This window comes from Ruegeria sp. SCP11 (assembly GCF_040329455.1).
Lineage (GTDB): Bacteria > Pseudomonadota > Alphaproteobacteria > Rhodobacterales > Rhodobacteraceae > Ruegeria > Ruegeria atlantica_E.
Map to the genome: position 1 here is coordinate 1 of NZ_JBDZYG010000005.1, position 55558 is coordinate 55558.

The following is a 55558-nucleotide window of genomic DNA, read 5'->3' on the forward strand; positions in this document are numbered from 1 at the left end:
CGGCTTCGGCTTCGGCTTCGGCTTCGGCTTCGGCTTCGGCTTCGGCTTCGGCTTCGGCTTCGGCTTCGGCTTCGGCTTCGGCTTCGGCTTCGGCTTCGGCTTCGGCTTCGGCTTCGGAAAAGTTCGAATCTAATGGTTCAGCCGCGTCAACGGCGGTTTCTTCCGGCTTGGTTTCATAGTTCTGTGCCGCCTCGTCCTTCGGGTCGGGCAACTCAACAGGCGCCTCGTCCGAGGATGATACCGCGTTGTTCAGGTCTTCCGACTTGGGGTCTTCCATCGGCTTTTGATCGGATTTCTTCTTACGAGCCACCGCAACATTCCCCTTATCGAATCCAAAATCTCATGAATAACAGGCCACTCTAAGTTAATCGGTGGTCTCGTCGCCCTCAACCCGCATCGCATGTTTCACAAGCTTTTTAACGGCTTTCCGCATTTTCTTCGGGGTCGGCTCCTTAGCTATCTTCAAGCGCGCATAGTCCAAGGAATAAAGGGATTCCGCCGTCGAATCGCTGATCGCAGCCAGCCATAATGGCGCCGAACCGGTCCAGATATCGGCGAATTGTCGCGCCGTTCTGGGCGAAAAAATGGGCGCAATCACCGGTTTATTTTCCTCGGCAGCAGCCATGGCCTCGGGTGTCAGCGGTAACAGGTTCTGCTGATAAACGGGCTGTTCGCGGACGGTTAGCCCCGACTCGGTCAGGCGCGTGGCAATATTTCCCCGGCTGTGTTCACCCCTAAGATGCAAGAGCGGACTGTCTGGCCGGTGTTTCAGCAAGTAGGCTACCAGCTCTTCGGCAGTTGCGCCGGCCATCTGTGCCGCCCACCCGGCCCCCTTGGCTGCGCCAGTGGTGGCGGGACCCACGCAAAAGGCTGGCATATCCCGCGCCAGACCCAAAGATACGGCGGCATTCACCCCGTTGGCCGAAGTAAAAATCAGACCCCGCACACCGTTGGTATCTACGCTGATCGGCAAGGGTTTAATCTCGAGTATCGGGGAATATATGACCTCTACCCGGGATCTGGTGCGGGTCGGCAGTTGCGCAACGAACCTTTCAGAGGCCGCGCGCGGGCGGGTCATTAGCAAATACAACGGTCGGCGCCCTCGGCCTTGGGATTGTTTGCATCGGCGCAGGGTGATACCCCGCTTGGCAATCATGGTGTAACGGATCAGGTCTATGGTGCAAACACTTACCATCCTCGGATTGGAAAGCAGCTGTGACGACACAGCCGCCGCCGTCGTGCGCCAGACGGACGGATCCGGGGCCGAGGTGCTATCGTCCATTGTGCATGGCCAGACTGAGTTGCACAGCGCCTTTGGCGGCGTGGTGCCCGAGATCGCCGCGCGGGCGCATGCGGAAAAGTTGGATATCTGCGTGGTACAGGCGCTGGAGGCCGCGGAGATGACCCTTGCTGATATTGACGCTATCGCCGTCACCGCTGGACCGGGCCTAATCGGCGGCGTCATGTCTGGCGTGATGTGCGCCAAGGGGCTAAGCGCCGCGACTGGCCTGCCTCTGATCGGGGTGAACCACCTGGCCGGGCATGCGCTGACGCCGCGCCTGACCGACGGAATCGCCTTTCCCTACCTGATGCTGTTGGTGTCGGGCGGGCATTGCCAATACCTGATTGCGCACGGGCCGGAACAGTTCACTCGTCTGGGCGGTACCATCGACGACGCGCCGGGTGAGGCGTTCGACAAGACCGCCCGCCTGCTGGGTTTGCCACAACCGGGCGGCCCCTCGGTCGAGGCTGAGGCGCGATCCGGCGATCCCAAACGGTTCCGTTTTCCCCGACCGCTGCTGGATCGGCCCGGATGTGACTTGTCTTTCTCTGGACTGAAGACCGCGCTGATGCGGATGCGGGATCAGATCGTTGCTGAAAAAGGCGGGCTGACCCGCCAGGATCGCGCCGATCTCTGCGCCGGGTTCCAGCAGGCCATTGTGGACACGCTGGCCGAAAAAACCCGTCGGGCGATGGATCGCTATCTGGAGGAAAACCCGTCGGATCCGGTAATCGCCGTGGCCGGAGGGGTAGCTGCAAATTCGGCAATTCGTTTAGCGTTAGAGACTGTTTGTGCCGAGAAAGGTGCCCGTTTCACTGCGCCACCTCTGAACCTTTGCACTGACAACGCGGCGATGATTGCCTATGCCGGGATAGAGCGGTTTCGCACCGGTGCCCGTGATGGTCTGGACCTGACTGCCCGTCCCCGCTGGCCTTTGGATCAGACCAGCCCTGCCATGCTGGGCAGCGGTAAGAAAGGGGCCAAGGCATGAGTGTTTCGGTCCTCGGATCAGGTGCATTTGGCACGGCACTGGCAATTTCACTGGCCGGGAATGGCGCGGTGACACTTTGGTCGCGCAACGCTGAACAGGCCACGCTTATGCAAAAATGCCGAGAAAATGAAGCGCGCTTGCCGAACGTGACCTTACCGGAGAGGATAAGGGTTACAGCGAACATTCAGGACGCCGTGGCCGCCGATGTCTTGTTACTGGCCGTACCCATGCAGAAACTGCGCGCAGCTCTGACGGAACATGCCTCGGCACTGTCTGGGAAAACGCTGGTTGCCTGTTGCAAGGGGATTGAGCTGTCCTCGGGCCTCGGGCCGATTTCGGTGATCCGCCAGACGATCCCTGACTCCCGCCCAGCCCTGCTGACCGGGCCCAGCTTCGCCGATGACATCGCGCGAGGCCTGCCGACAGCGCTGACTTTGGCTTGCGCGGATGCAGAGCTGAGTGAAACACTGCAATCCGAACTGACCACCGCAAACCTGCGCCTCTATCGCACCACCGATGTGGTTGGTGCTGAACTGGGCGGCGCGCTGAAGAATGTCATGGCCATCGGTTGCGGAGCCGCCATCGGTGCCGGGCTGGGCGACAGCGCCCGCGCCGCCCTGATGACCCGTGGATTTGCCGAGATGCAGCGCTTTGCCCTGATGCGTGGTGCGCAACCGGACACCCTGATGGGGTTGTCAGGGCTGGGCGATCTGGTGCTAACCTGCTCGTCCGAGCTGTCCAGAAATTACCGTTTCGGCCTTTGTTTGGGTCGTAATCTGCCTTTCGACACGCAAACCACGGTCGAAGGTGTTGCCACTGCGCGCGCCATGGCCGAGATCGCTACTGCTGAGGGGTTGGACATGCCCATCAGCGCCACGGTGGCCGACCTGAGCCAGGGTACCTATAGTGTGACCCAGGCCATTCAAACCCTGCTCAACCGACCCCTCAAGGAGGAATAACATGCTCATCGCCCTGATCGCCAAGGACAAGCACGGCGCTCTGCAAACCCGGCTGGACAACCGCGCCGACCACCTGGCCTATATCGAGGAAACCGGCGTCGTCTCGCAAGCCGGGCCCTTGCTGGACGGTGACGCGATGATCGGTTCGCTGATCGTTCTGGAAGTGGAAGACATGGCCGCCGCGCAAGCCTGGGCCGACAATGACCCTTATGCCAAAGCGGGGCTGTTTCAGTCTGTTGACTTGATTCAATGGAAGAAGGTCATAGGCTAATGGCGAACTGGCTGTTCAAATCCGAGCCCTCGACCTGGAGCTGGGACCAGCAGGTCGCCAAAGGCGAAACCGGCGAGGAGTGGGACGGCGTGCGCAACTATCAGGCGCGGAATTTCATGCGTCAGATGCAAATCGGCGATCGCGGGTTCTTTTACCATTCGCAAAAGGACAAGGCGATCGTCGGCATTGTCGAGGTCTGCGCCGAAGCCCATCCCGACAGCACCACAGATGATGAGCGTTGGGAGTGTGTGGACATCAAAGCAGTTCGGCCTTTCACAACTCCGGTCACGCTGGACCAGATCAAAGCCGACGAGCGTCTGGCCGATATGGTGCTGGTGAAGAACTCGCGCCTGTCGGTGCAGCCGGTCAGCGACGCCGAATGGCAGGTGATCTGCGATCTAGGCCAGACGCAGGCGGACTAACCATTACAGCTATAAAAAGGGAAGGCCCTGACGGATACAGAACCTTCCCTACCCCCGCGTGCTCCCTACTCACCACACGCGTCTGGAAATCTTTGGCTCTGACCGTCCTGGTCATACTCTGACGTTAGTCGAATTTCGCTTCTTGGTACAAATACCAAGTGTTTAAAATTGAATGTGTCCGCCGAAGCGGGCTCCCAGGAAAAGCATTCACCCGTAGATCGACTCTTTGCCGAAATGCTTGGCCAGCATGTAATAGACGACAGCGCGGTACTTGTTGCGCTCGGACATGCCGTAGGTTTCGAGTGCTTTGTTGATTGCTTCCATCAACTCGGGTCCGTCGGACAGACCCAGTTTCTTGATGAGGAAGTTGTTCTTAACCGTCTCAAGTTCGCCCTCTTGCGTGGCCGCCACGGTCGACGCGTCGACGTCATAGATCGCTGGACCACAGCCGATGGCGACCTGGGTCAGCAGATCCATATCGGGGTCCATTCCGCACTTGTTTTTAAGGTCTTCTGCATATTTGGCGATTAGCTCGTCGCGTTTTCCCATTGTCGTCTCCTAGCTGCGGTTTTGCGGACAATCCATCATCCAAAACACGGTATTCTTCAGGGTAATTTGCACAATGGGAAAAACCGCCTGCATTCCCCCTAGCTATGATCCGGTATTGCCGAGCCTTGATTTTCGCCACCTCATTATTTAACATTATTGTTAAATAATTAAGATCAGGAGTTTGCCATGACCGTTTCCCTGCCAAATGAAAACCCTGAATACAGAGCTGCACGTAACACATTACTGTCAGCCGAAGCGGATCTGCGCGCGAAGGTAGAAGAGGTTGCAAGCCTAAGGCGCGGCCTGCCCAAAGGCGGCGAAGTTCCGCAAGATTACCCATTTCGCACCCTTGAGGGCGCGGATGCACCTCTTTCCTCTCTGTTTGGTCCTCATGACGCCCTTGCGATCTATTCGCTGATGTATGGGCCTGATGCAGATCAGCCCTGCCCTATGTGTTCGGCTTTTCTGGATGGGATGAACGGTCAGATAGCCCACATTTCTCGGAAAATCAGCTTTGGTGTCGTCGCACAGAACACGCCCGAAAAACTATCTGATCTGAAAGCCAGTATGGGGTGGAGCCAGCTGCCGCTCTATTCGGCGCTCGGCACCGAGTATCAGCGCGACTATCTCGCTGAGGCTGAGGATGGAAGTCAGCTGCCGATCCTGAACGTTTTTCAACGCAATTCGGATGGGATTCATCATTTCTGGAGTTCCGAGCTGTTTTTCGAACCCAGCGACTGGCATCCACGGCACATTGATACGGCATGGCCCCTGTGGAACGTTCTGGATTTTACACCGCAGGGTCGCGGCGATTTCATTCCGCCATTACGCTGAGGCCAAAAATGAAACGGCGGCCAAATCGGCCGCCGTTCCCATTCCGCTTTCCGCAGAAATCAGTAGCGATAGTGCTCGGGCTTGTACGGGCCTTCCGGCTTTACACCGATATAGGCAGCCTGTTCGCTGTCCATTTTGGTCAGTTTCACGCCGATACGATCCAGGTGCAGACGGGCAACCTTCTCATCCAGATGCTTGGGCAGGATGTAGACCTTGTTTTCATACTGGTCACCTTTGGTGAACAGTTCGATCTGCGCGAGAACCTGGTTGGTGAAAGACGCCGACATCACGAAGGACGGGTGACCGGTGGCGTTGCCGAGGTTCAGCAGACGGCCTTCGGACAGCAGGATGATACGGTTGCCCGAGGGCATCTCGATCATGTCCACCTGTTCCTTGATGTTGGTCCATTTGTGGTTCTTCAGGTTGGCCACCTGAATTTCGTTGTCGAAGTGGCCGATGTTGCCGACAATGGCCATGTCCTTCATCTCGCGCATATGCTCGATGCGGATCACGTCCTTGTTGCCGGTTGTGGTGATGAAGATATCCGCCGATGCGACTTCGTCTTCCAGCAGGGTGACTTCGAACCCGTCCATCGCAGCTTGTAGCGCGCAGATCGGATCAACTTCGGTGACTTTCACTCGTGCACCCGCGCCACGCAGCGAAGCGGCCGAGCCTTTGCCTACGTCGCCATAGCCGCAAACCACGGCAACCTTGCCAGCCATCATGGTGTCGGTGGCGCGGCGAATACCGTCGACCAGCGATTCCTTACAGCCGTATTTGTTGTCGAACTTTGACTTGGTAACCGAGTCATTCACGTTGATCGCCGGGAACGGCAGATGGCCGTCTTTCACCAGCTGATATAGGCGGTTCACACCGGTGGTGGTTTCCTCGGACACGCCTTGGATCTGGTCGCGCATCTTAGTGAACCAGCCGGGGCTTGCTTCCATACGCTTGGCGATCTGCTTCTTGATCACCTCTTCCTCTTCGGAAGACGGCACAGGGATGATATCCTCACCCGCTTCGGCACGCGCACCAAGCAGGATGTACAGCGTTGCGTCGCCGCCATCGTCGAGGATCATGTTGGGGCCGTCTTCGAACAGGAAGGATTTGTCCAGATAGTCCCAGTGCTCTTCCAGCGTCTGACCTTTGATCGCGAAGACAGGGATGCCTGCCTCGGCAATCGCGGCGGCCGCATGGTCCTGGGTCGAGAAGATGTTACAGGACGCCCAGCGCACATCCGCGCCCAGAGCGACTAGCGTTTCGATCAGAACAGCAGTCTGGATGGTCATGTGCAGCGAACCGACAATGCGCGCGCCTTCCAACGGCTTCGCTTCACCGTATTCTGCGCGCAGGGCCATCAAGCCCGGCATTTCGGTTTCGGCGATATCTAGCTCTTTGCGGCCGAACCCGGCCAGCGAAATGTCTTTGACGATATAGTCCCCGGCCATCAGGTGCTCCATTCCGGTAAATCACAGTTCGGGCTGCCCCTAGCACTCCTTGGGGCAGGTGGCAACGAACATGGCCGGAAACGGGATGTTCCACCGCTAAAATCAGCTTGGCTCACCCTTCAGTTTAATCTTCGGGATCGCTTCAAAAAAATCTGTGCCAACGGCGACAATACAACTGATGCCGTTCGCCTGGGTCACCAGAACCGTGTAGCTTCCGGTTTCCTTCGAGGTCCAGACCTCCAAGACCGCCTGCGCCCCGCGGGTTTTCTGCAATCCGCCAAAGGCCAGCTCTTCCGAATAGCTGCTCTGCAGCTTGGCAATTACATGCTCGCGCTGCGCACAGCTTTGGGCAAAGGCAGGTGGGGCAGTTGCGGCCATTCCAAAGGCCAGGGTCAATCCAAACAGTCGCTTAAACATAGCGGGCTCCTTTCGATACGGGTTACGTTCCGAGAGGGGCACACCAGGAGGAGCATGCACCCCCCTCAGCACAAATGTCGGTATCACCACGCGCCAATTCAAAGCACGGCTGGTCAAGAAAAAGTTGGCAGCTGGTGATCTCGACAGGTACATCATAGCACAAAAACGCGAAATATACGTGTCCCACTTCACAAGGCATGGCATTATGGCAACACAAGCACGAGCATGGCAGCGGATGTTGTCGGGGCGCAGGCTGGACCTGCTGGACCCGACCCCTGTGGACATCGAAATCGAAGATATCGCCCATGGATTGGCCTTTGTGGCCCGCTGGAATGGCCAAACAGCGGGGGATTTTGCCTATTCCGTGGCCGAACATTCCCTTCTGGTTGAAGAGTTGTTTGGCCGGATCGCGCCCAAAGCACCGGTGAAATGGCGGCTCGCGGCTTTGTTACATGATGCGCCGGAATATGTGATCGGAGATATGATCTCGCCGGTCAAAGCCGCCGTCGGCCCCGATTACGGCGCGCTGGATGATCGTCTGGCGGCAGCGATCCATATCCGGTTTGGGTTGCCTGCCGAGGTGCCGAAAACGATAAAACGTCAGATCAAAAAGGCCGACAAGATCAGCGCCTGGATGGAAGCGACACAGATTGCAGGGTTTTCCGAGGCTGAGGCGACCAAGTTCTTTGGCCGTCCGGACAAGGCGGTGATGGATGGGTTGGAAATTACCTTGCGCCCACCAGTTGACGTGCGAGAGGCGTATTTGGCACGGCATGAGGCTTTGATAGCTCTTTTATAGAATACCAATTTTTTCCAATGACGGCTCTGAGTCCTAAGTGGCCAAGCAAACAGTCGCGCTTATGTCAAAAATCGAAATACCGAAAGGATAGCTACGAGACCGAAGACCCCTCCGAACAATAACCCGAAGAAATGTGCAAAACCAATCTTCGCTATTCGTATATGAGGACGCCTTAGTGGGTCGTCCTTCTTTCGAAACCATGCTGACGCAAGTGTCAATAAATTGAGGTTTATAAGCTGACCTGAATCCATAAGTGCTTTATATTCTGTCTTTTTTGTTTGGCGACGAAAGTTCAGTGGCATTACAATAAACAGGAAAATGATCCAAATAAGACCCACTAGATTCCTGTACTCGACTGCGTCCATCGAACAATTCCCACAATGATCCCAAGACAACTCAGTTGGTCGCATTAGACCTTGGGACAGTTCCAATCGCCTTAGTTATAAAAAGTAGTTGCCCCAAATACCCGTGGCTTAACAGTAAGAAATGTCAACTTAGTCCACGAAACAGGCTGAATAAGTACGTTCTGAACAGAATTCGCTGCCTATTACCGCGGACTACGCTTCGCCAAAATCCGCTGCAACGTCCGGCGGTGCATGTTCAGGCGACGCGCCGTTTCGGAGACATTCCTGTCGCACAGTTCATAGACCCGCTGGATGTGTTCCCAGCGCACGCGGTCCGCGCTCATGGGGTTTTCTGGTGGTGGGGGCAGTTCGTCACCCTTAGCCAACAGCGCACTGGTGATGTCGGTGGCGTCGGCGGGTTTTGACAGGTAATCCGTCGCGCCGATCTTAACCGCCGCCACGGCGGTGGCAATCGCGCCATATCCGGTCAGAACCACAACCCGGCTGTCGGGGCGTTTTTCGCGCAGCACTTCGACCACATCGAGCCCGTTGCCATCCTCAAGCCGCAGGTCAACAACGGCATAAGCCGGCGGACGGGCGGTGGAGATGGCGCGGCCTGCGGCGACGGAGCCTGCGGTTTCAACCTCGAACCCGCGCTTTTCCATGGCCTTGGCAAGACGTCTCAGAAACGGCTCGTCATCATCCACAAGAAGTAGGGATTTATCGGGGCCGATATCGAGGTCAGAGCTGTCCGCCATATTCTGTTCTTTCCGCTATTTCACGCCTTTGGCTTAAACATGAGTAATAGCAGCGCCATTTCAAAGGTCAAACGCATCAGAGCTTGTCCAGGAAACATCCGACCTTATCAGCCATCTGCTCGGGCGTGTCATCGCGGTTGAAAAATTCAAGAAATCCGTGCTCGGGCGTCACCAGGTAAGTAAAAGTGGAATGGTCGACCAGATAGAACTCGTCGCTTTTGTCATGGGCCTTGTAGTAGGTCTTGTAGGCCTGACTGGCGGCTTTCACCTGCTCGGGCGAGCCGGTCAGTGCGATGGTCTTGCCGCCGAGGTTGAACGCATAGTCAGCCATCACCTCGGGCGTGTCGCGGTCCGGGTCGATCGAGATGAACAGCGGCGTCACCGACTGGCCGCGCTCGGCCAAAATGTCCACCGCCTCGGCATTGCGCGACATATCGAACGGACAGACATCGGGGCAGAAGGTGTAGCCGAAGTAGACCAGTGTTGGCTCGGTGATCACGTCCTTATCGGTAACAGTCTCACCCTCGCCGTTGATCAGCTCGAACGGGCCACCGATGGCTGCTGATCCACCTGCAATCTGGCTGGATCGGCATTGCGCGAACTGATCATTTGATCCCGCACCCCGCGTCAGCAGCCACATGGCACCCAGACCAACGGCCAGCACAACGGTTGCAAGGATGGCGTAAAGACGGATCATGACATCAATCCTGAGATGAGAGGGGTTGTTGATCGTTTCGACCGGGACACCTATCAAGATGAACAGCCGATGCAACAGGACATAATGGACCGATGGCAAATTCGAACATCACTTTATTGCGCGGCCAGGAACGTAGTAGCTGGATTAGGCTGCGTACTCTGATTCTGCTGCGCTGGGTGGCCATCATAGGTCAGTTCACAGCTATCACGGTCGCTCAGCAATATTATCACGTGCAGTTGGAGCTGGCACTGTGTTACCTCGCGATTGGTGTCTCGGTCATGGGTAACATGACGGCCATCTTGTTGTTCCCGCAGAACAAACGACTGACTGAGTTTCAAAACTTCCTGATGGTCTTGTTCGATCTGCTGCAGTTGTCGATTCTTTTGTACCTGACAGGGGGCCTGAACAACCCGTTTGCCCTGTTGCTGCTAGGGCCAGTGACAATTTCGGCCAATGTAATGAGCACTCGGTCAACCCTGATCGTGGGGGGCGTCGCGCTTCTGCTGACGTCCGTGCTTGCAAAGTTTCATCTTCCCCTCCACACGGCTGCGGGGGTTGAGCTGGAAATCCCGGGTATCCTGCTATTCGGAAACTGGGCTGCCATTGTCATCGCTATTGTTTTTATCGGCGCCTATTCCCATCGTGTCAGTTCCGAAGTGCAATCCATGTCTGAAGCGCTTGCGGCCACTCACATGGCCTTGGCGCGCGAGCAGAAATTGACGGATCTGGGCGGCGTGGTCGCCGCCGCCGCGCATGAGCTTGGGACACCTTTGGCCACAATCAAGCTGACCAGCGCAGAACTGATCGAAGAACTGGATGACCGCCCCGACCTGAAGGAAGATGCCGCACTGATCCGTGAACAGGCCAACCGCTGCCGCGATATCCTGCGCGATATGGGCCGCGCAGGAAAAGACGACCTGCATCTCCGGCAGGCACCGCTGTCCACAGTGATCCATGAGGCTGCCGAGCCTCATATCCACCGGGGCAAGTCCGTTCACTTTGCTGAAGGTCCAACCGGGGACGGCGACGTACAACAACCCTCGATCCTGCGAAAGCCCGAGATTATTCACGGCCTGCGCAACCTAATCCAAAACGCAGTGGATTTCGCGCGGAACAACGTTTGGATCGAGGCTGAATGGACCACCGATCATATCACCATCGACATAATGGATGACGGGCGAGGCTATCCCGCTCATATGATCGGACGGATCGGCGATCCCTTTATGCGACGTCGTCGGGCCGAAACAGATCAGCAAACCCGCCCGGAATACGAAGGAATGGGCTTGGGCCTGTTCATCGCCAAAACCTTGTTGGAGCGCAGTGGTGCGGAGCTTCATTTCGCCAACGGCTCGGACCCCTATCAAAACCTTTGCGACAATCCCGAGCGCCGGGGCGCGATTGTACGTGTATCGTGGCCACGCAATCTTGTTGACGCGCAGACCGGCGACACCCCGGTACCCTCTGGCGCAAACCAACGCATTCAGGTTTGAGTTAAGACCCCGTTAACCTTTCCGGCACATAGTTCCCCTTTGTGGAGTCAGCCCCGAGGAACGCATGGTCGAATGGATCATTCTGGCCGCTATCAGCCTGGTATCAGGCAGCTTGGCGGTGCAATGGCTTTTACCCCGTCGCCGACTGACGGGCGACAATTTTGGTTTGTCCGCCCCGGCATCGCTGTTCAACGCGGTTTTCCTGTTCGACGGAAGTCGGTTGATCAGCCACTCCGACATTGCGCTGGAAGGGTTTGAAACCGTCCGCGACTGGGCCGATCTGTGTCGTCTGCTGCAACGGGATTTCCCGACCTTCCCGGAAACGCCCGACCATGTTCGACGCGCAGGCACGCTGGTCATTCCCGCTATCGACTGCACCATCGAACGGGATGTCCTTTGCGAATGGATTGACGGCATCGTTCGCGTTCAGCTACGCGACAGCATAGATCGCCCGAACACTACACAACGTGATGCCCAGGACCCTATCCGCCTGGCGATGGAGCAGGCACCCTACCCCGTCTGGTTGCTGGATCATCAAAGCAATGTGCGTTGGTGCAATGCCGCCTATGTCTCGCTGGTACGCAAGGTGCGCGGTCAGGATGCAGATCTTACCGCACCGCTGTTCTCTGACGCAGGTCGGGATACGAGGTTGGGCGCAAAGACTCGTATTTCTATCTCGTCAGACGAAAGTGAAAACAAGCTGTGGTTCGACTTGACTGTAGTTGAGCACCCCGAAGGGCACCTGTGCTATGCGGTCGATATCAATGCCATCGTTGCCGCGGAAATTGCCCAGCGCAAATTCGTCCAGACCATGACGAAAACCTTCGCTCAATTGTCAATTGGTCTGGCTATTTTCGACCGTAACCGCCAGTTGGCCCTGTTCAATCCAGCCCTGATCGACCTGACCACCTTGCCCCCGGATTTCCTCAGCTGCCGCCCCAGCCTATCCAGCTTTTTTGATCGGTTGCGTGATCAGCACATGATGCCGGAACCCAAGAACTACCGCAGTTGGCGAAGTCAGATGAACGATCTTCTCGAAGCCGCTGAAGACGGAAATTATCAAGAGACATGGTCGCTGCCCTCCGGCTCGGTCTATTCAGTCAGCGGTCGGCCCCACCCGGACGGTGCCGTCGCCTTTCTGTTCGAGGATATCACCGCTGAGATCACACTGACCCGCCGGTTCCGTTCAGAAATGGATCTGATGCAATCGGTTCTGGACAAGCTGGCCGATGCCATCGCGGTGTTCGGCGACGATGGAACACTGGCTTTCACCAACCGCGCTTATCAACAGCTGTGGGGCGACACCGGAGAAGTCGGATTCAAGCCGGATTCCGTGTTGGACATGACGCGCACCTGGCAGGAACAATGCGCTGCCACGCCGATCTTTGGTGAAATCCGCGATTTTGTGGAAATGAGGGACAACCGTACTGATTGGTCCAGCGACCTTCGGTTGCGAAATGGCACCAACCTGACCTGCATCGTCAGTCCAATGCAAAACGGCGCAACGATTGTCCGTTTCGCGATGGTGGACGCACCGAAAGCTCTGCCGATCCAGAAAATCAGCGCCTGAACCGGGTTGCAGCCGACCGGGCGTAAGGCCATTGTGGCGCCATGACGCCGCACTCCCGTTCGATCACCTTGAATTCACCCGAAGAAACAGCAGATCTGGCCGCCCGGCTGGGCGCAGAATTGCAGCCTGGGGACATCGTTTTGCTCGAGGGTGAGATCGGCACCGGCAAAACTCATTTCGCCCGCAGCCTGATCCAGTCTCTGATGGTCGTGCCCGAGGATGTCCCATCACCCACCTTCACGTTGGTGCAGGCCTATGACACTACATCTGGCGAAATCTGGCATTGCGATCTGTATCGGTTGAGCGTTGTGGAGGAGATCGAAGAGCTGGGCCTGACCGAGGCTTTCGATACCGCCATCTGCCTGATCGAATGGCCCGACAAACTGGGGCCGCTGACCCCCACTACCGCGTTGACACTACACTTGGAAACAGACCCTAATTCAATGGAAACACGACAACTGACCCTAATTTGGTCCGATCCGAAATGGCCCCAAAAACTGGAGGGCACTGAATGACAAACCGGGCTGTGCTGGCCGAGGCTCTGATTGCGCAGACACCTTGGTCCAATGCGACACAAGCACCGTTGGCTGGGGATGCTTCAAACCGCCGGTATGAGCGTTTGACCGATCCCGATACCGGCCGCACTGCTGTTCTGATGGACTCGCCGCCGGGACAGGCTGAACCGGTCGAGGCCTTTGTCCGCATGGCAAAGTATTTGAGGAAAATTGGCCTCAGTGCACCTGAGATTTACGCCGAGGATACTGAATACGGCTTTCTGCTGTTGGAAGATTTGGGCGATGACCTGTTCGCCCGCGTTCTGAAACAGACCCCGAAGATGGAGCGCGAGCTTTACGAGGCCGCAACCGACGTGCTGATCGAGTTGTACAACGCGCCTACACTATCACTGCCATCCTACGACCCGACCCTGATGACAGAGCTGGCGGCGCTGGCCTTTACAAAATACGCGCAGGCGGTTCTTGGCGAACATGATGCGGACTCGCGGGTTCGGTTTGAGCATCGTTTCGCAGACATTCTGCATCGGGAAACTTCGGGCAGCAAAGTGGTTGTACAGCGCGATTATCATGCGGAAAACATGATCTGGTTGCCGGACCGTGAAGGGGTGAAACGCGTGGGGCTTTTGGATTTCCAGACCGCGATGCTGGGGCATCCGGGCTATGATCTTGTCTCGCTGCTGCAGGATGTGCGCCGTGATGTGGCCCCCGGCACTGAGATGCGGATGGTGAACCGCTATATCGCTGCAACTGGTGTGAATGATCACGAGTTCCGAACCGCCTACGCAGTGCTGGGTGCTCAACGCAACCTACGGATTCTGGGCGTGTTTGCCCGTCTGGCGACGGAATACGGTAAACCTCATTACATTGATCTGATTCCGGCCACCTGGGCGCATTTGATGCGCGATCTGAACCACCCGTCGCTGGTCACGGTCGCAGATCTGGTGCGAGAGGCCCTGCCCGCACCAACACCGGAAAACCTGGACAGGCTCAGAAACGCATGACCCGACACCCCGAAGCCCTGATGCTGTTTGCTGCCGGGTTCGGTACCCGTATGGGCGCGCTGACCAAAGACCGGCCGAAACCGCTGATCCAGGTCGCGGGCCGACCGCTGATCGACCACACGTTGGATTTAGTAGGTGATCTGCAACCAGCGCGAGTAGTTGCGAACCTGCATTATCTGCCTGATCAGCTTGAGGCGCATCTGGCCCCCAAAGGCGTGCTGCTGTCGCGCGAAGAACCCGAGATTTTGGAAACAGGCGGCGGGCTGCGCGCCGCTCTGCCCCTGTTGGGAACTGGCCCGGTCTACACCCTGAACACCGATGCAATCTGGTCCGGTCCGAATCCGCTGAACTTGCTGCGTGACGTGTGGGACCCGGACAGGATGGATGCGTTATTGATGTGTGTTCCGATCACCCAAACCATCGGGCATGCTGGACCGGGTGATTTTACTGCCGATGCCGATGGCCGAATAACCCGCGGCCCGGGGCTGGTCTATGGGGGCGCGCAGATCATGAAGACCGACGGGCTGATGGATGTTTCGGAGAAAGCGTTCTCGTTGAACGTCCTCTGGGATCAAATGCACAAGCGGGACCGGCTGTTCGCCGCCATCTACCCCGGTCGTTGGTGCGATGTGGGTCGCCCGGAAGGGATCGCTCTGGCCCAGGGCTTGATCGCCGATGTTTGAGCCCAGCGCTGCGCCTCGTGTCTTTGCCGTACCGCCGGGAGCAGACTTCCCCAAGGCGTTGGTGAATGGGTTGCGGGCGCGCGCTGACACACACCCGCCCGAGGCACTGGCGCGGGTGCAACTTGTGGTCAACACCCGCCGCATGACCCGCCGCGTACGTGACCTGTTCGATCAGGGTCCGGCTTGCCTGCTACCGCGCCTTTCGTTGGTAACGGACCTCGGCGACAGCGTCGATCTGGCGCAAATCCCACCCGCCATCCCGCCGTTGCGACGCAGGCTGGAGTTGACGCAACTCATCGCCAAGCTCTTGGAACAGCAGCCTGATCTGGCAGCGCGGTCATCTCTGTTCGATCTGTCCGACAGTCTGGCCGCACTGATTGATGAAATGCAGGGTGAAGGGGTTTCTCCGGACGCCATCCGACAACTGGATGTCAGTGACATGTCAGGGCACTGGGCGCGCGCGCAGGCCTTCATTGGTATAGCAGACCACTTCATCAATTCCGGCCCCGATGCGCTGGACGCGCAGGCACGGCAACGGCAGGTTGTGGAAAACCTGATCGACCGCTGGCACGTTGCACCACCGCAGCACCCGGTAATCCTTGCAGGTTCAACGGGTTCACGCGGCACCACACTAATGTTGATGGAAGCCGTCGCCCGCTTGCCGCAAGGCGCGCTGATCCTGCCCGGTTACGATTTCGACCAGCCAGATCATGTCTGGCAGGGGCTGGACGATGCGCTGACCTCGGAAGATCATCCGCAATACCGGTTCCGCAAGCTGATGACCCGGCTTGAGATACAGCCCGGCCAGATCGAACATTGGACCAATGACCCTGCCCCGTCACCTACCCGTAACCGGTTGGTTTCACTTGCCTTACGGCCCGCTCCGATCACCGATGCGTGGATGTCCGAAGGTCCACTGCTGACTGATCTGAGCGGAGCTACCAAAGACCTAACACTGGTCGAGGCGCAATCCCCACGGGCTGAGGCGCTAGCCATTGCGTTGCGCCTGCGGGAAGCGGCCGAAACCGGCCAGACTGCGGCGCTGATCACGCCTGATCGGATGCTGACCCGTCAGGTCAGTGCCGCACTCGATCGCTGGAACATCCTGCCGGATGACAGTGCGGGTCTTCCGTTGCAGCTATCGCCTCCGGGCCGGTTCCTGCGCCATGTTGCGGGCCTGTTTGTCCGACGGCTGGAGGGTGAGGCGCTGCTTACCCTCCTGAAACACCCGCTCTGCCATGGGGGCGGCGATCGCGGCGCGCATCTGTTGCATACGCGGGATCTGGAACTGGATTTGCGACGTCACGGTCCTCCGTTCCCCGACAGCGCCAGTCTAACTGCTTTTGCCATCCGCAAAGAGGTGCCCGAGGACTGGATGCGCTGGGTGACCACGCATTTCTGCGACCAACACATCAAGGGTGAGCTGCCTTTGTCCGAGTGGGTCACCCGACTGCGCGCGTTAGCCGAGGCGATCTCGACCGGAAGTGAAGGTGACACAGGACCGCTGTGGGAGAAGAACGCGGGCCAAAAGGCATTTTCGGTCATGACGGCATTGGAAGACGAGGCCCAGCAAGGCGGCCCCATGACCGCCCATGATTTCGCTGATCTTCTGGGCGCACTGCTAGCGGGTGAAGAGGTTCGCGACCGCGACGCACCACACCCGCATATCATGATCTGGGGCACACTCGAAGCCCGGGTTCAGGGGGCCGATCTGCTGATCTTGGGCGGCCTGAACGAAGGTAGCTGGCCCGAGGCCGCGGCGCCAGACCCCTGGCTGAACCGCCAGATGCGCGACAAGGCCGGTCTTTTGCTGCCCGAACGCCGAATTGGCCTATCGGCTCATGATTTCCAACAAGCGGTCGGCGCGCCGGAGGTCTGGCTGACCCGCGCCACTCGGTCCGATGACGCTGAAACTGTGCCGTCTCGCTGGCTGAACCGCATGACGAACCTGCTGCAAGGCTTGCCGGGACAGGGTGGCCCCGAGGCACTGACAGCAATGAGGGCTCGTGGTCAGGAATATCTCCGTTGGTCGGAACAGTTGGAGGCTGCACCGAGGCTCAAGCCCGCGCCGCGCCCGTCCCCGCGGCCTCCGGTCTCTGCGCGTCCAAACCGCTTGAGCGTCACGGAAATCAAGCGCCTGATCCGTGACCCATACGCGATCTATGCCAAACATGTGCTGAAACTGCGCCCCCTGAACCCACTGGTGCAAGCTCCCGATGCCCTGTTGCGCGGAATCGTCATCCACGAAGTTCTCGAGCATTTCATCAAAGACAGTGTTCTGGATACAGCTTTGCTGACCCGTGAGAATTTCCTGAAACGCGCCGAAACGCTGCTGTATCAGCATGTCGCTTGGCCTACCGCCCGCAAACTGTGGCTGGCGCGGTTAGAGCGGATTGCCGATGACTTCCTGACCGCAGAAACCTCCCGGCGCGGCAATGGTGGACCCGTTGCCTTTGAGGCAACGATGAAACTGGTGCTATCGCCGCTGGATTTCACCATCGCAGGCCGCGCCGACCGGATCGACCACAACAGCCGCGGCGCATTGCGAATTGTGGATTACAAAACCGGCACACCTCCGACCGAAAGCCAACAGGCGAAGTTCGACAAGCAGCTTTTGATCGAGGCTGCGATGGCAGAGCAGGGCGCAATCGAGGGGGTCGATCCGCTGCCGGTGGCCGAAGCGGTCTTTATCGGCATGGGTGGCACATACAAAGAGGTCGCCGCTCCCTTGGCCAAGGAGCCACCTGACAAGGTTTTGGCCGAACTAAAAGAGCTGATTTCTGCTTATTTAGAGCCTGATCAGGGCTTCACCTCCCGCCGGATGCTGCACAAGGACACAGATATTGGCGACTATGACCATCTGGCGCGGTTCGGCGAATGGGACCGCACCGATGAAACCGATCCAGAGGTGCTGAAATGAGCGCCCGCAACGATGCGACCGAGCGGCAAGTACAGGCCGCGCGACCGGATGCCTCGACCTGGTTGGCGGCCAATGCGGGATCGGGCAAAACCCGGGTGCTGACCGACCGCGTGGCACGGTTGCTGCTAGGTGGGGTACAGCCGCAGCACATTCTCTGCCTGACCTACACCAAAGCCGCCGCCAGTGAGATGCAGAACCGTCTTTTTGATCGCCTCGGTCAATGGGCAATGAAAGACGATGCTGGCCTGCTGGCGCAACTGACTGACCTGGGCGTGCAAGGGCTGATCGACCCGGACAGGCTTGCACAGGCACGCACCCTGTTTGCCCGCGCCATCGAGACGCCGGGCGGACTGAAAATCCAGACGATTCACTCCTTCTGCGCCTCGCTACTGCGACGGTTCCCGCTGGAGGCCGGGGTCAGCCCGCAGTTCTCCGAGATGGAAGACCGTGCTGCCGCTCTGTTACGCGAAGAGATCGTTGAGGATTTTGCCGAAGGTCCGCAGGCTGCACTGATTGAGGACGTCGCTCGGTTTGTCACCGATACCGGGTTTGAAAACCTGACCGCTGCCATAGCTCACAAGCGAAACCTGTTCGCACAGCCGTTGGTGTGGCCTGATTTGTTGCAACGGTTCGATCTGCCTGAGGGATTTGATGAAGACGCCTTGCAGGCTCGAGTGTTTTTGGGGGGTGAGGTCGAACTGATCCAAGCGATGCTGCCCACGCTGGCATCAAGTGGTGACAGAGATTCAAAAGCAGCAAAAAAACTATCGAGCTTTACCAGCGCCGGGTTAAGCCAACTCGCTCTCCTCGAGAACGTAATGCTGAACGGCAAAGGGGCTAAGGAACCCTTCAAAGCCAAAATAAACAGCTTCCCGACCAAGGCCCTGCGCGAAGGTGCGCTGGCCGACCGAATGCCACAGCTGGAATCCTTTATGCTGCGGGTTGAGGCCGCACGACAGCAGCGCTTGGCATTGGTCGCGGCGCGCAAGACGCATGTCCTGCACCGCTTTGCCGCAGCCTTTCTGCCGGAATACGAGCGGCGCAAGCAGCTGCGCGGCTGGCTGGATTTCGACGACCTGATCCTACGCGCACGGCAGGTTCTGAACGACCCGGCTGTGGCGGAATGGGTGCTGTACCGTTTGGACGGCGGCATCGACCATATCCTTGTGGACGAGGCGCAGGACACAAGCCCCGACCAATGGGACGTGGTCGAGAAACTGGCGCAGGAGTTCACCAGCGGGGAAGGGGCCCGGTCCGGGGTTGAACGCACAATTTTCGTAGTCGGCGACAAGAAACAGTCGATTTATTCCTTTCAGGGGGCGGACCCACAGGCGTTTGACCGGATGCAGCAAGAGTTTGGGCAAAGATTGGAAGAATCAGGCTCGAAACTGTGGGATTCAACGCTGGAATACTCGTTTCGATCTTCCAGTGCGATCCTGTCTCTGGTCGATATCCTGTTTGAAAACCGCGCCGAGGCCGGGTTCCACAAGGAAAGCCAGCACCGCGCCTTCAAGGCAGATCTGCCAGGTCGTGTCGATTTATGGCCGGTGGTCGAAAAAGTCGACGAGGATGAGGACGGAGACTGGACCGATCCGGTAGACCGCCCCGGCGCGCGGCATCACACAGTCATTCTGGCCGAGCAGGTGGCCCGTTCGATCAAAACCATGATCGCCACCGGTGAGACGGTCCCTGAGGATGGAAAGACGCCCGGCTCCTTCGTGCGGCGTAAGGTGCAGCCGGGGGATTTCCTGATCCTGGTCCAGCGCCGCTCGGACCTGTTTGCCGAGATCATCCGTGCCTGCAAGGCCGAGGGTCTACCCATTGCCGGGGCAGACCGTTTGAAAGTGGGCGCGGAACTGGCGGTGAAGGACCTTGCCGCGCTGCTGAGCTTTCTAGCCACGCCCGAGGACAACCTGTCGCTGGCGACCGTGTTGAAATCACCTCTGTTCGGTTGGAGTGAACAGCAGCTCTTCGATCTGGCGCATCGGCGGCAGGAGCAATTCTTGTGGGCTGCTCTGCGTCAACGGGCCAAGGAATATCCGGAAACGTTGGAAGTTCTCAATGATCTGCGCGGGCAGATCGACTTTTTACGCCCTTATGACCTGATCGAACGCATCCTGACCCGGCATGACGGGCGGCGGAAATTGTTGGGTCGACTCGGGGCTGAGGCTGAGGACGGAATTAACGCGCTGCTGTCGCAAGCACTTGCTTATGAACGTACCGATATCCCCAGCCTGACCGGGTTCCTCGTCTGGATGCAGACCGACGATCTGGAAATCAAACGGCAGATGAGCGGTGTCGGCAACATGATCCGGGTGATGACAGTACACGGCTCCAAGGGGTTGGAAGCGCCCATCGTGATCCTGCCGGATACTGGAAAAAGGCAGGCGCCGCGCGATGCCGAGATCATGGTGGGTGAGGGCACACCGCTGTGGAAAGTGTCGGCAGATGTATCCCCGGCGCTGATTGTGCAAGCGCGGGCCGAAGCACGGGAGCGAGAGGAAAACGAGCGTCTGAGGTTGCTATATGTGGCTCTAACACGAGCCGAAAAGTGGCTGATCGTGGGTGCGGCAGGGGATGTCGGTAAAGACGGAACCAGTTGGTATCAGATGGTCGAAGCCGCTATGGCGCGGGCAGGGGCCACGCAACTTTCCGGTTCCGAAACGCTCCGTCTGGCCCATGCGGATTGGGACGCGCTGCCGCTGGAGGAACACTCGGAACCCGAGATTGCAGAGACACCGCTGCCTGAGCGGTTCAAGGTTCCAGCCATCGCACCGGAACAGGAACCTGAGACACTCAGCCCGTCAGATCTGGGTGGGGCAAAGGCACTGCCGGGGGATTCGGGTCAGGACGAAGAGGCCGCCAAACTACGCGGCACACGCCTGCATCTGCTGTTGGAGCACTTGCCTTCGCTCCAGCAAGAAAAATGGCCGCAGCTCTGCGCTCGGGTTCTGCCCGATATGCAGGATGTGGAACGGCAGGCCCTGCTGACCGAAGCCCAAAACGTGCTGACGGCCAACCATCTGCAATCCGTCTTTGCGGCCGATACGCTGGCTGAAGTTCCCGTGACTGCTGATCTGAACGGGCGGCGTATGCACGGAGTGATAGACCGACTGATCGTCACCGAAACCGAAGTGCAGGTGATTGATTTCAAATCAAATGCTACGGTTCCTGACAGCCCGGCGACCTGCCCCGAAGGCCTGCTGCGACAGATGGGCGCCTACGCGCAAGCCTTGGCTCAAATCTATCCGGGCCGCGAAATTCGTACGGCCATTCTGTGGACCCGCAATGCCGACCTTATGTGGTTGCCACACGATCTTGTGACGGATGCACTGGCCCGCACCCAGATATCTTGACCTCGGACTGCGGCGACCCTACGTTCTGTTCCCGAGTTTACCCCATTCAGGAGACAGAATATGTCGACCGTAGCCGTAACCGACGATACCTTTGACGCCGAAGTCAAGAACTCCGACATCCCCGTAGTTGTCGATTTCTGGGCCGAATGGTGTGGCCCCTGTAAGCAGATCGGCCCCGCTCTGGAAGAGCTGGCCGCTGAGTACGGTGACAAGATCAAAATCGCCAAGGTGGATGTCGACAGCAACCCGAACTCTGCTGCTGCCATGGGCGTACGCGGCATCCCGGCACTGTTCATCTTCAAGGACGGTCAGGTTGTCTCGAACCGTGCAGGTGCGGCTCCGAAAGCAGCGCTGCAAAGCTGGATCGACGAATCCATCTAACCTTCCATTGAATACAATTCCAAAGGGTGTCCCAAGCGGGGCACCCTTTTTCTTTGGTCAACCTGAGCAGATTGGCAGAACCATTGTCTGTTCGGAGCTGGGCCTCACTCGATCTTCCAGCTCACCGAAATTCCGCTACCGTCTTTATGTGTGAACGTGACGGTATCGCCTTCGATGGAAACAGCTTGACAGTCGTGGGGCAGGGGCACGTCGTCGATCACAAGGTCACGACAATAATATTTGCCCTTCCATTCCCATGAGCCGCTGATGTCTCCGGCTTTGGGGCCTTGGCCCTCAACCACCCCGTCCTTGAGAATTCTTACCCAGGTATTTTCCTGAACAAGCTTCTTACCGACCACCAATTCCGAGAACTTTTCATTGCTGTCTATTTCTTCGGCTGACACCTGCGTCACCGCAAGACCGAACAGCACTGTCAATGGTGTGAGTTGAAAGAGCTTCATCGCTACAATTCCTTGTCCAAATAGACCGATTAATGCCTTCAATGTTAACCGATATTGTCAGCAAAAAAAATTTGCTGCCCACACACCAGTTTTCAATCAATCGCATTTGGCCGGATACACCCTGTTGTTTTGGTTCTTTCAATTCGCGGTAGGTCGTGCAGGTTAGCTCAGAAACGAAAAACAGGAGGTGACATGCCCAAAACTCGGGTTCTTGTGGAGTTCGGAATGGGAACGTCTTTGCGCCGCGAAGACTACACCGAGGCCGCACTTCGGGCGATCAAAGACGCGCTGTGGCACAACTCGGTGAATATGGCCGAGTTGTTCGATTTTCCAAAAGAAGCGATGATTATCGACGCTGAAATCGGGGTTCAGCAGCCCGAAAAGGTAGACAAAGGCGCTCTCACCGCGATCTTCCCCTACGGTCAGCCAAATATCACCGTCACGCAAGGTGGGTTGGATATCGAGAAACCGCATACCGAGGGCCGCACGGTCATTGCCAATGCCGCCATCATTGTTTCGTTCGATATGGAGCCAGTGACATGACCGAAAAGCGTATCATTCTGGAAATGGGTACGGGAAACGATCTGTACGGTCAGGACTATACCAAGGCTGCGCGCCGGGCCGTGCAGGATGCGCTGCACCACTCCTCGATTACTCTGTTTTCAATGCTGGGCATCGACCACGCCGAAATGCAGGTGCGCGTCACGATCGGCGTGCAGGATCCGGAACGTGTAGATTGCGATGTGGTTGCCGCGGATCTGCCGCGCGGGCGAGCACAGGTACGAGCCGTGAAAGGCGGGTTGGATATCGAAGATGCCGATTCTGGTATAAAACACGTGGTCGCTACAGCCGCTATTGAGGCGTTCCTCCCAGACCTCTCGGGCCAATACAAACTGTCCTGAATAAGAAAAAGCCGCTCGTATGAGCGGCTTACATTCTTCTACGAAGTGGTCGCGGATCAAACGTTTCGGATGTCCGCGCGGCACAGGCCGATATCGTCCAGCTGTGCGTCGCTCAGCTCCGACAGAAGCTTGCGGGTCTTGCGGGATTCATTCCACTCGATTGCTTTTTCGTACGTTGCGTAGAACGTGTCCACTACGTGCAGGATGGTAGCTGCTCCGAGCGGCGCATGGATTTTTGCGGTAGTTGCCATTTGCGCATTCCTTCAAACTGAAACAGCCGACCCTTCGTCGGTTGTGAGTCTCATTTAGGATTTTCGGTTGAGTCTCACAATTGCTAGTCCGGTAAACCCGGATTGCGATTCTTGCATATCTTTTAAGCAGTTTGAGAACTGTTGCGCTGCGGGCGGGTCCGGCCCATATAGGGTGCCAGTTAAGAACGGAGGCTCTTATGGCGGACAGCGATTTTCCCGGTTGGCACGGCACCACGATCATTGGCGTCAAGAAAGGCGGTCAGGTGGTGATTGCCGGTGACGGACAGGTCAGCCTGGGCCAAACCGTGATCAAGGGCACCGCCCGCAAGGTCCGCCGCCTGTCGCCCGGCGGGTTCGAGGTTATCGCCGGATTTGCCGGGTCGACCGCTGATGCGTTTACTTTGCTGGAACGGCTGGAGGCCAAGCTTGAGGCTACACCGGGTCAGCTCGCTCGCGCCTCTGTCGAATTGGCCAAGGACTGGCGCACCGATAAATACCTGCAAAAACTTGAAGCGATGCTGATTGTCACCGATGGAAAGGATCTGCTGGTCATTACTGGGGCAGGGGACGTTTTGGAGCCCGAACACAATGTGGCCGCCATCGGATCAGGCGGAAACTTTGCTCTGGCAGCGGCCCGCGCAATGATGGACAGCGATAAAGAAGCCGAACAGGTCGCCCGAGAAGCTATGGCGATTGCCGCCGATATCTGCGTCTATACAAACGGCAATCTGACGGTTGAGACGATCTCAGGCTAGCAGCGCTTTTATCTCCTTGCCTTTCCACCGCAGGTGCATCCCGATCAGGCCCATCAGAGCCGTCACCATCACGATGTAATAGGGCAGACGGATATCAAAGCTCATCAACCCGCCACCGACCAGAGACATGACCCCGCCCGCCAAACAGAATACGGCGGTCGTCACGCCCATGACCCAACCTTGATCCGTTTCGCTGACGGAAGACGAGAACAGCCCCAGCAAGGTTGGGTAAGAAACGCCGAAGAAGAAGTAGAAGAAGAAGACCGGAACATAACTCAGCACACCACTGGGGCTGAAGGCAAAAGCAAATCCGCAAACTACCATAACGACCAGTGAGGTGTAGATGATCTGATGCTTGCTGAACCTTTCCTGTGCGGGTTTGACTAGGAAGGTGCTGGAAAAGGCCAGCGCAAAGCCAATCACCACCATCGCCATGCTTCCACCGATTACTCCGTAGCCCCATGCACTTGTCAGGAAGTTGTCGACGAAGACATAGAATGTGACATTGGCGACCATAAACAGCGCATAGACTGGCAGGATTTTCAGGACCATCGGGTGTTCGCGCACTGCAATCAGACTGTCGGTGATATCGCGGGGTCGGAACACGAAGGCCAAGCGCTCGGTACGGGTGTCCTTGAAAAAGAACAGCACCAGGAAAATGGCGATCAGCACCAGAACAAACGCTCCGTAAAACGGGGTTTTCAGCGTGGCGAAGCTGCCCAACAAGGCCGCGTCCGAGAGGACTGCACCGATGATGGGTCCGCCTACGAGCCCAAAGCTGACCCCGGTGACGATATAGCCCATATTGCGGTCCCGATCCGCCGCATCGGTGCTGCCGTCAATCATCGCTGCTTGCGCAATAGGCTGATTTCCGGCGGTAAAGCCAGTAATCGACCGCCCGATAATCAGCAGCAACAGACTGTTTACATATAGTGCCGCGATGGTCAGGGCATAGCCGATGAGCGCTCCACCAAGACAGATCAAAAGCGCATTCTTCCGCCCGATGGAATCCGAGACTTTCGAGACATAGACGACCCCCAGAAACCACGACAGGAAAAAACACCCGATCACCAGCCCGTAATAGAAATGTCGGCGCCCAACGGGCGTACCGTCTGGCAGGAACCCGGACTTGGTCTCCATGATCAGCGAATTGATGATCGGAAAGACTAGCCCTTGTCCGATCAGGTCGACGAATACCACAAACAATAAGGTAATCTTGGCAATCTTGGTCATAAAAACGCCCCCGGTTCCAATACCTTGGGGCGAGTGTACCAGACGAAGCCTTTGTCACCTAACGGCGTGTCAGAGGCCGGCGGGGGTCGGCCTCTGACAAATGCGTTTACTTCAGCGAAGCAACGCCCAAGGGCACACCGGCGACCTCGCACCAGATGTAAACCTCGTTGTAGCCCGACACATCCATGGTTGGCGGTACGGCATAGGATTGCTTGCCGGTCAGGTGCAGCAGCGCGCCCAGCTTGCTGTCGGGGGCATAGGTGCCGTCCTTGCCAAAGGCCACACGCGGGTCGGGGCCGCCATCCAGCGAGAAGTCGTCGTCCAGCTCAACGATGTAACGCTCGCCATCTTTGACCAGTTTCACCGAGCCACTGGTGATGTGGTTCGAGCGGCCCTCGAACGTGCCTTTCTTTTTGGCGCCACCGGCCAAAGCAGCACCAGTACCGGCCAGAGTCAGAGCCGCGCCGGTGGCAGCAGCTTTCACAAAAAGCGAACGACGAGTCATCATGATGAGGTATCTCCATTGATAGATGCAGGCAGTTTTGCCCGTCGCGGACAGTTATGCCGCAGCACGCAAGCGGATGGCGATTCACATCATCACGAAAACCCGTGTGCTTTCCGTGAGTTGGTGTGATGTTTTCGTGATCGGCTTGTGTTTTCGCGCTGTATGATTAGGTTCCGCTGCGAAACAGACGGATAGATTTGACATGACCGACCTGACCCCGCGCGAGATCGTCTCGGAACTGGACCGCTTTATCATCGGGCAGAAAGACGCCAAACGCGCCGTGGCCGTGGCGCTGCGCAACCGCTGGCGGCGCAAGCAGTTGGCCGATGACATCCGGGATGAGGTCTATCCCAAGAACATCCTGATGATCGGCCCCACCGGCGTCGGCAAGACCGAAATCAGCCGCCGTCTGGCGAAACTGGCACGCGCGCCCTTTATCAAGGTCGAAGCCACCAAGTTCACCGAAGTCGGCTATGTCGGTCGTGACGTGGAACAGATCGTGCGCGATCTGGCCGATGCCGCCATCATCCAGACCCGTGAATACATGCGCGAGGATGTGAAGGCCAAGGCCCATCAGGCGGCCGAAGATCGCGTCATCGAAGCCATCGCCGGTACCGACGCCCGCGAAGGCACCCGCGAGATGTTCCGCAAAAAGCTGAAAGCGGGTGAGCTGGACGACACGGTGATCGAGCTGGAACTGTCCGACACCTCAAATCCGATGCCGATGTTTGACGTACCTGGCCAGCCCGGCAGTCAGATGGGCATGATGAATCTGGGCGATATCTTCGGCAAAGCCTTCGGTGGCCGTACCGTCAAGAAACGCATGACAGTCGCCGAAAGCTATGATGCGTTGATCGGGGAAGAGGCAGACAAATTGCTGGACGATGAAACCGTCACCCGCACCGCGCTGGAATCGGTTGAACAAAACGGCATCGTGTTTCTGGACGAGATCGACAAGGTCTGTGCGCGTACGGATGCACGCGGTGGCGACGTTAGCCGCGAAGGGGTGCAGCGCGACCTGCTGCCTCTGATCGAGGGGACCACTGTTTCCACCAAACACGGGCCGGTAAAAACCGACCACATCCTGTTCATAGCGTCTGGCGCATTTCACATCGCCAAACCGTCAGACCTGTTGCCGGAACTTCAGGGCCGCCTGCCGATCCGCGTCGAACTGCGCGCCCTGACTGAAGAGGATTTTGTCCGCATCCTGACCGAGACCGACAACGCCCTGACCCGCCAATACACTGCCTTGATGGGCACCGAGGAGGTCACCGTCAGCTTTACCGAGAACGGCATCGCCGCGCTGGCGCGGATCGCGGCAGATGTAAACCAGAGCGTTGAAAACATCGGTGCAAGGCGGCTTTATACTGTGATGGAGCGGGTCTTCGAAGAGCTGTCCTTCACCGCCCCAGATCAGGCAGGGGCCGAGATCACCGTGAACGCGCAGTTCGTGGAAGATAATCTGGGTGAGCTGACCAAGTCGACGGATCTCAGCCGTTACGTTCTGTAACAGCTTCAGCCGGATTTCGCCGCAATAGTGGCCTCATGTCGCTAGACGTGGGGCCAAAATTCGATAGCTTAGCGCAAAAGGCCGCAAGGACCCGTTTATGCGCTATCTGATCGTTTTGTTTATGTCTCTTTCACTGAGCGCCTGCGTCGACAGGACGGTGTCCGAGATTGTGCCCGCGGCCGCAACCATCGGTACACCAAAGACCGTCTTTGCCAGCACCACCCGAGCCCGCGAAGCAGACGGGTCTTACGGCTTCCGGCGCGGTGAAAAGCTGCAGTTTCTGGACACCACCGTCTCGATCCCGCCAACGCACACGCCAGGAACCCTGAAGTTCTCCTACGCGAACCCAAACCCGCAAAAAGAATTCGTTCTGGCCAATGTGACCGAACTGGACGGGCCACAGGGGCTGCACGAACATCTGCGCGGTCAGGACGACGTGACGATCTTTGTGCACGGGTATAATTCGACCCAGGCCGAAACCATCTTCCGCGCGGCGCAGCTGTCTCATGACATTGGAATTCCAGGCTCGATTCTGGTCTATTCCTGGCCCAGCCGCGCGACCGGGGTAGGCTATGCGTATGATCTCGACAGTATGCTGTTTGCCCGTGACGGTCTGGAACAGACCATCCGCGAGTTGAAATCCATAGGCGTCAAACGGGTTCTTCTGGTAGCGCATTCCATGGGCAGCGCCTTGTCGATGGAGATGATGCGTCAGGCCGAATTGCAGGAACCCGGCTGGGCAAACAGAAACATCGAAGGGGTGGTCTTGATATCCCCCGATCTGGATGTCGATCTGTTTCGGTCACAAATGAGTCGGATCAAGAACCCACCCGACCCTTTCATTGTGATGGTCTCGCAGAAAGACAAAATCCTGAACATTTCAGCACGGCTGCGTGGAACGGACGAGGGTGAGAGGCTGGGCAATATCAGTTCAATCGAGACACTCGAGGAGTTTCCGATCAGCGTCATCGACACGACGGCCTTCAGCAGTGACGCGCAGTCTTCGCATTTCGTTGCCGCGACCTCTCCGGCGTTGCTGGCAATCCTCAGCTCGATCCGGCGTGTCAGCAACACGTTTGGACCAGATGACCGGCCGGGCATCGACATTCTGGTCCCGCCCAGTGAAAGAAACCCCGACGGAGCAACCGAGATTGTACTGACAGAAACCGGGCAGGCGCAGGTGTCCAATCCGTGACGCAGTTCAGCCTGCGTCGGTATCTGACCGAAAACGCAAACTGGCTGAGCGCCGGAATTCTTCTGACCTTTCTGTCGAGTTTTGGGCAAACCTTCTTCATTTCGGTCTTCGCGGGCGAAATCCGCGCTGACTATGGGTTGAGCCACGGCTCCTGGGGCGCAATCTATTCGGCGGGCACCACTCTGTCAGCGGTGGTGATGATCTGGGCCGGAGGGCTAACGGACATCTTCCGCGTACGCGTACTGGGCCCTGTGGTTCTGGCCGGGCTGGTACTGGCCACATTGGCCATGGCACTAAACAACTGGCTGTTGCTATTGCCTCTGGTGGTCTTCTTCCTGCGATTGTTCGGACAAGGGATGAGCACCCATCTCGCCCAGGTTGCAATGGCGCGTTGGTTCACCGCAACCCGCGGTAAGGCCCTGTCGATTGCTTCGATCGGCTTTGCGCTGGGTGAAGCGCTGCTGCCATTGATCTTCGTTGCGGCCATGGGCGTTGTGGAGTGGCGCTGGCTATGGGCTGTTGCCGCGGGCGTTACAGCTTTGGGCATCCCCTTCCTGATCACGTTGCTGCGTCACGAAAGAACACCGCAAAGCCTTGCGGCTGAGTACTCGGCCACCGGCATGCAAAACCGTCACTGGACACGGCGAGAAGCGCTGATGCATCCGCTGTTCTGGTTCATGGTACCTGCAGTTCTGGGCCCGTCGGCCTTTATCACCGCCTTCTTCTTTCATCAGGTGCACCTGGCAGAAGTGAAGGGCTGGCTACATATCCAACTGGTGGCCCTGTTTCCCGTCTATACGGGCGTTTCCCTGCTTTCGATGTTTGCGGCAGGGTGGGCCTTGGACAAATGGGGCACGGCGCGTCTGATGTCGTTTTACCAACTGCCGATTGCGCTTGGTTTTGTCATCTTATCCATGACGACATCTGTTGGTGGCGCTTTGGTCGGTCTGGTCTTTCTGGGGCTGACCGTAGGGGCCAACAGTACTTTGCCAAGCGCCTTTTGGGCCGAGTTCTACGGCACACAGCATATCGGTGCGATCAAGGCGCTGGCCACAGCCGTTATGGTTCTGGGATCAGCTATTGGGCCCGGCCTGACCGGGGTTCTGATCGACACCGGTGTCTCACTTGACACGCAGTTTCTTTGGATAGGTGGCTTTTTCGTCGGTGTCTGCATGCTGGTCTGGATAGGTGTAACCCGCGCTGCACGCAGCCTTTAGCGAATACGGCGCAGATAAACGTAATAGGCCCCGTCGCCGCCGTGACTGATATGGGCGGGCGTCACCTGCATCACCGCTTGCGCCAGCGGTGGGATCGTCAACCAATGCGGCACCTGATTGCGCAACACACCACGCGGGGTCGGGATCGGGCCAGGCTCGTCCCGGTCCTTGCCCTTGCCAGTCACCACGAGCACCAAACGCTTACCCTGTGCCTGCGACGCCAGGACAAAACGGATCAACGCCGGATGCGCGGTATCCACCCGCATCCCGTGCAGATCCAGCTTGCCCTCAGGTTTCAACTTCCCCCGTTTCAATCGGCCAAACGCTTTGCTGTCCATCTGAACCGGGGCACGGCGCAGCGTGTCTGTTATCGATGGTTTCAGGTCATTGGGCTTCTGTTTCGGTTGATGAGATTGGCCCATCTCGAACGCCTCAAACCGGGGTTTTGGCGTCTTTTTAGGCTTGGGCTTGGGCAGAGACGTCGGATGTACCGTTTGCGGGATTTCCGGGTGCATGCGTTCGGCTTGTCTGGCGACCTTGCGCCATAGCTCGATCTCTTCTTCGGTCAGTTTGCGCCGGGTCATCAATACTCGTCCGGCATCAGCGCATAGGCGCGTTGTATTGGCAGCAGAACCACCATCCGGCCCGGGTCTTTCAGACGCCCGGCGGCCTGACCGGCCGCATCTCCGGTGCCAAAGAAGATATCTGCCCGCTGCGCGCCTTTGATGGCAGCCCCGGTATCTTGCGCGATCATCAATCGTCGTATTGGCTTTTTGCCATCTTTCTCGACCCAGACAGGCGCGCCCAGCGGTGTGTAAGACGGGTCGGTGGCGATGCTGCGCATGGTCGTCACGGATCGGTTCATCGCTCCTAGTGGCCCAAGCTCGGGCGCAATCTGCGAGACCTCGCGAAAGAACACGTAGGACGGATTGTGGAACAGCAACTCCGCCCCGGCCTCGGGGTTTTTACGAACCCAGGCGCGGATCATTTGGGCACTAACTTCATGCGCGCCCAAGGCACCGCGGCGGATCAGCTCGGCCCCGATGGACCGATAGGGGTGCCCGTTCGCACCGCCATAACCCACCCGCAGGGCGCCGCCATCCGGCAGGCGAATACGACCCGATCCTTGAATTTGCAGAAAGAACAACTCAACCGGATCGTCGACCCACGCAATCTCCAACCCCCGATCGGTCATCGCATCCCCGGTCAGGATCTCGCGGCGGCTGAGCCACGGCCCCTCGGCTCGCGCTTCGGGCGGCATTTTGTAAATTGGGTATTTGAACCGGTCGGTCTGGGTGCGCGATCCGTCCAGTTCGGGTTCGAAATAGCCGGTGAACAGCGCGTCTTTGCCGTCTTCGACCAGAACTGGACGAAAGAACAATTCAAAGAATGCCCGCGCCGCTTCGGCCTCATAAGTCCGGGCCACGCCGCACAAGGCGCGCCAATCTGGATCATCCAAATCGCCACAGGTGTTCAGAAAAACCGAAAGGGCCGCCCCGTGATCATCGGCGGCCCAGCCCTCTAGGTCATCAAAGGACAGGATCGTGCGCGTTGCCTCAGCTCCGGCGGCGCTTGCGGTGGTCATCGCGCCCACCAGTAAGAGCGACCGGAGTTTGGCAATCATGCGTCCGTGGCAACAAGCAGCCAGTTCGGATCGTCAGAGCCCATAACGCGGGCAAAGGTCCAGCTGTCCTTTTGGCGTTTGACGGTGTTGGGGTTGCCTTCGATGATGTCGCCGCCGCGATCCCGCACGACCGAGGTCAGTTCACCCACGAATTTCATGGTGATCTCAGCCTGATTGGTATCCTTGTCGAACTTCGCATCAGCCAGCGTGGTTTCGCGCACACCGATGAATTCAGCCTCGATAGTCAGGCCCTGATCTTCGCGGGCGGCCACGACCGAGACGAATGTATCAAACACCTCTTCGGACAGGAAAGGCTGGATTTCGTCCAGATTTCCTTTTTCGAACCCCATGACGATCATCTCATAAGCACCGCGCGCGCCCTGCACGAATTCACTGACCGAGAAGCTGGGCTCAACCCGCTTCATTGCAGCCAGGGTCTGTGCCTGCTCGCTGTCTTCGGCAACATGGTCTGTGATGTCATGATCCGGACCACCGTCGATCACTTCGAACCCGCGGCGAGCATTTTGCGTATCGGGCTGCTGTTGAACGGGAGGTTTCTCAAAACCTTCACGCGTGCCCAGCACACTTTTCAGGCGCAGGATCAGGAAAACGGCAATTCCGGCCAGGACCAGCAACTGGATCATCGGTTCGTTCATTTCATCCTCTTTTCAGGCCGCGACTTTGTATACGCGGCCTCATGCCACTATGTAGGTGACAGTTTGTGGCAAGTCCACCGCCCGGCCTCTTGTAAAGGATAACGCAAATGTACCTGTTCTTGGCATTTTTATTGGTCCCGATCATCGAGATCGCCCTGTTTATTCAGGTTGGCGGTCTTATCGGCCTGTGGCCAACGCTAGCAATCGTGGTACTGACAGCCATTTTGGGCACTGCTTTGGTCAGGACACAAGGTCGCATGGCGCTGGCCAATTTGCAGCGATCCTTCGCCGAACTGGACGACCCGACCGAGCCGCTGGCCCATGGCGCGATGATCCTGCTATCCGGCGCTTTGTTGTTGACCCCGGGATTTTTCACCGATGCGGTTGGTTTTGCGCTGCTTGTTCCGGGCATTCGAGTGACCGTATTCCGCTATCTGAAGTCCAAGGTGAAAGTTACTCAATTCCAGATGGGTACCGGCGCGCAGTTCCGAACCGGAGCGTCGCCGTTTGACGAGGATGTGATTGACGGCGAATTTACCGAGGTTCGGCCGCGCCAGAACCCCTCCAAGCCTTCCAAATGGGTCGAAGGGCCGCACCAGCATTGAGGTGCCGCGCCCAACTTGCTAAGCAATGGAAAATTTCATTTTTGGAGTAGATCCATGGCCGAAGAAAAAGCTGCAGAAAACACTGCGGCCCAAGCAGCCCCTCAAGTTCAGATGCGCGTTTTGGGACAGTTCATCCGCGATATGTCCTTTGAAAACGTTATGGCGCAAAAGGGCGTATCCGGTGACGTTCAGCCCGAGATTGCCGTTCAGGTGAACCTGGATGCAAAAAAACGTCAGGTCGAGCATCAATACGAAGTCTCAATCAAGCTGAAACTGACGTCCAAAGCCAAAGGCCTGGAAGACGTCCTGTTCCTGTGCGAGATCGACTATTGCGGCCTGTTCCACGTAGAAGGCGTTGCCGAGGACCAACTGCACCCCTTCCTGCTGATCGAGTGCCCGCGCATGCTGTTCCCGTTCCTGCGCCGCATTGTCAGCGACATCACCCGCGACGGCGGCTATCCGCCGGTGAATCTGGACAACATCGACTTCGTTGCTCTGTATCGCAACGAACTGATGCGTCGTCAGGCCGAAGCACAGAAAACCGAAGCCTGATCGGTTTATCCCGCGCCGGGAATTATCTCAGGCGCGGGTCCAAAGGGCGTTGTCGCCCAGTTTTTCCACAAACGCCTCGTGCGCCGCACGCTCTTCGTCGGTGATCTTGGACGCCAGCGGTGTCGGGCGTCCGGTCGGGCGCCAATCGTCCTGACCACCCGCAGCTGAGGATGCAGACGTGGACAGGCCGAAATCCGGCTGCCGTCCACCGATCAGTTCCAGATAGACTTCGGCCAGAATTTCCGAGTCGAGCAACGCCCCGTGCAGCACTCGGTTCGTATTGTCGATGTTGAACCGGCGGCACAACGCATCCAGCGAGGCGGGTGAGCCCGGGAACCGTTTACGCGCAATCGCCAGCGTATCCAGCGCCTGATCCATCGGAATCTGCGGCAAACCCATCCATTTGAGTTCCGCGTTCAGGAATTTCATGTCGAAGGATGCGTTGTGGATCACCAGCTTGGAATCCTGAATGAAATCAAGAAAGCCTTTACCGACTTTGGCAAAGACCGGCTTGTCTTTCAGCGTGACCTCACCCTTTTCAGGTGGGCGCGGGTTATCCAGCATGTCGGGGCCGATGCCGTGCACGCCAAAGGCCTCCTCGGGCATCGACCGTTCGGGGTTGATATAGACGTGATAGGTCTCACCCGTGGCCACGTGGTTCCACAGCTCGACCGCCCCGATCTCAACAATGCGGTCACCGCTTTCGGGATCGAACCCAGTGGTTTCGGTATCGAGTACAATCTCACGCATCTGCCAGCCCCGCCCGTATCTGCCTGACCACATCCTGCACCTGCGCGCGGGCGTGGTCCAGCGTATCCGTCACGATCACAAAATCCGATCGTGCACATTTTTCGTCATTCGGCATTTGCTTCGCACGGATCTGTTCGAACTGCGCCTCAGTCATCGTGCCGCGTTCCATCACGCGGCGCTTTTGCTCTTCAGTCGGGATCGAGACGCAGGCGACCGCATCCATCGCCGCATCGCCGCCGGTTTCAAACAGCAGAGGAATGTCGAAGACCAGAATATCCGCGTTGGTCTGCTCCCGGAACGCAGCGCGATCCGCAGCCACCAGCGGATGCACGATGGCCTCGATCTGTTTCAGTGCAGATGGGTCCTGCGCAATGATTTGCTTCAGCGCATCGCGGCTGACCTTGCCATCGACAATCGCGTTAGGAAACGTCGCTTGCATCGACTCGACAGCGGCTCCGCCCCTTGAATAGAGTCTATGTACGGCCGCATCCGCATCCCAAAGCGTGCAGCCTTCTTCGACGAACATCTGCGCCGTAGTGCTTTTGCCCATCCCGATTGAACCCGTGAGGCCAAGCGCGAAACTCATCCCAAAACCGCCGCGCGCAGATCATCGGTCACCTCGGGGCGAGTGCCGAACCAGCGTTCAAACCCGGGCACCGCCTGATGCAGCAACATGCCCAACCCGTCCACGGTGGTGCAGCCGGCTTCTTCCGCCGTTTTCAGAAGGGTCGTTCGCAGCGGCGCGTAGACCAGATCGGTCACCACCGCACCCGGCTGCAACCCGTCCAATGGTACCTTCAGTTCCGGCTGTCCCCGCATCCCAAGCGAGGTTGTGTTGACCACCAATTGTGCTTCTTCAACGACACTACCAGCGTCATTCCATTCCACGACGGTTATGCGGTCGCCGAATTCCTCTTTCAACTGATCCGCCCGAGCGCGTGTACGGTTGGTCAGCAGAATCTTGGGTACGCTGGCTTCCAGCAATCCCTGCAAAACTGCCCGCGCTGCGCCGCCTGCGCCAAAGACCACCGCCGGGCTTTGCGATGGAATCCAATTCGGCGCACCACTGCGCAGATTCGCCATAAAGCCATACCCATCGGTGTTGTCCGCGTGGATTGTTCCATCCTCTTGAAACACAAGCGTATTGGCGGCTCCAATCGTCGAGGCGCGTTCCGAAACCTGATCCGCGATCCGCAATGCTGCCTCTTTATGGGGTACAGTCACGTTGGCCCCGACAAAGCCAGCATTAGGCAGTGTGCGCAGAACCGTCTCCAGATCTTCTGGGGCCACGTCCATCGGGACGTAATACCCAGCCAGCCCGTATTTCTTCAGCCAGTGGCCATGCAGTTGGGGCGATTTGGAATGCGCAATCGGGTGCCCGATCACACCGGCCAGCGGAATTCGGTTATGCGTCATTGATCGATCACCCCTTTGACGGCCAGAAAATTGAGCAGTTCCAACAGGGGCATACCCAAGACATTAAAATAGTCGCCGTCAATGGTGGCGAACAGGCGGACGCCTTCCTCTTCCAGCTTATAGGCGCCCACCGCATACTGGATACTGTCCCAGTTGCGGTCGATATAGTCGCGCAGGTAAGCGTCCGAGCTCATCCGCATCCGCAGGCGCACCTGACCCACATGACGCCAGATCGGCTCACCATCCTGATAGATCACCGCCGCCGACAACAGCATATGCCGCTTGCCTCGCATCGCCTTGAGCTGCGCTAGCGCGTCCGCGGGCGTTTCGGGCTTGGACAGCAACTGCCCGTCAAAATCCAGCACCTGATCGCAGCCCAGAACCATTGCTCCGGGGGCTTTGTCACTAACCTTGCGCGCCTTCATCTCGGCCAGCGTATCGGCGATGTCGCGCGGTGAGGCCGCCTCGGCCAGCAGCGCGCGTTTCATGGTATCCTCGTCCACGCGCGCGACCTGAACGGAAAACGGTACGCCTGCGTTTTCCAGCAACTGCGCGCGAATGGATGACCCCGAGGCCAGGATGATGGGGACAGACATGTGGACAACCCCGTGTGCAAATCGTTGAGCGTTCTTGAACGGTTTGTATGGTTTTCCGATTGACACGCAACCCCGGGAATTCCGCGCAAAACTTCCCTGAGTCGCTCGAACGCTGTCCATCCGGGACAAGGATAAGTCGGGTAGGTGGGATAAGCGGAAACTCCACAGTTACCCTGCAATTTATCCCCAGAAAGACCGTAAAATTGAATTACTAACTATTTGAATTTAAAATATTAATTTCGTCATTCACAGAATCACTCCCCTGAACCGGAAAACTTTCCACCTGGGGAAAACACATGTGTAAAAAAGTAATCCACGGATTTTGTTCACCCTACAAAACCATCTTCCTTTTTCTTTTCATATTTTTTTATTAGGGAGAGTTCCGAGCAACGCCCGGAGCCAAAATGACTGATCTTCTTTTCACGATGTACCCGTGGGTGAAGTCCTTACACATCATGGCCGTGATCTCGTGGATGGCAGGGCTGTTCTATTTGCCCAGACTGTTCGTCTATCACGTGGAAAAAGCGCAGAGCGTCGATGGTGCTGAAACCATCTTCTTTGAAATGGAAGAGAAGCTTTTGCGTGTGATCATGCGCCCAGCCATGTACGTGGCGTGGGTGTGCGGGCTGATCATGGTGTTCACGCCAGGCATAGTTGGATGGGATTGGACCTGGCCCTGGGTCAAAGGTGCAGCAGTGATTGGAATGACCTGGTTCCATCACTGGCTGATGGCGCGGCGCAAAGACTTCTTAGAAGGCCGAAATAAGCTCACTGGGCGGCAGTATCGCATGATGAACGAAGTTCCGACCATTCTGATGGTTGCCATCGTTCTGGCGGTCATTCTGAAGTTCTGAGGGCCTGTTTGACTCCGACGGCTGCCGCGCTTATGTAGGGATCAACACGCCCGTCCGGGCGGCGTATCTTCCGTACTGAATTTCCACTTCGTGCCGCGGTGTCAGCGGCGAAGGTATATACCATGTCCACTGAATCCCTGAATCTGGCCGACCTGAAGGCCAAAAGCCCCAAAGACCTTCTGGCGATGGCCGAAGAACTGGAAATCGAAAACGCCTCGACCATGCGAAAAGGCGAGATGATGTTCCAGATTCTGCGTGAACGCGCGGATGAGGGGTGGACCGTTGGTGGTGATGGTGTGCTTGAGGTGCTGCAGGACGGCTTTGGCTTCCTGCGATCGCCCGAAGCGAACTATTTGCCGGGTCCTGATGATATCTACGTCTCGCCCGACATGATCCGCCAGCATTCACTGCGTACCGGTGATACGGTGGAAGGGGATATCAAAGCTCCGGATGAGAATGAACGCTATTTTGCGCTGATCAAAGTCACCAAGATCAACTTTGAAGAGCCCGAGAAAGCCAAACACAAAATCCTGTTCGACAACCTGACGCCGCTGTATCCGGATGAGCGTCTGAAGATGGAGATCGAAGATCCGACCATCAAAGACAAATCGGCCCGCGTGATCGACCTGGTTGCGCCGATCGGTAAAGGTCAGCGGTCGTTGATCGTGGCGCCGCCGCGGACCGGTAAAACCGTGATCCTGCAGAACATCGCGCATTCGATCGAACAGAACCACCCTGAGTGCTACCTGATCGTCCTGCTGATCGACGAACGCCCGGAAGAGGTGACCGACATGCAGCGGTCTGTGAAGGGTGAGGTTGTGTCCTCGACATTCGACGAACCGGCGACGCGCCACGTGGCTGTCTCGGAAATGGTCATCGAAAAAGCCAAGCGTTTGGTCGAACATAAACGAGATGTTGTTATTCTTCTCGATTCGATCACAAGACTTGGTAGGGCGTTTAACACCGTGGTGCCATCCTCGGGTAAAGTTCTGACCGGTGGTGTGGACGCGAACGCGCTGCAACGGCCCAAGCGCTTCTTTGGTGCGGCACGCAACATCGAAGAGGGTGGCTCGCTGACCATCATCGCCACTGCGCTGATCGACACGGGCAGCCGGATGGACGAGGTGATCTTTGAGGAATTCAAAGGCACCGGTAACTCGGAAATCGTTCTGGATCGCAAAATCGCCGATAAGCGCGTGTTCCCGGCCATCGACATCCTCAAATCTGGTACAAGGAAAGAGGACCTGTTGGTCGACAAGGGTGATTTGGCGAAAACCTTCGTTCTGCGCCGCATCCTCAACCCGATGGGCACTACCGATGCGATTGAGTTCCTATTGTCGAAGTTGAAACAGACGAAGACAAATGGTGAGTTCTTCGATTCGATGAATACCTGACACAGGTCTTAACTGACGCGAGGCCTTCGAATGGATACGATATTCGCCTTGGCCAGCGCACAAGGCAAAGCAGGAGTGGCGGTGATCCGCCTCTCTGGCCCTTTGGCGCATTCCGCCGCGGCTGGTTTGACGGGCAGCTCGCTGCCGTCCCGCGGAATGCGCGTTCGGTCACTGCATGCGAGTGATGGATCGCGCCTGGATGAAGGTCTGATTCTAACTTTTCAAGCACCTGCCAGTTTTACTGGCGAGGATGTTGCCGAGTTGCAGATTCACGGTAGCACCGCCTCGGTCAATGCGGTGATGCGTTACCTGTCAGATGCGGATGGGCTGAGATTGGCCGAGCCCGGAGAATTCACGCGCCGCGCTCTGGAAAATGGAAAGATGGACCTGACTCAGGTCGAAGGTTTGGCCGATCTGATCGATGCGGAAACCGAAGCGCAGCGTAAGCAAGCTCAGACCATACTGGCTGGCGAACTAGGCAATTTAGCCGAGCGTTGGCGTCGCGATCTGATTCGGGCGGCATCTCTGTTGGAAGCGGTAATCGACTTTGCGGATGAGGAGGTGCCCACCGACGTAACCCCAGAAGTGCAATCGCTGATCACAGGGGTTATGCACGATCTGCAACGAGAGGCAGATGGCGTGAAGATCGCTGAACGCATCCGGACCGGGTTCGAAGTGGCTATCGTCGGACTTCCAAATGCGGGCAAGTCAACCTTGCTGAACGCTTTGGCCGGACGAGAGGCAGCGATTACTTCGGAATACGCGGGGACAACCCGGGATGTTATCGAAGTGCGCATGGATCTTTCTGGGCTGCCGGTTACTCTGTTGGATACGGCTGGGTTACGCGAAACCGAAGATCACGTCGAAAACCTTGGAATTAAGCTGGCACGAAAACGCGCAGATGCAGCTGATTTGCGGGTATTCCTAACCGATGATCCATCGGAGCTTGGTGTTCCTATGATCGAGGGCGATATCCAGGTTTTGCCAAAATCAGATCTACACGGAGATAGAGAAGGCGGGATTTCTGGAAAAACAGGCCAAGGTATTGACCGACTTATCTCCCATATATCGTGTATTCTGAGCGAGAGATCCACTAGCCATGGTATTGCAACGCGCGAGCGCCACCGGGTGGCATTAAATGACGCCAAGGCTGCACTGGGTGCAGCGATGACGGTTCTGGAATCAGGACCGGACTTGTATGATATCGCTGCCGAGGAGTTGCGCACTGCAATCCGAGCCTTGGAAACTCTGGTTGGCAGAATTGGGGTCGAAGACCTGCTCGACGAAATATTCTCCAGTTTCTGCCTGGGTAAGTAGGGAGTGTTTCACGTGAAACATTCGAAGTTCGATGTTGTAGTTGTTGGTGCTGGCCATGCTGGTACCGAAGCCGCACATGCGGCTGCACGGATGGGTGTCGAAACAGCGTTGGTGACGCTGTCCGAACAGGACATCGGTGTTATGTCATGCAATCCAGCTATCGGTGGCCTTGGAAAGGGTCATTTGGTGCGCGAAATTGATGCGCTAGACGGTGTTATGGGGCGCGTTGCTGATCAGGCCGGTATTCAATTTCGCTTACTGAACCGTCGTAAAGGTCCGGCCGTCCAAGGTCCAAGAGCTCAGGCCGATCGAGCGTTGTATCGCGCCGCCATGCAAAAAGAAACGCAAGGGCGGGACCATCTATCCATCATTGTCGGAGAAGTCGTTGATTTCCTGATGGATGGATCGAAAGTTTCAGGGATCAAACTGGCGGATGACTCCGCGATTCGCGCGGAAGCCGTCATTCTTACGTCTGGTACTTTTCTGCGCGGCGTCATTCACATTGGCGACGTTTCTAAACCAGGTGGACGTATGGGAGATCGTCCTTCGGTAAAGTTGGCGGAACGTCTAGACAGTTTTGATCTTCCTCTTGGCCGTTTGAAGACAGGAACACCGCCAAGATTGGATGGTCGGACAATTGATTGGTCAGACCTTGAACGTCAGGATGGCGACGAGGATCCCACGCTGTTCTCCTTTCTCTCGACTTCGGTTATCGCGCCCCAAATTTCTTGCGGAATTACGCATACAAATGCGCAAACGCATGAGATTATCGAAAAAAACCTATCTCGGTCAGCTATGTATGGCGGACATATAGATGGTGTGGGACCTCGCTATTGTCCATCCATCGAGGACAAGATCGTCCGCTTTGCAGATAAAGAATCCCATCAGATTTTCTTGGAGCCTGAAGGAGTTCATGACCATACGATCTATCCCAATGGTATTTCGACGTCATTGCCGCAAGATGTGCAGCTTGACTACGTTCGCTCCATCAAGGGGTTGGAAAAATCTGTAATCCTACAGCCCGGTTATGCGATCGAGTATGATTATGTGGACCCACGCGTATTAACGTCGACTTTGTCACTGCCTGAAGCGCCGGGACTTTATCTTGCCGGCCAAATCAATGGTACGACGGGGTATGAGGAAGCAGCAGCGCAAGGACTCGTAGCCGGTCTAAACGCAGCATTGAGTGTTCTCGGACGGGATCCTGTTCACTTCACACGCGCAGATAGTTACATCGGCGTGATGATTGATGATTTGACAACACGCGGCGTGGCAGAACCTTACCGTATGTTCACCTCTCGTGCGGAATTTCGTCTTTCTCTCCGGGCTGATAACGCTGATCAGAGGTTGACGCCAATGGGCGTTGATCTTGGTTGCGTTGGGGACACTCGAAAAGCGCAATTTACAAGAAAGATGGAAAAGCTTACTGCGGCAAAATCATTGTTGATGGACCGCACATATACACCGAAAGAGGTTCGCGCTGTAGGAATCAATGTGAACCAAGATGGCAATCGCAGGGATGGAATGGCACTTTTGGCGTTTCCGGATGTTTCGTTTGAGGACCTTCTGTCACTTGTGCCGGGACTGGAGGGATTTGACGCGGATACACGCCTCCAGGTCGAGCGCGATGCCCTTTACGCGAACTACATTGCGCGGCAGCAAAAAGATGTCGAAGCCATGAAACGGGATGAATTATATGAGATTCCACGTGATTTCGACTATTCGATGTTGGATGGCCTGTCGTCTGAGATGAAGCAGAAGTTGGCCAAGGCTCGGCCAGTAAATATTGCTCAGGCTGCGCGAGTAGAGGGTGTGACGCCTGCCGCTCTGACCTTGTTGCTTGCCAAATTGCGGCGAGAACAAAAGGTGCGTAAAGCATGAGTTCTGAAATACTGAGCGGATTGGGTGTTTCACGTGAAACATTGGGTCGGCTCGAAACTTATGTAAGCCTAGTCCAGCGCTGGAATCCGAAGATAAACTTAGTATCCCGGAGAAGTCTTGAAGACATCTGGTCACGGCACATCCTGGATTCGGTGCAGGTATATCGGTGTGTTGATGGTTTTCAGAACTGGGTTGATCTAGGAAGCGGAGGGGGCTTCCCTGGCATGGTTTGTGCAATCATGGCTGTCGAAGAAGCGCCCGACGCACAATTTACTTTTGTTGAAAGCGATCAAAGAAAATCTGCCTTTTTGCGCAACGTCGCGCGGGAATGCGGGGCCAGATGCACTGTCATTTCAAGGCGAATCGAAGAGGTCGATCCTTTAAATGCCGATATCCTTTCCGCACGGGCCTTGGCTGAACTTAGGATACTATTGTCCTTTTGTGATAGGCATTTAAGTGAACAAGGCACGGCCCTGTTGCCTAAAGGCGCAAACTGGAAAAAAGAGCTGGAAGGCGCGCGGGAGGAATGGAATTTCGACTGCGAGCCGATTACAAGTTTAACTGAACCCCAAGCTGTTATCCTAAGGATTAAAGGAGTATCGCGTGGTTGACCTGTCTCGTCCCTCAGGGCCCCGGATAATTGCGGTTGCCAATCAGAAGGGAGGGGTGGGAAAAACAACGACGGCGATAAATCTTGCCGCAGGTCTTGCGGAAGCAGGGTGCAGAGTTCTGGTGGTCGACCTTGATCCGCAGGGCAATGCATCAACTGGATTGGGTGTGGAAGATAGGGATTGGACCACTTATGATCTGATCCTGGATGAAGCCCCACTCGAGGCCGTATTGCAGGAAACGGATATCGAAGGGCTTTTTGTGGTACCCGCGACTGTCGATCTGAGTTCTGCTGATATTGAGCTGATATCCAATGAAAAACGCAGTTATCTGCTACACGATGCTTTGCGTCAGACAGCGATCGATAAGTTTAAGCTGGATTTTGTCCTTATAGATTGTCCACCATCACTGAATCTGTTGACGGTGAACGCGATGGTGGCGGCCCATTCCGTTCTGGTCCCGTTGCAAAGTGAGTTCTTTGCTTTGGAAGGTCTTTCGCAATTGATGTTGACGATCCGAGAGATCCGTCAAACCGCGAATCCGGACCTCAGAATCGAAGGTGTTGTGTTGACCATGTATGACAACCGCAACAACTTGTCCCGACAGGTGGAAAAGGATGCGCGTGACAATCTGGGTGAAATGGTATTTAAAACCAAAATACCCAGAAATGTGCGGGTCAGTGAGGCACCATCCTATGCTTTGCCGGTTCTGCAATATGACTCCGGGTCTTTGGGTGCGATGGCATATCGGCACCTGGCTCGCGAAGTCATTCATAAGAATAAGAATGTCGCCGCCTGAGCGGCAGTGAGGAGGGCTCAGTGGTCGCCAAAAATTCAAAACCCAGAGGCCTAGGTCGAGGTTTGTCGGCGTTGATGGCTGATGTAACGCAGGAAACCGAAGGTCTGATCTCCTCGGAACCGCGTCGGCCGGATATGAAAGTTCCGATAGAAAAGCTGCGGGCAAACCCAAATCAGCCGCGCAGAACTTTTTCAGCGGAACAATTGGATGAGCTTGCAGCTTCGGTCAAAGAAAAAGGCATCATTCAACCGCTCATCGTGCGAGAGATTTCTGGGGGAGGCTACGAAATTGTCGCTGGAGAGCGCCGTTGGCGCGCTGCTCAGATGGCACAGCTGCACGATATTCCCGTTATTGTGCGTGAATTCGACGATACCGAAGTGCTCGAAGTCGCAATCATCGAGAATATTCAACGCGCAGACTTGAATGCAGTTGAAGAGGCAGCTGGATACAAGCAGCTTATGGATCGTTTCGGCCACACCCAGGAAAAGCTCGCTGAAGCGCTCGGGAAAAGCCGCAGTCATATTGCAAACTTGCTGCGTTTACTGTCATTGCCGCTGGATGTTCAGACATTGGTGATCGAAGGAAAACTCTCGGCAGGCCATGCACGAGCGTTGATTACAGCTGAAAACCCGTCTGAATTGGCGAAAATTGTCGTACGGGATGGTCTTTCAGTGCGCGCGACCGAGGCATTGGTGAAGAAACAGCAGACGGATCCGGCCAAGGCGGCCCCGCGCTCGCGTAATCTGGATGCAGGCAAGGATGCGGACACACGCGCGCTTGAGAAAGACCTATCGGCGATTCTCGCTATGAAAGTTGTGATCAACCACAAGGCTGGAACGGAAACAGGTCAGGTGGTTTTGACGTATGAGAACCTTGATCAGCTAGACGACCTTTGCGCAAAGCTCAGCCGTTAGGACGGGTCCAGATAAAGATCATGACACTGCTGAGAACTACGGCCTGAATGATCAGAACGTGGGATGGCAAAGCCAGCAGGACAGACAGTCCGAATACGGCGGCAACCGAGATGGTGGCCGCCTTTTTTGCGGCTGGACGAATGGCACCGGAAGACTGCCAGTCTACGATCAATGGTCCGAACGTTTGATGTGTGATCAGCCAGTTGTGCAGGCGTGAGGATGATCGGGCGAAGAAAAACGCCGCCAACAACAGGAAGGGCACCGTTGGCAGCAGGGGCAGGGCGATACCAACAACCGCGAGCCCAACGCAGACCAACCCCAAAGCTGCCCAGATAAATTGCATCTTCTATCCCAACAATTCCCGGATCACCGCATTCAGGACGGCGCGTCCGTTACTAGTGGCAAACAACCGGCCTCCGGACTGTTCGATCATGCCAAATTCGATCAGATCGGACAGTTTATCCTCTGGCAACGGGTGATCCGCCAATCGGTTAAATCTATCAATATCTAGGCCATCTGTGATCCGTAACCCCATCATAAGGTATTCATTGGCTTGATCTTGCGTTGAAAGCAGTGTGCGTTCTTTTTCTCCACTGCCCGTGTCTACTGCAGTCAGCCATGCGTTAGGGGATAGATAAGTTTCCGTCGCCAGTTTTCGACCGTTTTTTGTGATCCGCCCATGTGCTCCAGGTCCAATGCCAACATAGTCGCCATAGCGCCAATAGATCAGGTTGTGCTGCGATTCTGCTCCAGGTCGGGCATGGTTTGAGACCTCGTAAGCGGGTAAGCCGTGTGCTTCGCAGATCTCTTGCGTCGCAAGATACATATCGGCCGCGCCGTCATCTTCCGGCAGGCCGCGCAGCTTGCCGATAGCATAGCGGTCTCCAAAGGCTGTGCCTTCTTCAATGGTCAGTTGATATAGGGACAGATGGTCGATGGCCATTGATAGCGCCTCGGTCAGTTCCGCGCGCCAGGCTTCGAGGGTTTGATGTTGCCTTGCATAGATCAGGTCGAAACTGACCCGATCAAAGCAGCTACGGGCTATATCAAATGCAGCGCGGGCTTCGGTGACGCTGTGGATGCGGCCCAGACGACGCAGATCTTTATCGTTCAAAGCCTGAACGCCCATCGAGATACGATTTACACCTGCGTCGCGATACGCGGCGAACCGACCGGCCTCGACCGAGCCAGGGTTGGCCTCAAGCGTGATTTCCATGTCATTGGCCGGGTGCCAGAGGGCGCGGGATTCTTCGATTACCGCGGCGACGGTGTCGGGCTCCATCAAAGAGGGCGTTCCACCGCCAAAAAAAATCGTGTTTAGAACGCGATCAGGCGTCTCTGCGGCTGATCGGTGCAGCTCACTCAGATAGGCATCAAGCCATTGTTTTTGATTGATATTCCTGGAAACATGGCTGTTGAAATCGCAATAGGGGCACTTGGCCTCACAAAAAGGCCAATGCACATACAGGCCAAAGCCCCCGTTGCGCCAATCATCCGCCAAAGCAGCCCTTCACGAACATCTCAACCGCGCGGCCGCGATGGCTGATCTTGTTCTTTTCCCAGCGATCCATTTCAGCATAGGTAATGTTGTGACCCTCGGGGACAAACATCGGGTCATAGCCGAACCCGTCCTTGCCGCGAATGGGCCAGACCAAGTGACCCGGTGCGATGCCTTCGAAAACCTCATCATGCCCATCCGGCCAGGCCAGAACCAGCGTGCAGCGGAATTGTGCGGTGCGCGGATGGGGGGCGTCTTTTGCCTCCAGCTCATCATGCGCGCGCGTCATGGCCATCAGGAAATCGCGGCCATTGCCAGTTTCAGCCCAATCGGCGGTGTAAACTCCCGGCGCACCGTTCAGAGCGTCTATGGTGATCCCGGAATCGTCCGACAGGGCAGGCAGACCGGTGGCTTTTGCTGCGGCATGGGCTTTGATCCGGGCATTGCCGACGAAGGTATCCTCGGTCTCTTCCGGTTCGGGCAGGTTCATTTCTCCCGCGCCCACAACTGTCACACCAAAGGGTTCGAGGAGATTAGCCACCTCCTCGAGCTTGCCCTTGTTGTGAGTGGCCACCAGCAGTCGGTCCCCGTCGAACTTGCGGGTCATGCGGTGGCTGCCTTCTGTGCAGCGGCCAGTTCTGCCACGCCTTTTTCAGCCAGATCCATCAGGTGGTCCATCTGAGCGCGGCTGAAGACCGATCCTTCGGCGCTCATCTGCACTTCGATCAGTTTGCCCGAGCCGGTCATGATAAAGTTACCGTCGACGCCTGCTTCGCTGTCTTCCGGATAGTCCAGATCCAGAACCGGTTGACCCGCGTAAATACCGCAAGAAACGGCTGCAACAGGGTCTAACAAGGGGTCCGAGATCACATCGCCCGCCTTCATCAGCTTGTTCACTGCCAGCCGCAGCGCCACCCAACCGCCGGTAATCGAAGCGCAGCGAGTACCGCCATCGGCCTGAATAACGTCACAGTCCACGGTGATCTGACGCTCACCCAATGCAACCCGATCGACGCCAGCGCGCAGGGCGCGGCCAATTAAGCGCTGGATTTCAACAGTGCGGCCGCCTTGTTTGCCCGAGGCTGCTTCACGCCGCATCCGCGTGTTGGTGGCGCGGGGCAGCATACCGTATTCTGCGGTAACCCAACCCAGGCCAGAGCCCTTGATGAAGGGCGGCACGCGATCCTCGATCGTGGCAGTGCACAGCACATGGGTATCGCCCATTTTGATCAGGCAGGAACCTTCGGCATGTTTGGTGAAGCCCGTTTCAATTGAAACAGCGCGCATTTCGTTTAAATCACGTCCTGAGGGTCGCATGGAAAATCCTTTGTTTGCTGGGTTGGGGATAACGCCCCCTTGGCTTACGATGCAACCCCGATTGACCTTTCGCATGCCTGCGATTTAATGACGGCCCAGCAGGGGACCGCCGATGAGCGAAGCGAGCAAAATTCTGAACGAGATGAATGACCGGTCACGCGAGGTGTTCCGGCTGATCGTCGAAAGCTACCTGGACAGCGGCGAACCCGTTGGCAGCCGCACCCTGACCCGCACCTTGTCCGAAAAGGTCAGTGCCGCGACCGTACGCAACGTGATGCAAGATCTGGAGTTTCTGGGGCTACTGGATAGCCCACACGTCTCAGCCGGTCGCATCCCAACGCAACAGGGTTTGCGGATGTTCGTCGATGGGTTGCTAGAGGTCGGCGATCTTGGCGCGGATGATCGGCAGAAACTGGATGAGACACTAGGCTCTAACGCAGGCGATGTGGGCGGAATGCTGGATCGTGTGGGATCGGCATTGTCACACGTGACACATGGCGCGTCGCTGGTTCTGACGCCCAAGCACGAGTCAGAGATCAAGCATATCGAGTTTGTCTCGTTAGCCCATGATCGTGCGTTGGTCGTTTTGGTTTTTGCCGACGGGCATGTCGAGAACCGCCTGTTCACACCGCCTCCGGGGCAGACGCCCAGTTCGATGCGTGAGGCTGCGAATTTCCTGAACGCATTGATCGAGGGGCGGACGCTCAGCGAAGTACGCCGTCAGATGCAGAATCAGATCGACATGCGCAAGCAAGAGATCGATGTGCTGGCCCGTGAGATGGTTGAAAGTGGTATAGCGGCTTGGGACGGGGACGGTGGCGACTCAGCCCGTTTGATCGTGCGTGGGCGGGCGAATCTGTTGAATGAACCCGGTCAGGCCGAAGAACTAGACCGAATCCGTACGCTGTTTGATGATCTGGAACGCAAGCGGGACATCGCTGAATTCCTTGAATTGACCGAGGAAGGCGAGGGTGTGCGCATTTTTATTGGGTCTGAGAACAAACTTTTCTCACTTTCGGGTTCCTCTTTGGTGGTGTCTCCATATATGAACGCTGATCGAAAGATAATTGGTGCGGTCGGGGTCATCGGGCCCACGCGTCTAAATTATGGACGGATCGTGCCGATCGTGGATTATACGGCGCAACTGGTCGGCAAGCTGATATCCGACCGGAGCTAGAGGGTAAGAGATGGCAGAGCCCAAGAACGAAGATTTTCTGGACGATATCGCAACGGCCGAGGCGGAACAGCTGGCAGAAGAAATCGCGGAATTCAGCGACGAAGCGCTGGAACTGGATGAGCTGCGTGCCGAGCGGGACGACTACAAGGACAAGTTCATGCGCGCGCTGGCGGACGCCGAGAATGCGCGCAAACGCGGCGACAAGGCGCGTCGCGATGCGGAACAGTATGGCGGTTCCAAACTGGCTCGCGATATGCTGCCGGTTTACGACAACATGAAACGCGCGCTTGAAGCTGCGACCGACGAGCAAAAAGAAGTTGCCGCTGGTCTGCTGGAAGGTGTTGAACTGACCATGCGCGCGCTGAAGGACGTGTTCCAGAAACACGGAATTCAGGTAATCACCCCCGAGGTTGGTGATCGTTTTGATCCAAACATCCACGAAGCGATGTTCGAAGCGCCGGTTCCGGGCACCCGTGCCGGTGATATCATTCAGGTCTCGGCCGAGGGCTTCATGCTGCATGACCGCCTGCTGCGCCCGGCGCAGGTAGGCGTTTCGTCGACACCTGCAAGCTAAGCGGCTTCAACCATTGAGAATAATGAGGGGGTCAGGTTCTGGCCGCCTCTTTTAGTTTGTAGATCAGATCCAAGGCCTCGCGCGGGGTCAGTTCATCTGGCAGCACGTCGGCCAGCATATCCGTAACCGGTGACACTTTGGGTGCGGGGGGTGGAGGCGGTGGGGCGGCGGAGAACAGCGGAAGGTCGTCGATCAGAACTTTTTGCTTGCCGCCTTCACGTTCGGTTTCTTCCAACTGATCCAATACGACCCGTGCTCGGTCGACCACCGAGACCGGAAGGCCGGCCAACTGCGCGACTTGAACACCATAAGACCGGTCGGCAGCGCCTTTGTGAACCTCATGCAGGAAGATGACCTCACCTTCCCATTCCTTGACTGCGACGGTGGCGTTGTCGACGCCTTCCAGCTTTCCGGCAAGCGCGGTGAGTTCATGGTAATGCGTGGCGAAAAGCGCGCGGCATTGATTGGCGGCGTGCAGGTGCTCCAATGTAGCCCAGGCGATCGAAAGGCCGTCATAGGTGGCTGTGCCACGGCCAATTTCGTCGAGGATGACCAGAGCACGATCATCGGCCTGATTGAGAATGGCAGCAGTTTCCACCATCTCGACCATGAAGGTCGAACGCCCTCGGGCTAGATCGTCCGAGGCTCCGACGCGGCTGAAAAGCTGGCTGACCACGCCGACATGCGCTTGTTCAGCCGGAACATAGCTGCCCATCTGCGCCAGCAGCGCGATCAAGGCGTTCTGGCGCAGGAAGGTCGATTTACCGGCCATGTTGGGGCCGGTCAGTAACCAGATGGCAGCTCCGTCTTCTGCGCTGAGGTCGCAGTCATTGGCGATAAAAGCATCGCCGCTTTGCTGGCGCAGGGCGTGTTCCACAACCGGATGACGGCCACCTTGCACTTTGAAGGCGCGGGACGTGTCGACTAGCGGACGGCACCAGTTTTCTCCGCGTGCCAGATCAGCCAAGGATGTGGTCAGATCCAACTCGGCCAGACCGCGTGCCGCCTGATTGAGTCGGGCGGCGACGGCTAAAATTTCGTCAGAAAGCCTTTTATAGAGCCGCTTTTCAATCTCCAACGCCAGGTTCCCTGCATTCAGGATGCGGGTTTCGATCTCTGAGAGTTCCACGGTGGTGAACCGAACTTGGTTTGCCGTGGTTTGGCGGTGGATGTAGGTTTCGCTGAACGGAGGGTTCAGCATTTTCTCGGCATGGGTGGCCGTGGTTTCGATGAAGTAGCCCAGTACGTTGTTGTGCTTGATCTTCAACGAGCTGATGCCGGTATGCTCCGCGTATTGTTGCTGGAACCCCGCGATGACCGAGCGGCCCTCGTCACGTAGAGTGCGCGCCTCATCGAGTTCAGTGTCGAAACCTTGGGCGATGAAACCGCCATCGCGGGCCAGAAGGGGTGGTTCGGCGACCATCGCTTCGTCGAGCAGATTTAGAAGGTCATCGAATCCGACCAAGTTCTGGACCGCGGTGGCCAGAAGGACTGGCAGATCCTGCCCGCCACAAACCTGGGCAATCGCGGCTGCCTGAGTCAGGCCGTTTCGGATCGCGGCCAGATCGCGCGGGCCACCTCTTTCGAGTGACAATCGCGACAGTGCACGGTCCAGATCGGGCGTTTTCCGCAGGGCCTCGCGCAGGTCCGAGGCGGTCAGGCTGTCTTCAGCCGCAAATGTTACCGCATCCAGTCGGCTATGGATCACGTCCAGATTGCGGGAAGGGCTAGAGAGGCGTTGTTCCAGCAACCTTGCGCCGCCCGGAGTCACGGTGCGGTCAACCACGGACAACAGCGATCCGGCGCGACCACCGGACAAGGACCGGGTCAGTTCCAAGTTTCGGCGCGTGGCGGCGTCAATTTGTACTACGCGGTCTTCGGATTCTTTCAACGGTGTTTGCAGCAGAGGCAGTTTGCCTTTCTGCGTGATCTCCAGATAATCAATCAACGCGCCCATTGCCGAAATTTCAGCGCGCCCGAAGTTTCCAAACGCGTCCAAGGCACCCACGTGAAACAATCCGCAGATGCGTTTCTCCGCCGCAGTGCTGTCAAAGCTGGCGCGTCCAATGGGGGTCAGCGAGATGCCTAGGTCGCGGACCGGCTCGTGCAGCGGTTGCTCCGACCCATCGGCCACGATCAGCTCGGACGGGGCCAGCCGTGCCAACTCGGGGCTGAGCCGCACGGAGGTCAAAGGCATCACGTGAAACGCACCGGTTGAGATATCGGCCCAGGCCAGCGCGGCCTCATCCCGAACCTTGGCATAGGCGGCCAGAAAGTTGTGGCGACGGGCTTCCAGCAAGGCGTCCTCGGTCAGCGTGCCGGGCGTCACCAGACGCACGACATCGCGATTTACCACAGATTTAGAGCCTCTTTTCTTCGCCTCAGCCGGGCTTTCCATCTGTTCGCAGACTGCTACGCGAAAGCCTTTGCGGATCAGGGTCAGAAGATACCCCTCGGCGGAATGCACGGGCACACCGCACATGGGAATGTCGGTTCCGTTATGCTTGCCGCGTTTGGTGAGGGCGATATCCAACGCCTCGGCGGCGTTGACGGCATCCTCGAAGAACATCTCGTAGAAATCACCCATCCGATAGAATAGCAGGGCGTCGGCATGGGCCTCTTTGATCTCGAGATATTGCGCCATCATTGGCGTGACTGTGGACAAGGCGGCCCCCTTCTGGCGTGTTCCGGGCGCGACCTTACAAATCCCGCATCTTCTATAAAAGCCGAAAACTCATTCTCGTTGAGGCGCGCGCGCTCCTGCGCTATGAGGCGACAGCCCAACAGATGTAAAGAAACGACATATCCAATGCCTAAAGCGAAGATCACCAAAGAAGAGGCGCTTGCCTTTCACCTCGACCCGACCCCTGGCAAGTGGGAGGTGCAGGCCACCGTCCCGATGACCACGCAGCGTGATCTGTCGCTAGCATATAGCCCCGGTGTTGCTGTTCCATGTGAAGCAATCGCCGAAGCGCCCGAAACAGCGTATGACTATACCAACAAGGGCAATCTTGTGGCCGTGATTTCGAACGGGACCGCCGTTCTGGGCCTTGGCAATCTGGGTGCGCTGGGCTCGAAGCCGGTGATGGAAGGGAAATCGGTCCTGTTCAAACGGTTTGCGGACGTGAACTCGATCGATATCGAACTGGACACAGAAGATCCGGATGAGTTCTGCCGCGCGGTGCGCCTGATGGGCCCGACTTTTGGCGGCATAAACTTGGAAGACATCAAAGCGCCCGAGTGTTTCATCATCGAACAGCGCCTGAAGGAAGAAATGGATATTCCAGTCTTCCACGATGACCAGCACGGCACGGCGGTGATCTGTGCGGCGGGGCTGCTGAATGCGCTGCATATCTCGGGCAAGAAGATCGAGGATGTAAAAATTGTCCTGAACGGCGCAGGGGCGGCCGGGATTGCCTGTATCGAACTGCTCAAAGCCATGGGCGCGCGGCATGAGAACTGCATCGTCTGTGACACCAAGGGCGTGATCTATCAGGGTCGGACCGAGGGGATGAACCAGTGGAAATCGGCCCACGCCATCACCACTGAACTGCGCACGCTGGAAGATGCCATGAAGGGGGCTGATGTATTTCTGGGCGTTTCAGTCAAAGGTGCGGTGACGCAGGATATGGTTGCTTCAATGGCCGACAACCCGGTGATCTTCGCCATGGCGAACCCGGACCCGGAAATCACCCCGGAGGAGGCGCATGAAGTGCGTGTGGATGCCATCGTAGCCACTGGGCGCAGCGATTATCCAAACCAGGTTAACAACGTTCTGGGCTTCCCTTACCTATTCCGCGGCGCTCTGGATATTCACGCCCGCGCTATCAATGACGAGATGAAGATCGCCTGTGCGCATGCGCTGGCCCGTCTGGCGCGTGAGGACGTGCCGGATGAGGTCGCCATGGCCTATGGCAAATCGCTGACCTTTGGTCGCGACTACATCATTCCGACACCGTTTGACCCGCGCCTGATCCACCGCATCCCGCCCGCCGTAGCCAAGGCCGGGATGGATACCGGCGCGGCGCGGCGCCCGATCATCGACATGGAGGCTTATGAACTGAGCCTCAAATCCCGCATGGATCCGACCGCCAGCATCCTGCGCGGCCTGAACGCCCGTGCGCGTCAGGCGCAAAGCCGTATGATCTTTGCCGAAGGTGACGATCCCCGTGTGCTGCGCGCTGCGGTGACCTATCAGCGCTCAGGCTTCGGTAAAGCATTGGTTGTAGGCCGACAGGAAGATGTGAAAGCCAAACTGGAAGAAGCCGGCCTGGGGGACGCGGTGCGCGAGCTAGAGGTGGTCAATGCTGCCAACACCACGCATCTCGATACCTATTCGAATTTCCTCTATGAGCGCCTGCAGCGCAAAGGGTTTGACCGCAAGGATATTCACCGGCTGGCCGCCCGCGACCGGCATGTCTTCTCATCCCTGATGCTGGCGCATGGGCATGGTGATGGTCTGGTGACCGGGGCCACCCGCAAATCGGCCCACGTTCTGGATCGGATCAACCACGTATTCGATGCCGACGCAGCCCATGGGGCAGCGGGTGTGACCGCGTTGCTGCACAAGGGACGGATCGTTCTGATTGGCGATACGCTGGTGCATGAATGGCCGGATGAAAATGATCTTGCCAATATCGCCGAACGTTCGGCTGCCGTGGCCCGACACATGGGGCTGGAACCGCGCGTGGCCTTCGTCAGCTTTTCGACCTTCGGTTACCCGGTGTCCGAGCGAGCCGAGAAAATGCACCGCGCGCCTGCGGTTCTGGACCAGCGCGGCGTTGATTTCGAGTATGAAGGCGAGATGACCGTGGATGTGGCCCTGAACGTGGATCAGCAGGCGGGCTATCCGTTCCAGCGTCTGACCGGCCCGGCGAATATCCTAATTGTTCCTGCGCGACACTCAGCTTCGATTTCGACCAAGCTGATGCAGGAAATGGGTGGGGCGACCGTGATCGGCCCAATTCTGTCGGGTGTCGACAAACCGATTCAGATCTGTTCGACCGTTTCGACGGCGAATGACATTCTGAACATGGCGATCCTGGCCTCCTGCGATATCTCGGGCAAGCCATGACGATCTGGAACCTCGGCTCGATCAATGCGGACATGATCTATGACGTTCCGCACCTGCCCGGGCCGGGAGAAACCCTTTCCGCCAACCGTTTGGATCGGTTTCTAGGTGGCAAAGGGGCGAATATGTCAGTGGCTGCGGCACGCGCGGGAACGCGTGTCGCGCATATCGGTGCCGTCGGGCCGGATGGGCGCTGGGCGCAGGATCGTCTGACCGAATACGGCGTCGATACGCGTTATATTGCTGGGGTCGAGGTGCCTACTGGGCACGCCATCATCGCTGTAGACGCTCAGGGCGAGAACAACATCATCCTGTTTCCGGGCTCGAACCACGCGATCGCGCCGGACCAGCTGGGGCAGGCGCTGTCTTCCGCCGAGCGGGGCGATCTGCTGGTGATGCAGAACGAAACCAACCTTCAGGTCGAGGCTGCCGAAATGGGGCGCGATCTGGGCCTGACCGTTTGCTACGCCGCCGCGCCGTTTCAGGCCGATGCGGTGAAAGCAGTGCTACCCTTTCTGGACTTCCTGATCCTGAATGAAGTTGAGGCCGAACAGCTGCGCGAGGCCACCGGGCAATCGGTGACTGATCTAGAGGTCGAACATGTGATTGTCACACTGGGGTCCAAAGGCGCGCGTTATTACCACCGGGGCGGGGCGTCGGACTTTCCGGCCTACAAGGTGCAGGCTGTCGATACCACCGGCGCGGGCGATACGTTCACCGGTTACGTACTGGCGGCGATGGATCGCGGCATGCCGATGGCGCAAGCAATTTCACAAGCAAATCGTGCCGCGGCCCTGATGGTCACGCGGCACGGTACGGCAGATGTAATTCCCGACCTCAAAGAAGTGCGCGAGGCGCAGTTCGATTAAGACCCGGCAAACGGCGCGTCACTGCCCCACAGCTGCTTGACCCTGGCGTCGCGTCCGCAGGCTTTGCGATAGGCCTTGTAGGCACTGGCCTGTCGCTTGGGACCAAAGCGGGTAAGAACCAGCTTGGTACCTTTGTAGTAATCCTGATGGTAGGCTTCGGCCGGGTAAAATGCGCCTTGTTGCAGGATGGGGGTAACAATGCGCTGACCCAAAGCATTCTGAGCATTGCTCTTGGCTTTCTCAGCTATGGCCTTTTCCCCCGCGTTAGAGACAAAAATTGCCGTTCGATAGCTGCTGCCCCGATCACAGAACTGACCGCCAACATCGGTCGGGTCGACCGAGCGGAAGAACATGTTCAACAGGGTTTCACGGGAAACGCGGGCCGGATCAAAGGTGATCTGAACCGCTTCGTAGTGGCCGGTGCCGCCTTTGGTGACCTGATCATAGGTCGGGTTGGAGGTCTTACCGCCGGTGTAACCCGACACTGCACCGATCACGCCCGATACGGATTCGAAATCGGATTCGACACACCAGAAACAGCCCCCTGCAACCGTCAAAGTCTCGGTCCCTGCGGCAGGTGCAGGAGCGGCGCGCAGCAGCGTAGCCAATGCGATCAGCGCAAACAGAAGCGCCGGTTTGAGAAAGTCGAGGTGGACAGTCCGGGTCATGGCAGGTCTCCTTTCAGGATCAGGCTGCCCTGACTTAGGCACCAGCGCAATCCACTGACATGGTTTGTCACGGGGTGGTGAGACGAGTTTATCGCCTTAGCCCAGCAACTGCCCCAGCTTCATCGCCACACCCATATTGCCCGAAACCTTGAGCTTACCCAGTGCCACACCGGTCATTGGATTCAGCTTACCGGTCAGCAATTTGGTCAGGTTGTCCTGCGAGATACGGATGGTGCAATCGGTGTCGCGATCCTGCGTGGTGGCCTGATTTTCGGCCAGAACGATGACGCCGTCATCGCCGCAATCGAATTTCAACGAGCCCTCAAAGCTGCGCCCGACAAGGTTTTTCTGAATGCCGTCGGCAATAGCGGCCAGTGTCATATGTCGCCTCCTCTTTTGGGATAAAGGCTTAGGCAGCGACCCCAGCGCGGGCAAGAGCTGGAGCCTAGTGACCTTGGGTCACGGATTTCAGATTCTCTAACCGGTCCTCAAAACGGGGATGGGTGCTGAGCCAATCTGTGCCTTGATCGCCCAATTCCTGTTCCAGCAACTCGAAGAAATCCGACAGGCCATTTGGATCGAACCCGGCCTTCTTGGCCAGATCTACGCCAAACCGGTCGGCAGCCAACTCGTGCTGGCGGGAATAGGACAGTGACAGGATCAGGTTGCCTTCCAGTAGCACCTGCTCCAGCACCGGGCCGG

58 protein-coding genes and 1 pseudogene (1 of these 59 cut by a window edge) are annotated in these 55558 nt (G+C 57.3%); 33 read left to right on the plus strand and 26 right to left on the minus strand.

The features are described 5' to 3' along the window. Positions 1 to 310, minus strand: a pseudogene (locus tag ABLN94_RS08860) (hypothetical protein); the annotation flags it as partial. A gap of 54 nt (positions 311 to 364) precedes the next feature. Next, positions 365 to 1078, minus strand: a complete 714-nt coding sequence (locus tag ABLN94_RS08865; protein WP_352991683.1) for a uroporphyrinogen-III synthase — start codon at positions 1076 to 1078, stop codon at positions 365 to 367. Between the two features lie 97 nt (positions 1079 to 1175). Here ABLN94_RS08865 and tsaD point away from each other — a divergent pair, with 97 nt between their 5' ends. Genes tsaD through ABLN94_RS08885 form a run of 4 tightly spaced genes read left to right on the plus strand, consistent with a single transcriptional unit; the run spans position 1176 to position 3925 of the window. Then, entirely contained in the window at positions 1176 to 2273 is a 1098-nt protein-coding gene (tsaD, locus tag ABLN94_RS08870) for a tRNA (adenosine(37)-N6)-threonylcarbamoyltransferase complex transferase subunit TsaD (protein WP_352991685.1), read from the plus strand. Then, a complete protein-coding gene (locus ABLN94_RS08875; RefSeq protein ID WP_352991687.1) occupies positions 2270 to 3232 on the plus strand; it encodes an NAD(P)H-dependent glycerol-3-phosphate dehydrogenase in 963 nt (320 codons plus the stop codon). Before tsaD ends, ABLN94_RS08875 begins: the two co-directional genes overlap by 4 nt. Before the next feature lies 1 nt (position 3233). Continuing rightward, a complete protein-coding gene (locus ABLN94_RS08880; RefSeq protein ID WP_352991689.1) occupies positions 3234 to 3503 on the plus strand; it encodes a YciI family protein in 270 nt (89 codons plus the stop codon). After that, positions 3503 to 3925, plus strand: a complete 423-nt coding sequence (locus ABLN94_RS08885; protein ID WP_352991690.1) for an EVE domain-containing protein — start codon at positions 3503 to 3505, stop codon at positions 3923 to 3925. The genes ABLN94_RS08880 and ABLN94_RS08885 overlap by 1 nt, the downstream gene beginning before the upstream one ends. Positions 3926 to 4132: 207 nt before the next feature. Here ABLN94_RS08885 and ABLN94_RS08890 read toward each other — a convergent pair whose 3' ends face one another. Next, positions 4133 to 4474 carry a DUF2853 family protein gene (locus ABLN94_RS08890; protein ID WP_352991692.1) on the minus strand — a complete coding sequence of 114 codons (342 nt, stop codon included), beginning with the start codon at positions 4472 to 4474 and terminating at the stop codon, positions 4133 to 4135. A 186-nt stretch (positions 4475 to 4660) separates the two neighbouring features. On the opposite strand from ABLN94_RS08890, the gene ABLN94_RS08895 reads away from it, so the two are divergent. Then, positions 4661 to 5308: a DUF899 family protein gene (locus ABLN94_RS08895; protein WP_352991693.1), complete on the plus strand. Its 648-nt coding sequence runs from the start codon at positions 4661 to 4663 to the stop codon at positions 5306 to 5308. 59 nt (positions 5309 to 5367) lie between these two features. Here ABLN94_RS08895 and ahcY read toward each other — a convergent pair whose 3' ends face one another. Both ahcY and ABLN94_RS08905 read right to left on the minus strand, forming a co-directional pair. Further along, the gene (gene ahcY, locus ABLN94_RS08900; RefSeq protein ID WP_352991695.1) at positions 5368 to 6756 is read right to left on the minus strand and encodes an adenosylhomocysteinase; all 1389 of its coding nucleotides are present in this window, start codon (positions 6754 to 6756) and stop codon (positions 5368 to 5370) included. 102 nt (positions 6757 to 6858) lie between these two features. After that, a complete protein-coding gene (locus ABLN94_RS08905) occupies positions 6859 to 7173 on the minus strand; it encodes a hypothetical protein (RefSeq protein WP_352991696.1) in 315 nt (104 codons plus the stop codon). A gap of 205 nt (positions 7174 to 7378) precedes the next feature. On the opposite strand from ABLN94_RS08905, the gene ABLN94_RS08910 reads away from it, so the two are divergent. Next, on the plus strand, positions 7379 to 7972 hold the full coding sequence (locus ABLN94_RS08910) for an HD family hydrolase (protein WP_352991698.1): 594 nt from the start codon (positions 7379 to 7381) through the stop codon (positions 7970 to 7972). A gap of 547 nt (positions 7973 to 8519) precedes the next feature. Here ABLN94_RS08910 and ABLN94_RS08915 read toward each other — a convergent pair. After that, complete coding sequence (locus tag ABLN94_RS08915; protein WP_058283361.1) at positions 8520 to 9074, minus strand: ActR/PrrA/RegA family redox response regulator transcription factor; 555 nt, start codon at positions 9072 to 9074, stop codon at positions 8520 to 8522. A gap of 76 nt (positions 9075 to 9150) precedes the next feature. Further along, positions 9151 to 9771 carry an SCO family protein gene (locus ABLN94_RS08920; RefSeq protein WP_170487834.1) on the minus strand — a complete coding sequence of 207 codons (621 nt, stop codon included), beginning with the start codon at positions 9769 to 9771 and terminating at the stop codon, positions 9151 to 9153. A gap of 92 nt (positions 9772 to 9863) precedes the next feature. Here ABLN94_RS08920 and regB point away from each other — a divergent pair, with 92 nt between their 5' ends. The 8 genes from regB (at position 9864) to trxA (ending at position 21687) form a co-directional block, all read left to right on the plus strand. Continuing rightward, complete coding sequence (gene regB, locus ABLN94_RS08925; protein ID WP_352991701.1) at positions 9864 to 11261, plus strand: sensor histidine kinase RegB; 1398 nt, start codon at positions 9864 to 9866, stop codon at positions 11259 to 11261. 64 nt (positions 11262 to 11325) lie between these two features. Further along, positions 11326 to 12831: a PAS-domain containing protein gene (locus ABLN94_RS08930; RefSeq protein ID WP_352991703.1), complete on the plus strand. Its 1506-nt coding sequence runs from the start codon at positions 11326 to 11328 to the stop codon at positions 12829 to 12831. Positions 12832 to 12872: 41 nt separating this feature from the next. Further along, the gene (gene tsaE, locus ABLN94_RS08935; protein ID WP_352991705.1) at positions 12873 to 13346 is read left to right on the plus strand and encodes a tRNA (adenosine(37)-N6)-threonylcarbamoyltransferase complex ATPase subunit type 1 TsaE; all 474 of its coding nucleotides are present in this window, start codon (positions 12873 to 12875) and stop codon (positions 13344 to 13346) included. Then, complete coding sequence (locus tag ABLN94_RS08940) at positions 13343 to 14347, plus strand: aminoglycoside phosphotransferase family protein (protein WP_352991707.1); 1005 nt, start codon at positions 13343 to 13345, stop codon at positions 14345 to 14347. The genes tsaE and ABLN94_RS08940 overlap by 4 nt, the downstream gene beginning before the upstream one ends. After that, a complete protein-coding gene (locus ABLN94_RS08945; RefSeq protein ID WP_352991708.1) occupies positions 14344 to 15030 on the plus strand; it encodes a nucleotidyltransferase family protein in 687 nt (228 codons plus the stop codon). The genes ABLN94_RS08940 and ABLN94_RS08945 overlap by 4 nt, the downstream gene beginning before the upstream one ends. Beyond that, entirely contained in the window at positions 15023 to 17950 is a 2928-nt protein-coding gene (gene addB, locus ABLN94_RS08950; protein WP_352991710.1) for a double-strand break repair protein AddB, read from the plus strand. The genes ABLN94_RS08945 and addB overlap by 8 nt, the downstream gene beginning before the upstream one ends. Next, the gene (gene addA, locus ABLN94_RS08955; protein ID WP_352991712.1) at positions 17947 to 21306 is read left to right on the plus strand and encodes a double-strand break repair helicase AddA; all 3360 of its coding nucleotides are present in this window, start codon (positions 17947 to 17949) and stop codon (positions 21304 to 21306) included. Before addB ends, addA begins: the two co-directional genes overlap by 4 nt. A gap of 60 nt (positions 21307 to 21366) precedes the next feature. Continuing rightward, entirely contained in the window at positions 21367 to 21687 is a 321-nt protein-coding gene (gene trxA, locus ABLN94_RS08960) for a thioredoxin (RefSeq protein ID WP_068339912.1), read from the plus strand. A gap of 104 nt (positions 21688 to 21791) precedes the next feature. Here trxA and ABLN94_RS08965 read toward each other — a convergent pair whose 3' ends face one another. After that, entirely contained in the window at positions 21792 to 22148 is a 357-nt protein-coding gene (locus tag ABLN94_RS08965; protein WP_352991714.1) for a hypothetical protein, read from the minus strand. A gap of 192 nt (positions 22149 to 22340) precedes the next feature. Between ABLN94_RS08965 and ABLN94_RS08970 the strand changes: the two genes are divergently transcribed. Then, a complete protein-coding gene (locus ABLN94_RS08970; protein WP_352991716.1) occupies positions 22341 to 22691 on the plus strand; it encodes a Lin0512 family protein in 351 nt (116 codons plus the stop codon). Beyond that, a complete protein-coding gene (locus tag ABLN94_RS08975; protein ID WP_352991718.1) occupies positions 22688 to 23050 on the plus strand; it encodes a Lin0512 family protein in 363 nt (120 codons plus the stop codon). The genes ABLN94_RS08970 and ABLN94_RS08975 overlap by 4 nt, the downstream gene beginning before the upstream one ends. Positions 23051 to 23106: 56 nt before the next feature. Here ABLN94_RS08975 and ABLN94_RS08980 read toward each other — a convergent pair whose 3' ends face one another. Then, positions 23107 to 23301: a DUF1127 domain-containing protein gene (locus tag ABLN94_RS08980; protein ID WP_170487856.1), complete on the minus strand. Its 195-nt coding sequence runs from the start codon at positions 23299 to 23301 to the stop codon at positions 23107 to 23109. A 197-nt stretch (positions 23302 to 23498) separates the two neighbouring features. On the opposite strand from ABLN94_RS08980, the gene hslV reads away from it, so the two are divergent. Then, positions 23499 to 24056 (plus strand): ATP-dependent protease subunit HslV, encoded by a 558-nt coding sequence (gene hslV / locus ABLN94_RS08985; protein ID WP_170487858.1) that lies wholly within the window; start codon positions 23499 to 23501, stop codon positions 24054 to 24056. Here hslV and ABLN94_RS08990 read toward each other — a convergent pair. Continuing rightward, positions 24048 to 25289: an MFS transporter gene (locus tag ABLN94_RS08990; RefSeq protein ID WP_352991720.1), complete on the minus strand. Its 1242-nt coding sequence runs from the start codon at positions 25287 to 25289 to the stop codon at positions 24048 to 24050. The two genes, hslV and ABLN94_RS08990, sit on opposite strands and share 9 nt — an antisense overlap. 106 nt (positions 25290 to 25395) lie before the next feature. Further along, a complete protein-coding gene (locus ABLN94_RS08995) occupies positions 25396 to 25797 on the minus strand; it encodes a DM13 domain-containing protein (protein ID WP_352991722.1) in 402 nt (133 codons plus the stop codon). Positions 25798 to 25996: 199 nt separating this feature from the next. Between ABLN94_RS08995 and hslU the strand changes: the two genes are divergently transcribed. From hslU to ABLN94_RS09010, 3 genes are all read left to right on the plus strand, one after another. Next, positions 25997 to 27304, plus strand: coding sequence for an ATP-dependent protease ATPase subunit HslU (gene hslU, locus ABLN94_RS09000; RefSeq protein ID WP_352991724.1), 1308 nt, complete (start codon positions 25997 to 25999; stop codon positions 27302 to 27304). A gap of 97 nt (positions 27305 to 27401) precedes the next feature. Beyond that, positions 27402 to 28499, plus strand: coding sequence for an alpha/beta hydrolase (locus ABLN94_RS09005; protein ID WP_352991726.1), 1098 nt, complete (start codon positions 27402 to 27404; stop codon positions 28497 to 28499). After that, positions 28496 to 29716 (plus strand): MFS transporter, encoded by a 1221-nt coding sequence (locus ABLN94_RS09010; protein WP_352991728.1) that lies wholly within the window; start codon positions 28496 to 28498, stop codon positions 29714 to 29716. Before ABLN94_RS09005 ends, ABLN94_RS09010 begins: the two co-directional genes overlap by 4 nt. On the opposite strand, the gene ABLN94_RS09015 is transcribed toward ABLN94_RS09010, so the two are convergent. The 3 genes from ABLN94_RS09015 to ABLN94_RS09025 are packed head-to-tail and all read right to left on the minus strand — an operon-like array spanning position 29713 to position 31996. After that, a complete protein-coding gene (locus ABLN94_RS09015) occupies positions 29713 to 30300 on the minus strand; it encodes a Smr/MutS family protein (protein WP_352991730.1) in 588 nt (195 codons plus the stop codon). The genes ABLN94_RS09010 and ABLN94_RS09015 overlap by 4 nt on opposite strands. Beyond that, positions 30300 to 31340 carry a murein transglycosylase A gene (gene mltA, locus ABLN94_RS09020; RefSeq protein ID WP_352991731.1) on the minus strand — a complete coding sequence of 347 codons (1041 nt, stop codon included), beginning with the start codon at positions 31338 to 31340 and terminating at the stop codon, positions 30300 to 30302. Before mltA ends, ABLN94_RS09015 begins: the two co-directional genes overlap by 1 nt. After that, positions 31337 to 31996 (minus strand): Tim44/TimA family putative adaptor protein, encoded by a 660-nt coding sequence (locus ABLN94_RS09025; protein WP_352991733.1) that lies wholly within the window; start codon positions 31994 to 31996, stop codon positions 31337 to 31339. The genes mltA and ABLN94_RS09025 overlap by 4 nt, the downstream gene beginning before the upstream one ends. A gap of 107 nt (positions 31997 to 32103) precedes the next feature. Here ABLN94_RS09025 and ABLN94_RS09030 point away from each other — a divergent pair, with 107 nt between their 5' ends. Next, positions 32104 to 32601 carry an FxsA family protein gene (locus tag ABLN94_RS09030; protein WP_352991734.1) on the plus strand — a complete coding sequence of 166 codons (498 nt, stop codon included), beginning with the start codon at positions 32104 to 32106 and terminating at the stop codon, positions 32599 to 32601. A gap of 54 nt (positions 32602 to 32655) precedes the next feature. Continuing rightward, positions 32656 to 33153 carry a protein-export chaperone SecB gene (gene secB / locus ABLN94_RS09035; RefSeq protein ID WP_352991736.1) on the plus strand — a complete coding sequence of 166 codons (498 nt, stop codon included), beginning with the start codon at positions 32656 to 32658 and terminating at the stop codon, positions 33151 to 33153. 27 nt (positions 33154 to 33180) lie between these two features. Here the strand turns inward: secB and dnaQ are convergent, their stop codons facing one another. From dnaQ to ABLN94_RS09055, 4 genes are read right to left on the minus strand one after another with little or no spacing between them, the layout of a single operon-like run. Next, on the minus strand, positions 33181 to 33903 hold the full coding sequence (dnaQ, locus tag ABLN94_RS09040; protein WP_352991738.1) for a DNA polymerase III subunit epsilon: 723 nt from the start codon (positions 33901 to 33903) through the stop codon (positions 33181 to 33183). Then, positions 33896 to 34489 carry a dephospho-CoA kinase gene (gene coaE / locus ABLN94_RS09045; RefSeq protein WP_352991740.1) on the minus strand — a complete coding sequence of 198 codons (594 nt, stop codon included), beginning with the start codon at positions 34487 to 34489 and terminating at the stop codon, positions 33896 to 33898. Before coaE ends, dnaQ begins: the two co-directional genes overlap by 8 nt. Next, entirely contained in the window at positions 34486 to 35319 is an 834-nt protein-coding gene (locus ABLN94_RS09050) for a shikimate dehydrogenase (RefSeq protein ID WP_352991742.1), read from the minus strand. Before ABLN94_RS09050 ends, coaE begins: the two co-directional genes overlap by 4 nt. Then, on the minus strand, positions 35316 to 35915 hold the full coding sequence (locus ABLN94_RS09055; protein WP_352991744.1) for a Maf family protein: 600 nt from the start codon (positions 35913 to 35915) through the stop codon (positions 35316 to 35318). The genes ABLN94_RS09050 and ABLN94_RS09055 overlap by 4 nt, the downstream gene beginning before the upstream one ends. A gap of 404 nt (positions 35916 to 36319) precedes the next feature. Here ABLN94_RS09055 and ABLN94_RS09060 point away from each other — a divergent pair, with 404 nt between their 5' ends. The 7 genes from ABLN94_RS09060 (at position 36320) to ABLN94_RS09090 (ending at position 43682) form a co-directional block, all read left to right on the plus strand. Next, positions 36320 to 36769 (plus strand): CopD family protein, encoded by a 450-nt coding sequence (locus tag ABLN94_RS09060; protein WP_352991746.1) that lies wholly within the window; start codon positions 36320 to 36322, stop codon positions 36767 to 36769. A gap of 122 nt (positions 36770 to 36891) precedes the next feature. After that, entirely contained in the window at positions 36892 to 38163 is a 1272-nt protein-coding gene (gene rho / locus ABLN94_RS09065; RefSeq protein WP_170487889.1) for a transcription termination factor Rho, read from the plus strand. A gap of 30 nt (positions 38164 to 38193) precedes the next feature. Next, a complete protein-coding gene (mnmE, locus tag ABLN94_RS09070) occupies positions 38194 to 39480 on the plus strand; it encodes a tRNA uridine-5-carboxymethylaminomethyl(34) synthesis GTPase MnmE (RefSeq protein WP_352991747.1) in 1287 nt (428 codons plus the stop codon). A gap of 12 nt (positions 39481 to 39492) precedes the next feature. Next, positions 39493 to 41361, plus strand: a complete 1869-nt coding sequence (gene mnmG, locus ABLN94_RS09075; protein ID WP_352991748.1) for a tRNA uridine-5-carboxymethylaminomethyl(34) synthesis enzyme MnmG — start codon at positions 39493 to 39495, stop codon at positions 41359 to 41361. Next, entirely contained in the window at positions 41358 to 41972 is a 615-nt protein-coding gene (gene rsmG, locus ABLN94_RS09080; protein ID WP_352991749.1) for a 16S rRNA (guanine(527)-N(7))-methyltransferase RsmG, read from the plus strand. Before mnmG ends, rsmG begins: the two co-directional genes overlap by 4 nt. Then, entirely contained in the window at positions 41965 to 42768 is an 804-nt protein-coding gene (locus ABLN94_RS09085; protein ID WP_352991750.1) for a ParA family protein, read from the plus strand. Before rsmG ends, ABLN94_RS09085 begins: the two co-directional genes overlap by 8 nt. Before the next feature lie 20 nt (positions 42769 to 42788). Then, complete coding sequence (locus tag ABLN94_RS09090) at positions 42789 to 43682, plus strand: ParB/RepB/Spo0J family partition protein (protein ID WP_352991751.1); 894 nt, start codon at positions 42789 to 42791, stop codon at positions 43680 to 43682. On the opposite strand, the gene ABLN94_RS09095 is transcribed toward ABLN94_RS09090, so the two are convergent. The 4 genes from ABLN94_RS09095 to rph are packed head-to-tail and all read right to left on the minus strand — an operon-like array spanning position 43672 to position 46497. Next, positions 43672 to 44025: a YbaN family protein gene (locus ABLN94_RS09095; protein WP_170487903.1), complete on the minus strand. Its 354-nt coding sequence runs from the start codon at positions 44023 to 44025 to the stop codon at positions 43672 to 43674. The genes ABLN94_RS09090 and ABLN94_RS09095 overlap by 11 nt on opposite strands. A gap of 3 nt (positions 44026 to 44028) precedes the next feature. Further along, positions 44029 to 45183: a radical SAM family heme chaperone HemW gene (gene hemW, locus ABLN94_RS09100; RefSeq protein WP_352991753.1), complete on the minus strand. Its 1155-nt coding sequence runs from the start codon at positions 45181 to 45183 to the stop codon at positions 44029 to 44031. Then, the gene (gene rdgB / locus ABLN94_RS09105) at positions 45173 to 45787 is read right to left on the minus strand and encodes an RdgB/HAM1 family non-canonical purine NTP pyrophosphatase (RefSeq protein WP_352991755.1); all 615 of its coding nucleotides are present in this window, start codon (positions 45785 to 45787) and stop codon (positions 45173 to 45175) included. Before rdgB ends, hemW begins: the two co-directional genes overlap by 11 nt. Further along, positions 45784 to 46497 carry a ribonuclease PH gene (gene rph / locus ABLN94_RS09110; protein ID WP_170487910.1) on the minus strand — a complete coding sequence of 238 codons (714 nt, stop codon included), beginning with the start codon at positions 46495 to 46497 and terminating at the stop codon, positions 45784 to 45786. The genes rdgB and rph overlap by 4 nt, the downstream gene beginning before the upstream one ends. Before the next feature lie 112 nt (positions 46498 to 46609). Here rph and hrcA point away from each other — a divergent pair, with 112 nt between their 5' ends. Next, positions 46610 to 47674, plus strand: coding sequence for a heat-inducible transcriptional repressor HrcA (hrcA, locus tag ABLN94_RS09115; RefSeq protein WP_352991757.1), 1065 nt, complete (start codon positions 46610 to 46612; stop codon positions 47672 to 47674). A 10-nt stretch (positions 47675 to 47684) separates the two neighbouring features. Next, positions 47685 to 48248 carry a nucleotide exchange factor GrpE gene (locus ABLN94_RS09120; RefSeq protein ID WP_352991759.1) on the plus strand — a complete coding sequence of 188 codons (564 nt, stop codon included), beginning with the start codon at positions 47685 to 47687 and terminating at the stop codon, positions 48246 to 48248. A 31-nt stretch (positions 48249 to 48279) separates the two neighbouring features. On the opposite strand, the gene mutS is transcribed toward ABLN94_RS09120, so the two are convergent. Continuing rightward, the gene (gene mutS, locus ABLN94_RS09125; RefSeq protein WP_352992166.1) at positions 48280 to 50895 is read right to left on the minus strand and encodes a DNA mismatch repair protein MutS; all 2616 of its coding nucleotides are present in this window, start codon (positions 50893 to 50895) and stop codon (positions 48280 to 48282) included. Positions 50896 to 51057: 162 nt separating this feature from the next. On the opposite strand from mutS, the gene ABLN94_RS09130 reads away from it, so the two are divergent. After that, the gene (locus ABLN94_RS09130) at positions 51058 to 53322 is read left to right on the plus strand and encodes an NADP-dependent malic enzyme (RefSeq protein WP_352991761.1); all 2265 of its coding nucleotides are present in this window, start codon (positions 51058 to 51060) and stop codon (positions 53320 to 53322) included. Further along, on the plus strand, positions 53319 to 54188 hold the full coding sequence (locus ABLN94_RS09135) for a ribokinase (protein ID WP_352991763.1): 870 nt from the start codon (positions 53319 to 53321) through the stop codon (positions 54186 to 54188). The genes ABLN94_RS09130 and ABLN94_RS09135 overlap by 4 nt, the downstream gene beginning before the upstream one ends. On the opposite strand, the gene msrA is transcribed toward ABLN94_RS09135, so the two are convergent. The 3 genes from msrA to ABLN94_RS09150 form a co-directional block, all read right to left on the minus strand. Then, positions 54185 to 54856: a peptide-methionine (S)-S-oxide reductase MsrA gene (gene msrA, locus ABLN94_RS09140; protein ID WP_352991765.1), complete on the minus strand. Its 672-nt coding sequence runs from the start codon at positions 54854 to 54856 to the stop codon at positions 54185 to 54187. The two genes, ABLN94_RS09135 and msrA, sit on opposite strands and share 4 nt — an antisense overlap. A gap of 96 nt (positions 54857 to 54952) precedes the next feature. Then, the gene (locus ABLN94_RS09145) at positions 54953 to 55237 is read right to left on the minus strand and encodes an SCP2 sterol-binding domain-containing protein (RefSeq protein WP_352991767.1); all 285 of its coding nucleotides are present in this window, start codon (positions 55235 to 55237) and stop codon (positions 54953 to 54955) included. Between the two features lie 64 nt (positions 55238 to 55301). Next, positions 55302 to 55558: the 3' portion of a M48 family metallopeptidase gene (locus ABLN94_RS09150; protein ID WP_352991769.1), read on the minus strand. It continues 787 nt past the right edge of the window; 257 of the gene's 1044 nt are visible here — the last part of the coding sequence; the start codon falls outside the window, past its right edge; the stop codon is at positions 55302 to 55304.

Bases quoted from the DNA above. Each gene is read 5' to 3' on its own strand.
- ahcY (WP_352991695.1), bottom strand. From the start codon at position 6,756: ATGGCCGGGGACTATATCGTCAAAGACATTTCGCTGGCCGGGTTCGGC.
- ABLN94_RS09030 (WP_352991734.1), top strand. From the start codon at position 32,104: ATGTACCTGTTCTTGGCATTTTTATTGGTCCCGATCATCGAGATCGCC.
- ABLN94_RS09015 (WP_352991730.1), bottom strand. From the start codon at position 30,300: ATGACCCGGCGCAAACTGACCGAAGAAGAGATCGAGCTATGGCGCAAG.
- msrA (WP_352991765.1), bottom strand. From the start codon at position 54,856: ATGACCCGGACTGTCCACCTCGACTTTCTCAAACCGGCGCTTCTGTTT.
- ABLN94_RS09055 (WP_352991744.1), bottom strand. From the start codon at position 35,915: ATGTCTGTCCCCATCATCCTGGCCTCGGGGTCATCCATTCGCGCGCAG.
- hrcA (WP_352991757.1), top strand. From the start codon at position 46,610: ATGAGCGAAGCGAGCAAAATTCTGAACGAGATGAATGACCGGTCACGC.
- secB (WP_352991736.1), top strand. From the start codon at position 32,656: ATGGCCGAAGAAAAAGCTGCAGAAAACACTGCGGCCCAAGCAGCCCCT.
- ABLN94_RS09145 (WP_352991767.1), bottom strand. From the start codon at position 55,237: ATGACACTGGCCGCTATTGCCGACGGCATTCAGAAAAACCTTGTCGGG.
- ABLN94_RS08920 (WP_170487834.1), bottom strand. From the start codon at position 9,771: ATGATCCGTCTTTACGCCATCCTTGCAACCGTTGTGCTGGCCGTTGGT.
- addB (WP_352991710.1), top strand. From the start codon at position 15,023: ATGTTTGAGCCCAGCGCTGCGCCTCGTGTCTTTGCCGTACCGCCGGGA.
- ABLN94_RS08965 (WP_352991714.1), bottom strand. From the start codon at position 22,148: ATGAAGCTCTTTCAACTCACACCATTGACAGTGCTGTTCGGTCTTGCG.
- ABLN94_RS09130 (WP_352991761.1), top strand. From the start codon at position 51,058: ATGCCTAAAGCGAAGATCACCAAAGAAGAGGCGCTTGCCTTTCACCTC.
- ABLN94_RS08980 (WP_170487856.1), bottom strand. From the start codon at position 23,301: ATGGCAACTACCGCAAAAATCCATGCGCCGCTCGGAGCAGCTACCATC.
- ABLN94_RS08975 (WP_352991718.1), top strand. From the start codon at position 22,688: ATGACCGAAAAGCGTATCATTCTGGAAATGGGTACGGGAAACGATCTG.
- ABLN94_RS08945 (WP_352991708.1), top strand. From the start codon at position 14,344: ATGACCCGACACCCCGAAGCCCTGATGCTGTTTGCTGCCGGGTTCGGT.
- ABLN94_RS08880 (WP_352991689.1), top strand. From the start codon at position 3,234: ATGCTCATCGCCCTGATCGCCAAGGACAAGCACGGCGCTCTGCAAACC.
- ABLN94_RS09060 (WP_352991746.1), top strand. From the start codon at position 36,320: ATGACTGATCTTCTTTTCACGATGTACCCGTGGGTGAAGTCCTTACAC.
- mnmE (WP_352991747.1), top strand. From the start codon at position 38,194: ATGGATACGATATTCGCCTTGGCCAGCGCACAAGGCAAAGCAGGAGTG.
- dnaQ (WP_352991738.1), bottom strand. From the start codon at position 33,903: ATGCGTGAGATTGTACTCGATACCGAAACCACTGGGTTCGATCCCGAA.
- trxA (WP_068339912.1), top strand. From the start codon at position 21,367: ATGTCGACCGTAGCCGTAACCGACGATACCTTTGACGCCGAAGTCAAG.
- ABLN94_RS09005 (WP_352991726.1), top strand. From the start codon at position 27,402: ATGCGCTATCTGATCGTTTTGTTTATGTCTCTTTCACTGAGCGCCTGC.
- ABLN94_RS08930 (WP_352991703.1), top strand. From the start codon at position 11,326: ATGGTCGAATGGATCATTCTGGCCGCTATCAGCCTGGTATCAGGCAGC.
- rsmG (WP_352991749.1), top strand. From the start codon at position 41,358: ATGAGTTCTGAAATACTGAGCGGATTGGGTGTTTCACGTGAAACATTG.
- ABLN94_RS08940 (WP_352991707.1), top strand. From the start codon at position 13,343: ATGACAAACCGGGCTGTGCTGGCCGAGGCTCTGATTGCGCAGACACCT.
- coaE (WP_352991740.1), bottom strand. From the start codon at position 34,489: ATGAGTTTCGCGCTTGGCCTCACGGGTTCAATCGGGATGGGCAAAAGC.
- ABLN94_RS08865 (WP_352991683.1), bottom strand. From the start codon at position 1,078: ATGACCCGCCCGCGCGCGGCCTCTGAAAGGTTCGTTGCGCAACTGCCG.
- rho (WP_170487889.1), top strand. From the start codon at position 36,892: ATGTCCACTGAATCCCTGAATCTGGCCGACCTGAAGGCCAAAAGCCCC.
- regB (WP_352991701.1), top strand. From the start codon at position 9,864: ATGGCAAATTCGAACATCACTTTATTGCGCGGCCAGGAACGTAGTAGC.
- ABLN94_RS08995 (WP_352991722.1), bottom strand. From the start codon at position 25,797: ATGATGACTCGTCGTTCGCTTTTTGTGAAAGCTGCTGCCACCGGCGCG.
- ABLN94_RS09050 (WP_352991742.1), bottom strand. From the start codon at position 35,319: ATGACGCATAACCGAATTCCGCTGGCCGGTGTGATCGGGCACCCGATT.
- mltA (WP_352991731.1), bottom strand. From the start codon at position 31,340: ATGATTGCCAAACTCCGGTCGCTCTTACTGGTGGGCGCGATGACCACC.
- ABLN94_RS08915 (WP_058283361.1), bottom strand. From the start codon at position 9,074: ATGGCGGACAGCTCTGACCTCGATATCGGCCCCGATAAATCCCTACTT.
- tsaD (WP_352991685.1), top strand. From the start codon at position 1,176: ATGGTGCAAACACTTACCATCCTCGGATTGGAAAGCAGCTGTGACGAC.
- ABLN94_RS08895 (WP_352991693.1), top strand. From the start codon at position 4,661: ATGACCGTTTCCCTGCCAAATGAAAACCCTGAATACAGAGCTGCACGT.
- ABLN94_RS09120 (WP_352991759.1), top strand. From the start codon at position 47,685: ATGGCAGAGCCCAAGAACGAAGATTTTCTGGACGATATCGCAACGGCC.
- mutS (WP_352992166.1), bottom strand. From the start codon at position 50,895: ATGATGGCGCAATATCTCGAGATCAAAGAGGCCCATGCCGACGCCCTG.
- ABLN94_RS08885 (WP_352991690.1), top strand. From the start codon at position 3,503: ATGGCGAACTGGCTGTTCAAATCCGAGCCCTCGACCTGGAGCTGGGAC.
- ABLN94_RS08890 (WP_352991692.1), bottom strand. From the start codon at position 4,474: ATGGGAAAACGCGACGAGCTAATCGCCAAATATGCAGAAGACCTTAAA.
- ABLN94_RS09135 (WP_352991763.1), top strand. From the start codon at position 53,319: ATGACGATCTGGAACCTCGGCTCGATCAATGCGGACATGATCTATGAC.
- rph (WP_170487910.1), bottom strand. From the start codon at position 46,497: ATGCGACCCTCAGGACGTGATTTAAACGAAATGCGCGCTGTTTCAATT.
- ABLN94_RS09025 (WP_352991733.1), bottom strand. From the start codon at position 31,996: ATGAACGAACCGATGATCCAGTTGCTGGTCCTGGCCGGAATTGCCGTT.
- ABLN94_RS09095 (WP_170487903.1), bottom strand. From the start codon at position 44,025: ATGCAATTTATCTGGGCAGCTTTGGGGTTGGTCTGCGTTGGGCTCGCG.
- ABLN94_RS08910 (WP_352991698.1), top strand. From the start codon at position 7,379: ATGGCAACACAAGCACGAGCATGGCAGCGGATGTTGTCGGGGCGCAGG.
- ABLN94_RS08875 (WP_352991687.1), top strand. From the start codon at position 2,270: ATGAGTGTTTCGGTCCTCGGATCAGGTGCATTTGGCACGGCACTGGCA.
- ABLN94_RS08970 (WP_352991716.1), top strand. From the start codon at position 22,341: ATGCCCAAAACTCGGGTTCTTGTGGAGTTCGGAATGGGAACGTCTTTG.
- ABLN94_RS08905 (WP_352991696.1), bottom strand. From the start codon at position 7,173: ATGTTTAAGCGACTGTTTGGATTGACCCTGGCCTTTGGAATGGCCGCA.
- hslU (WP_352991724.1), top strand. From the start codon at position 25,997: ATGACCGACCTGACCCCGCGCGAGATCGTCTCGGAACTGGACCGCTTT.
- hslV (WP_170487858.1), top strand. From the start codon at position 23,499: ATGGCGGACAGCGATTTTCCCGGTTGGCACGGCACCACGATCATTGGC.
- tsaE (WP_352991705.1), top strand. From the start codon at position 12,873: ATGACGCCGCACTCCCGTTCGATCACCTTGAATTCACCCGAAGAAACA.
- addA (WP_352991712.1), top strand. From the start codon at position 17,947: ATGAGCGCCCGCAACGATGCGACCGAGCGGCAAGTACAGGCCGCGCGA.
- rdgB (WP_352991755.1), bottom strand. From the start codon at position 45,787: ATGACCCGCAAGTTCGACGGGGACCGACTGCTGGTGGCCACTCACAAC.
- ABLN94_RS08990 (WP_352991720.1), bottom strand. From the start codon at position 25,289: ATGACCAAGATTGCCAAGATTACCTTATTGTTTGTGGTATTCGTCGAC.